Origin of the sequence: Pseudomonas sp. URMO17WK12:I11, assembly GCF_007677725.1 — a bacterium.
Lineage (GTDB): Bacteria > Pseudomonadota > Gammaproteobacteria > Pseudomonadales > Pseudomonadaceae > Aquipseudomonas.
This window is the reverse complement of record NZ_VEDF01000001.1, coordinates 369,335-422,547: the sequence shown is the minus strand read 5'-3', so window position 1 is coordinate 422,547 and position 53,213 is coordinate 369,335. Positions and strand designations below refer to the sequence as shown.

The 53,213-nt window shown below is 60.2% G+C and carries 65 protein-coding genes, 3 tRNA genes and 2 pseudogenes (2 of these 70 running past the window's edge); 23 read left to right on the top strand and 47 right to left on the bottom strand.

Features of this window, described 5'->3' with window-relative positions; genetic code table 11:
* On the bottom strand, nt 1–1,378 hold the 5' portion of the coding sequence (locus tag FS665_RS02125) for a sugar ABC transporter ATP-binding protein (protein ID WP_145182648.1). Its footprint begins 176 nt before the window's first position; the window shows 1,378 of its 1,554 coding nt (coding positions 1–1,378); it begins with the start codon at nt 1,376–1,378; the stop codon falls past the left edge of the window.
* A gap of 18 nt (nt 1,379–1,396) precedes the next feature.
* On the bottom strand, nt 1,397–2,353 hold the full coding sequence (locus tag FS665_RS02120) for a sugar ABC transporter substrate-binding protein (RefSeq protein ID WP_145182645.1): 957 nt from the start codon (nt 2,351–2,353) through the stop codon (nt 1,397–1,399).
* 296 nt (nt 2,354–2,649) lie between these two features.
* Between FS665_RS02120 and FS665_RS02115 the strand changes: the two genes are divergently transcribed.
* A complete protein-coding gene (locus tag FS665_RS02115) occupies nt 2,650–3,738 on the top strand; it encodes an asparaginase (protein WP_145182642.1) in 1,089 nt (362 codons plus the stop codon).
* Between the two features lie 63 nt (nt 3,739–3,801).
* On the opposite strand, the gene FS665_RS02110 is transcribed toward FS665_RS02115, so the two are convergent.
* Complete coding sequence (locus FS665_RS02110) at nt 3,802–4,293, bottom strand: GNAT family N-acetyltransferase (protein ID WP_145182640.1); 492 nt, start codon at nt 4,291–4,293, stop codon at nt 3,802–3,804.
* Nucleotides 4,294–4,398: 105 nt separating this feature from the next.
* Between FS665_RS02110 and FS665_RS02105 the strand changes: the two genes are divergently transcribed.
* Complete coding sequence (locus FS665_RS02105; protein WP_145182637.1) at nt 4,399–4,641, top strand: DUF1654 domain-containing protein; 243 nt, start codon at nt 4,399–4,401, stop codon at nt 4,639–4,641.
* Between the two features lie 3 nt (nt 4,642–4,644).
* Here FS665_RS02105 and FS665_RS02100 read toward each other — a convergent pair whose 3' ends face one another.
* From FS665_RS02100 to FS665_RS02085, 4 genes are all read right to left on the bottom strand, one after another.
* The gene (locus tag FS665_RS02100) at nt 4,645–5,070 is read right to left on the bottom strand and encodes a GTP pyrophosphokinase (protein WP_145182633.1); all 426 of its coding nucleotides are present in this window, start codon (nt 5,068–5,070) and stop codon (nt 4,645–4,647) included.
* A 61-nt stretch (nt 5,071–5,131) separates the two neighbouring features.
* Complete coding sequence (locus FS665_RS02095; protein WP_145182631.1) at nt 5,132–5,704, bottom strand: SPOR domain-containing protein; 573 nt, start codon at nt 5,702–5,704, stop codon at nt 5,132–5,134.
* A 157-nt stretch (nt 5,705–5,861) separates the two neighbouring features.
* Nucleotides 5,862–5,938 (bottom strand) — tRNA-Val (locus tag FS665_RS02090).
* A gap of 175 nt (nt 5,939–6,113) precedes the next feature.
* Nucleotides 6,114–6,190, bottom strand: a tRNA-Val gene (locus tag FS665_RS02085).
* 202 nt (nt 6,191–6,392) lie between these two features.
* Between FS665_RS02085 and FS665_RS02080 the strand changes: the two genes are divergently transcribed.
* Nucleotides 6,393–7,676 carry an FAD-binding oxidoreductase gene (locus tag FS665_RS02080; RefSeq protein WP_145182628.1) on the top strand — a complete coding sequence of 428 codons (1,284 nt, stop codon included), beginning with the start codon at nt 6,393–6,395 and terminating at the stop codon, nt 7,674–7,676.
* A gap of 47 nt (nt 7,677–7,723) precedes the next feature.
* Here FS665_RS02080 and FS665_RS02075 read toward each other — a convergent pair whose 3' ends face one another.
* Nucleotides 7,724–8,473: a peptidase C39 family protein gene (locus FS665_RS02075; RefSeq protein ID WP_145182625.1), complete on the bottom strand. Its 750-nt coding sequence runs from the start codon at nt 8,471–8,473 to the stop codon at nt 7,724–7,726.
* Nucleotides 8,474–8,628: 155 nt separating this feature from the next.
* On the opposite strand from FS665_RS02075, the gene FS665_RS02070 reads away from it, so the two are divergent.
* Nucleotides 8,629–8,808 carry a hypothetical protein gene (locus FS665_RS02070; protein ID WP_145182622.1) on the top strand — a complete coding sequence of 60 codons (180 nt, stop codon included), beginning with the start codon at nt 8,629–8,631 and terminating at the stop codon, nt 8,806–8,808.
* A 59-nt stretch (nt 8,809–8,867) separates the two neighbouring features.
* Here FS665_RS02070 and FS665_RS02065 read toward each other — a convergent pair whose 3' ends face one another.
* Together FS665_RS02065 and FS665_RS02060 are read right to left on the bottom strand one after the other, a co-directional pair.
* The gene (locus FS665_RS02065; protein WP_145182619.1) at nt 8,868–9,620 is read right to left on the bottom strand and encodes a TerC family protein; all 753 of its coding nucleotides are present in this window, start codon (nt 9,618–9,620) and stop codon (nt 8,868–8,870) included.
* 27 nt (nt 9,621–9,647) lie between these two features.
* Entirely contained in the window at nt 9,648–9,887 is a 240-nt protein-coding gene (locus tag FS665_RS02060; RefSeq protein WP_145182616.1) for a hypothetical protein, read from the bottom strand.
* 129 nt (nt 9,888–10,016) lie between these two features.
* On the opposite strand from FS665_RS02060, the gene nhaR reads away from it, so the two are divergent.
* The 3 genes from nhaR (at nt 10,017) to FS665_RS02045 (ending at nt 12,952) form a co-directional block, all read left to right on the top strand.
* On the top strand, nt 10,017–10,910 hold the full coding sequence (nhaR, locus tag FS665_RS02055) for a transcriptional activator NhaR (protein WP_145182613.1): 894 nt from the start codon (nt 10,017–10,019) through the stop codon (nt 10,908–10,910).
* A 75-nt stretch (nt 10,911–10,985) separates the two neighbouring features.
* Entirely contained in the window at nt 10,986–12,197 is a 1,212-nt protein-coding gene (gene sstT / locus FS665_RS02050; RefSeq protein WP_145182610.1) for a serine/threonine transporter SstT, read from the top strand.
* 107 nt (nt 12,198–12,304) lie between these two features.
* Complete coding sequence (locus FS665_RS02045; RefSeq protein WP_145182607.1) at nt 12,305–12,952, top strand: YceH family protein; 648 nt, start codon at nt 12,305–12,307, stop codon at nt 12,950–12,952.
* Between the two features lie 4 nt (nt 12,953–12,956).
* Here the strand turns inward: FS665_RS02045 and FS665_RS02040 are convergent, their stop codons facing one another.
* The 8 genes from FS665_RS02040 to FS665_RS02005 all read right to left on the bottom strand — a co-directional run bounded on the left by FS665_RS02040 (nt 12,957) and on the right by FS665_RS02005 (nt 20,253).
* Nucleotides 12,957–13,145, bottom strand: coding sequence for a hypothetical protein (locus FS665_RS02040; RefSeq protein ID WP_145182604.1), 189 nt, complete (start codon nt 13,143–13,145; stop codon nt 12,957–12,959).
* Between the two features lie 96 nt (nt 13,146–13,241).
* The gene (gene ahpF, locus FS665_RS02035) at nt 13,242–14,804 is read right to left on the bottom strand and encodes an alkyl hydroperoxide reductase subunit F (RefSeq protein WP_145182601.1); all 1,563 of its coding nucleotides are present in this window, start codon (nt 14,802–14,804) and stop codon (nt 13,242–13,244) included.
* Between the two features lie 123 nt (nt 14,805–14,927).
* Nucleotides 14,928–15,491, bottom strand: coding sequence for an alkyl hydroperoxide reductase subunit C (gene ahpC / locus FS665_RS02030; protein WP_133330622.1), 564 nt, complete (start codon nt 15,489–15,491; stop codon nt 14,928–14,930).
* A 198-nt stretch (nt 15,492–15,689) separates the two neighbouring features.
* Nucleotides 15,690–17,045, bottom strand: a complete 1,356-nt coding sequence (gene gorA, locus FS665_RS02025; protein WP_145182599.1) for a glutathione-disulfide reductase — start codon at nt 17,043–17,045, stop codon at nt 15,690–15,692.
* Nucleotides 17,046–17,144: 99 nt separating this feature from the next.
* Entirely contained in the window at nt 17,145–17,984 is an 840-nt protein-coding gene (gene galU, locus FS665_RS02020; protein WP_145182596.1) for a UTP--glucose-1-phosphate uridylyltransferase GalU, read from the bottom strand.
* A gap of 196 nt (nt 17,985–18,180) precedes the next feature.
* Nucleotides 18,181–19,101 carry a c-type cytochrome gene (locus FS665_RS02015; RefSeq protein WP_145182593.1) on the bottom strand — a complete coding sequence of 307 codons (921 nt, stop codon included), beginning with the start codon at nt 19,099–19,101 and terminating at the stop codon, nt 18,181–18,183.
* Nucleotides 19,098–19,748, bottom strand: a complete 651-nt coding sequence (locus tag FS665_RS02010) for a cytochrome c (protein WP_145182591.1) — start codon at nt 19,746–19,748, stop codon at nt 19,098–19,100. Before FS665_RS02010 ends, FS665_RS02015 begins: the two co-directional genes overlap by 4 nt.
* Before the next feature lie 145 nt (nt 19,749–19,893).
* On the bottom strand, nt 19,894–20,253 hold the full coding sequence (locus FS665_RS02005; protein ID WP_145182588.1) for a hypothetical protein: 360 nt from the start codon (nt 20,251–20,253) through the stop codon (nt 19,894–19,896).
* 159 nt (nt 20,254–20,412) lie between these two features.
* On the opposite strand from FS665_RS02005, the gene FS665_RS02000 reads away from it, so the two are divergent.
* The 9 genes from FS665_RS02000 to csrA all read left to right on the top strand — a co-directional run bounded on the left by FS665_RS02000 (nt 20,413) and on the right by csrA (nt 26,142).
* Nucleotides 20,413–20,715 carry a DUF1883 domain-containing protein gene (locus FS665_RS02000; RefSeq protein WP_145182585.1) on the top strand — a complete coding sequence of 101 codons (303 nt, stop codon included), beginning with the start codon at nt 20,413–20,415 and terminating at the stop codon, nt 20,713–20,715.
* Nucleotides 20,716–20,723: 8 nt separating this feature from the next.
* Nucleotides 20,724–20,894, top strand: coding sequence for a hypothetical protein (locus FS665_RS23355; RefSeq protein WP_178108279.1), 171 nt, complete (start codon nt 20,724–20,726; stop codon nt 20,892–20,894).
* Nucleotides 20,895–20,918: 24 nt separating this feature from the next.
* The gene (locus tag FS665_RS01995) at nt 20,919–21,995 is read left to right on the top strand and encodes a nitronate monooxygenase family protein (RefSeq protein WP_145182582.1); all 1,077 of its coding nucleotides are present in this window, start codon (nt 20,919–20,921) and stop codon (nt 21,993–21,995) included.
* A gap of 84 nt (nt 21,996–22,079) precedes the next feature.
* The gene (modA, locus tag FS665_RS01990; RefSeq protein WP_145182578.1) at nt 22,080–22,838 is read left to right on the top strand and encodes a molybdate ABC transporter substrate-binding protein; all 759 of its coding nucleotides are present in this window, start codon (nt 22,080–22,082) and stop codon (nt 22,836–22,838) included.
* On the top strand, nt 22,838–23,518 hold the full coding sequence (gene modB / locus FS665_RS01985) for a molybdate ABC transporter permease subunit (protein WP_145182575.1): 681 nt from the start codon (nt 22,838–22,840) through the stop codon (nt 23,516–23,518). Before modA ends, modB begins: the two co-directional genes overlap by 1 nt.
* 1 nt (nt 23,519) lies before the next feature.
* Nucleotides 23,520–24,611 (top strand): molybdenum ABC transporter ATP-binding protein, encoded by a 1,092-nt coding sequence (gene modC / locus FS665_RS01980; protein WP_145182572.1) that lies wholly within the window; start codon nt 23,520–23,522, stop codon nt 24,609–24,611.
* 57 nt (nt 24,612–24,668) lie between these two features.
* Nucleotides 24,669–25,691, top strand: a complete 1,023-nt coding sequence (locus tag FS665_RS01975) for a DNA topoisomerase IB (protein WP_145182569.1) — start codon at nt 24,669–24,671, stop codon at nt 25,689–25,691.
* Nucleotides 25,684–25,908 (top strand): hypothetical protein, encoded by a 225-nt coding sequence (locus FS665_RS01970; RefSeq protein WP_145182566.1) that lies wholly within the window; start codon nt 25,684–25,686, stop codon nt 25,906–25,908. The genes FS665_RS01975 and FS665_RS01970 overlap by 8 nt, the downstream gene beginning before the upstream one ends.
* A gap of 36 nt (nt 25,909–25,944) precedes the next feature.
* Nucleotides 25,945–26,142, top strand: coding sequence for a carbon storage regulator CsrA (csrA, locus tag FS665_RS01965; protein WP_012315047.1), 198 nt, complete (start codon nt 25,945–25,947; stop codon nt 26,140–26,142).
* A 32-nt stretch (nt 26,143–26,174) separates the two neighbouring features.
* Here the strand turns inward: csrA and FS665_RS01960 are convergent, their stop codons facing one another.
* From FS665_RS01960 to FS665_RS01945, 4 genes are all read right to left on the bottom strand, one after another.
* The gene (locus tag FS665_RS01960; protein WP_145182563.1) at nt 26,175–27,359 is read right to left on the bottom strand and encodes a nitrogen regulation protein NR(II); all 1,185 of its coding nucleotides are present in this window, start codon (nt 27,357–27,359) and stop codon (nt 26,175–26,177) included.
* 81 nt (nt 27,360–27,440) lie between these two features.
* Complete coding sequence (locus FS665_RS01955) at nt 27,441–27,728, bottom strand: hypothetical protein (RefSeq protein ID WP_145182560.1); 288 nt, start codon at nt 27,726–27,728, stop codon at nt 27,441–27,443.
* 211 nt (nt 27,729–27,939) lie between these two features.
* On the bottom strand, nt 27,940–28,308 hold the full coding sequence (locus FS665_RS01950) for a histone-like nucleoid-structuring protein, MvaT/MvaU family (RefSeq protein ID WP_145182557.1): 369 nt from the start codon (nt 28,306–28,308) through the stop codon (nt 27,940–27,942).
* Between the two features lie 183 nt (nt 28,309–28,491).
* Nucleotides 28,492–28,971: a hypothetical protein gene (locus FS665_RS01945; protein ID WP_145182554.1), complete on the bottom strand. Its 480-nt coding sequence runs from the start codon at nt 28,969–28,971 to the stop codon at nt 28,492–28,494.
* A gap of 264 nt (nt 28,972–29,235) precedes the next feature.
* Here FS665_RS01945 and FS665_RS01940 point away from each other — a divergent pair.
* A tRNA-Leu gene (locus FS665_RS01940) sits at nt 29,236–29,320 on the top strand.
* Between the two features lie 109 nt (nt 29,321–29,429).
* Complete coding sequence (locus FS665_RS01935; RefSeq protein WP_145182552.1) at nt 29,430–29,843, top strand: DoxX family protein; 414 nt, start codon at nt 29,430–29,432, stop codon at nt 29,841–29,843.
* Here FS665_RS01935 and FS665_RS01930 read toward each other — a convergent pair whose 3' ends face one another.
* Together FS665_RS01930 and FS665_RS01925 are read right to left on the bottom strand one after the other, a co-directional pair.
* Nucleotides 29,844–30,038: a hypothetical protein gene (locus FS665_RS01930; RefSeq protein ID WP_145182549.1), complete on the bottom strand. Its 195-nt coding sequence runs from the start codon at nt 30,036–30,038 to the stop codon at nt 29,844–29,846.
* Nucleotides 30,039–30,272: 234 nt separating this feature from the next.
* Complete coding sequence (locus FS665_RS01925; protein ID WP_145182546.1) at nt 30,273–30,770, bottom strand: hypothetical protein; 498 nt, start codon at nt 30,768–30,770, stop codon at nt 30,273–30,275.
* A 275-nt stretch (nt 30,771–31,045) separates the two neighbouring features.
* Here FS665_RS01925 and FS665_RS01920 point away from each other — a divergent pair, with 275 nt between their 5' ends.
* The 3 genes and pseudogenes from FS665_RS01920 (at nt 31,046) to FS665_RS23845 (ending at nt 33,201) form a co-directional block, all read left to right on the top strand.
* Complete coding sequence (locus tag FS665_RS01920) at nt 31,046–31,720, top strand: polysaccharide lyase family 7 protein (protein ID WP_145182543.1); 675 nt, start codon at nt 31,046–31,048, stop codon at nt 31,718–31,720.
* A gap of 167 nt (nt 31,721–31,887) precedes the next feature.
* Nucleotides 31,888–32,664 (top strand): annotated as a pseudogene (locus tag FS665_RS23850) (PAS domain-containing protein); the annotation flags it as partial.
* A gap of 30 nt (nt 32,665–32,694) precedes the next feature.
* Nucleotides 32,695–33,201 (top strand): methyl-accepting chemotaxis protein, encoded by a 507-nt coding sequence (locus tag FS665_RS23845; RefSeq protein WP_256674928.1) that lies wholly within the window; start codon nt 32,695–32,697, stop codon nt 33,199–33,201.
* Between the two features lie 62 nt (nt 33,202–33,263).
* Here FS665_RS23845 and FS665_RS23350 read toward each other — a convergent pair whose 3' ends face one another.
* From FS665_RS23350 to FS665_RS01895, 5 genes and pseudogenes are all read right to left on the bottom strand, one after another.
* Nucleotides 33,264–33,431 carry a hypothetical protein gene (locus tag FS665_RS23350; protein ID WP_178108278.1) on the bottom strand — a complete coding sequence of 56 codons (168 nt, stop codon included), beginning with the start codon at nt 33,429–33,431 and terminating at the stop codon, nt 33,264–33,266.
* 304 nt (nt 33,432–33,735) lie between these two features.
* Nucleotides 33,736–33,957 (bottom strand): annotated as a pseudogene (locus tag FS665_RS23610) (hypothetical protein); the annotation flags it as partial.
* 210 nt (nt 33,958–34,167) lie between these two features.
* On the bottom strand, nt 34,168–34,617 hold the full coding sequence (locus tag FS665_RS01905) for a carboxymuconolactone decarboxylase family protein (RefSeq protein ID WP_145182537.1): 450 nt from the start codon (nt 34,615–34,617) through the stop codon (nt 34,168–34,170).
* Nucleotides 34,618–34,728: 111 nt separating this feature from the next.
* Nucleotides 34,729–35,394, bottom strand: coding sequence for an FMN-dependent NADH-azoreductase (locus tag FS665_RS01900; RefSeq protein WP_145182534.1), 666 nt, complete (start codon nt 35,392–35,394; stop codon nt 34,729–34,731).
* 28 nt (nt 35,395–35,422) lie between these two features.
* Nucleotides 35,423–35,905: a GNAT family N-acetyltransferase gene (locus FS665_RS01895; RefSeq protein ID WP_145182531.1), complete on the bottom strand. Its 483-nt coding sequence runs from the start codon at nt 35,903–35,905 to the stop codon at nt 35,423–35,425.
* An 89-nt stretch (nt 35,906–35,994) separates the two neighbouring features.
* Here FS665_RS01895 and FS665_RS01890 point away from each other — a divergent pair, with 89 nt between their 5' ends.
* On the top strand, nt 35,995–37,431 hold the full coding sequence (locus FS665_RS01890; protein WP_145182528.1) for a PLP-dependent aminotransferase family protein: 1,437 nt from the start codon (nt 35,995–35,997) through the stop codon (nt 37,429–37,431).
* Here FS665_RS01890 and FS665_RS01885 read toward each other — a convergent pair.
* The 3 genes from FS665_RS01885 to FS665_RS01875 all read right to left on the bottom strand — a co-directional run bounded on the left by FS665_RS01885 (nt 37,424) and on the right by FS665_RS01875 (nt 39,788).
* Nucleotides 37,424–37,903, bottom strand: coding sequence for a carboxymuconolactone decarboxylase family protein (locus FS665_RS01885; protein ID WP_145182525.1), 480 nt, complete (start codon nt 37,901–37,903; stop codon nt 37,424–37,426). The genes FS665_RS01890 and FS665_RS01885 overlap by 8 nt on opposite strands.
* 651 nt (nt 37,904–38,554) lie before the next feature.
* Nucleotides 38,555–38,935, bottom strand: a complete 381-nt coding sequence (locus FS665_RS01880) for an AraC family transcriptional regulator (RefSeq protein WP_145182522.1) — start codon at nt 38,933–38,935, stop codon at nt 38,555–38,557.
* Nucleotides 38,936–39,101: 166 nt separating this feature from the next.
* Complete coding sequence (locus tag FS665_RS01875; RefSeq protein ID WP_145182519.1) at nt 39,102–39,788, bottom strand: hydrolase; 687 nt, start codon at nt 39,786–39,788, stop codon at nt 39,102–39,104.
* Nucleotides 39,789–39,995: 207 nt separating this feature from the next.
* Between FS665_RS01875 and FS665_RS01870 the strand changes: the two genes are divergently transcribed.
* Entirely contained in the window at nt 39,996–40,457 is a 462-nt protein-coding gene (locus FS665_RS01870; protein ID WP_145182516.1) for a RidA family protein, read from the top strand.
* A gap of 19 nt (nt 40,458–40,476) precedes the next feature.
* Here the strand turns inward: FS665_RS01870 and FS665_RS01865 are convergent, their stop codons facing one another.
* From FS665_RS01865 to FS665_RS01795, 15 genes are all read right to left on the bottom strand, one after another.
* Nucleotides 40,477–41,463 carry a LysR family transcriptional regulator gene (locus FS665_RS01865; protein WP_178108277.1) on the bottom strand — a complete coding sequence of 329 codons (987 nt, stop codon included), beginning with the start codon at nt 41,461–41,463 and terminating at the stop codon, nt 40,477–40,479.
* Between the two features lie 236 nt (nt 41,464–41,699).
* On the bottom strand, nt 41,700–42,005 hold the full coding sequence (locus FS665_RS01860; protein ID WP_145182513.1) for a hypothetical protein: 306 nt from the start codon (nt 42,003–42,005) through the stop codon (nt 41,700–41,702).
* On the bottom strand, nt 42,002–42,295 hold the full coding sequence (locus FS665_RS01855; RefSeq protein WP_145182510.1) for a hypothetical protein: 294 nt from the start codon (nt 42,293–42,295) through the stop codon (nt 42,002–42,004). The genes FS665_RS01860 and FS665_RS01855 overlap by 4 nt, the downstream gene beginning before the upstream one ends.
* A gap of 74 nt (nt 42,296–42,369) precedes the next feature.
* Nucleotides 42,370–42,594 carry a hypothetical protein gene (locus FS665_RS01850; RefSeq protein ID WP_145182507.1) on the bottom strand — a complete coding sequence of 75 codons (225 nt, stop codon included), beginning with the start codon at nt 42,592–42,594 and terminating at the stop codon, nt 42,370–42,372.
* Nucleotides 42,595–42,606: 12 nt separating this feature from the next.
* Nucleotides 42,607–43,104, bottom strand: coding sequence for a DUF2514 domain-containing protein (locus FS665_RS01845; RefSeq protein ID WP_145182504.1), 498 nt, complete (start codon nt 43,102–43,104; stop codon nt 42,607–42,609).
* The gene (locus FS665_RS01840; RefSeq protein ID WP_145182501.1) at nt 43,101–43,727 is read right to left on the bottom strand and encodes a glycoside hydrolase family 19 protein; all 627 of its coding nucleotides are present in this window, start codon (nt 43,725–43,727) and stop codon (nt 43,101–43,103) included. The genes FS665_RS01845 and FS665_RS01840 overlap by 4 nt, the downstream gene beginning before the upstream one ends.
* Before the next feature lie 56 nt (nt 43,728–43,783).
* Nucleotides 43,784–44,335 carry a tail fiber assembly protein gene (locus FS665_RS23795; protein WP_306102568.1) on the bottom strand — a complete coding sequence of 184 codons (552 nt, stop codon included), beginning with the start codon at nt 44,333–44,335 and terminating at the stop codon, nt 43,784–43,786.
* Between the two features lie 2 nt (nt 44,336–44,337).
* On the bottom strand, nt 44,338–44,601 hold the full coding sequence (locus FS665_RS01830) for a hypothetical protein (protein ID WP_145182496.1): 264 nt from the start codon (nt 44,599–44,601) through the stop codon (nt 44,338–44,340).
* Nucleotides 44,602–45,107: 506 nt separating this feature from the next.
* Nucleotides 45,108–45,839, bottom strand: coding sequence for a hypothetical protein (locus FS665_RS01825; RefSeq protein WP_145182493.1), 732 nt, complete (start codon nt 45,837–45,839; stop codon nt 45,108–45,110).
* Nucleotides 45,840–46,181 carry a hypothetical protein gene (locus FS665_RS01820; RefSeq protein ID WP_256674884.1) on the bottom strand — a complete coding sequence of 114 codons (342 nt, stop codon included), beginning with the start codon at nt 46,179–46,181 and terminating at the stop codon, nt 45,840–45,842. It lies immediately after the preceding gene.
* 58 nt (nt 46,182–46,239) lie between these two features.
* A complete protein-coding gene (locus tag FS665_RS01815) occupies nt 46,240–49,293 on the bottom strand; it encodes a DUF1983 domain-containing protein (RefSeq protein ID WP_145182486.1) in 3,054 nt (1,017 codons plus the stop codon).
* Complete coding sequence (locus FS665_RS01810; protein ID WP_145182483.1) at nt 49,290–49,688, bottom strand: hypothetical protein; 399 nt, start codon at nt 49,686–49,688, stop codon at nt 49,290–49,292. The genes FS665_RS01815 and FS665_RS01810 overlap by 4 nt, the downstream gene beginning before the upstream one ends.
* A 2-nt stretch (nt 49,689–49,690) precedes the next feature.
* A complete protein-coding gene (locus FS665_RS01805; RefSeq protein WP_145182480.1) occupies nt 49,691–50,296 on the bottom strand; it encodes a hypothetical protein in 606 nt (201 codons plus the stop codon).
* Nucleotides 50,296–50,880, bottom strand: a complete 585-nt coding sequence (locus FS665_RS01800; protein ID WP_145182477.1) for a hypothetical protein — start codon at nt 50,878–50,880, stop codon at nt 50,296–50,298. The genes FS665_RS01805 and FS665_RS01800 overlap by 1 nt, the downstream gene beginning before the upstream one ends.
* Before the next feature lie 44 nt (nt 50,881–50,924).
* A protein-coding gene (locus FS665_RS01795) for a phage tail tape measure protein (RefSeq protein ID WP_145182474.1) crosses the window boundary here: on the bottom strand, nt 50,925–53,213 show its 3' portion. Its footprint extends 912 nt past the window's final position; 2,289 of the gene's 3,201 nt are visible here — the last part of the coding sequence; its start codon lies beyond the right edge, outside the window; it ends in the stop codon at nt 50,925–50,927.

The following is a 53,213-nucleotide window of genomic DNA, read 5'->3' as shown; positions in this document are numbered from 1 at the left end:
CGCTGGACACCATCACCAAGGCCTTGCCCTGGCGTGCGAGCTCGGCCAGCAAGCCATAGATATCGAACTTGGCACCGACGTCGATGCCGCGGGTCGGTTCATCGAACAGCAGCACCTGGCAATCACGCTCCAGCCAGCGGCCGATCACCACTTTCTGCTGGTTGCCGCCAGACAGCTCTGCCACCGTCTGCGCCGCATTGGCACTGCGGATGCGCATGGCGCTGATCTGGCGTTCGGCCAAGGCCTGTTCGGCCGCGCCATCGAGCACCCCGGCACGGGACACGGCCGGCAGGTTGCCCAGCGCGATGTTGGCACTGATCGACTGGGTCAGCAGCAGGCCTTCGCCCTTGCGGTCCTCGGTGATCAAGGCAATGCCCGCTTTTACCGCTGCCTTCGGTGAGTCGATGTTGACCGCCTGGAGTGGCTGGCCAATCTGGATACTGCCACTGTCGGCGCGGTCGGCGCCGTAGATCAGGCGCAGCAGCTCGGTGCGTCCGGCACCGATCAGCCCGGAGATGCCGAAGATCTCCCCTGCCCTGACCTGCAGCGATACATCCCGCACCTTGTCGCCGCGGCACAGGTTGTCGACCTTGAGCAACGCCGCGCCGAGGCGGCGCCGGCCCAGATCGATGTGCTCGCCCAGCTCGCGGCCGACCATCAGATTGACCAGCTCGGCGCTGCTGTAGCGCTGAATCGGCTCGTCGCACACCAGCGTGCCGTCGCGCAGCACGACGATGCGCTGTGCCACGCGCTGCAACTCCTCGAGGCGGTGGGAGATGTACACGATCGCCACGCCGCGCTGACGCAAGCGCTCGATCTGGGTGAACAGCAATTCGACTTCGCGGGCCGTGAGCATGGCCGTGGGCTCATCGAGGATCAGCACGCGGCAATCGCCGATCAGGTTGCGCGCAATCTCGACCATTTGCTGATGACCGATGCCCAGCTCGCCCACTGGCGTGTCAGGGTCGATGGCATCGAGCCCGACCTGGGCCATGGCGGCAGTGGCCAGCTGACGCAGGCGCTTGTGGCTGATCCAGCCGAAACGGCTGGGCAGGTTGTCGAGGAACAGGTTTTCCGCCACCGTCAAGGTTGGCAGCAAGTTGAGTTCCTGCATCACCATGCGCACGCCCAGGCGCTCGGCCTCGCTGCGGCTGGCCGGCGCATAGGCTTGACCGCGATAATGCATCTGCCCGGTGCTGGGGCTTTCCAACCCGCAGATGAGCTTGGACAAGGTACTTTTGCCCGCGCCGTTCTCACCGGTCAGCGCCAGCACTTCACCGGCGTGCAGGCTCAGGCTGACCTCGGCCAGCACCGGCTGGGCGTAGCGTTTGCCCAGCGCGCTGGCGGCGAGCACCACTTCGTTGGCCGCTTCAGGCATGGCCGTCACTCCCGAGGATCAGGGCTGGGTGATGAGTTCGACCGGCGTCTGAATGACGTTGTCGGCGTCGACGTTCGGTTTCTCGCCCTTGAGGATCTGCAGCGCCGCCTGAATGCCATACACCGCCTGCTGGCTAGCGGCCTGGTCGAGGGTGGCGAGCACGCGACCGTCCTTGAGCATGGGCTTGATGGCATTGATGTTGTCGTAGCCAACCACCTGCACCTGGCCGGTCTTGCCCGCCGCGCGCACTGCCGAAACGGCGCCGAGTGCCATGCTGTCGTTGCCGGCCAGCAGTGCCTTGAGGTCTGGGTACTCGTTGAGCATCGAGGCAGCCACCGCGTTACCCTTGTCGATCTCCCAGTTGCCGGACTGTACCGAGACGATCTTCATGTCGGCACTGGTCATGGCGTCCTTGAAACCGGCGGTACGCTGCTGAGCGTTGGTGGTGGTTGGCACGCCTTCGATGATGCCGACCTGATCACCGGCCTTGAGCTTCTGCTGGGCCAGGTATTCGCCGACCATGCGTGCGCCCTTGCGATTATCCGGGCCGACGAACGGAACGCTGATGCCTTTGCTCTTGAGCAGCTCGGGGTCCAGGCGGTTGTCGATGTTGATCACGATCACGCCTTTGTCCATGGCCTTTTTCACCACCGAAACCAGTGCCTTGGAGTCAGCTGGCGCGATCACCAGCGCCTTGGCGCCGGAATTGACCATTTGCTCGACGATGCGAATCTGCTCACCCGTGTCGGTTTCGTTCTTGATGCCGTTGGCCACCAGCTCGAAATCAGCAGGATGGGCTTTCTGATAGTCCTTGGCACCGTCTTCCATGGTGCGGAAAAACTCATTGGCGAGTGACTTCATGACCAAGGCGACTTTGGGTTGCTCTTCAGCGTGGGCAGCCGCCAGCGGCACAGCCAGGGACAGCGAGGAGACAACGGCGAGGGCCAGGAGACGGCCGGGGAATGGCAGCTTCATGAAATATGACTCCGAATCTTGTTTTTTTATCGGATAGCAAACGTTTGCGCTGGCTAACTATGGGAACAAGATCCCTCTTTGTCAAATGCGTTTTGCCAGGGCCTGCCGAGGCGGACGTCTTGATTGATTATCCGGAAATTCTCCGAAAAACCGAACAATTTTTCCTATGCTTGTTCGGGGTTCCGGATGCAGAGCGTGCCCAGCGCCCCAGATTGCGCACGCTTCCGGGGTTGGTACGAAACCTGCCTCGCTTGTGCCTGCAACACAGCTCAATTGGACGAGAGAGAACAATAATCATGAATGCTGCACTGAAAACCTTCGCACCCAGCGCCTTGGCGCTGCTGCTGATCCTGCCGACCACTGCCTCGGCCAAGGAAGCCGAAACCCAACAGAAACTTGCCAACGTGGTGATTCTGGCCACCGGCGGCACGATTGCCGGGGCCGGCGCCAGCGCTGCCAACAGCGCCACTTACCAGGCCGCCAAGGTGGGCGTCGACAAGCTGATCGCCGGCGTACCGGAGCTGGCGGACGTCGCCAATGTACGCGGCGAGCAAGTCATGCAGATCGCCTCCGAAAGCATCAGCAACGATGACCTGCTGAAACTGGCCAAACGCGTGGCCGAGCTCGCTGACAGCGCCGACGTCGACGGCATCGTCATCACCCACGGTACCGACACCCTGGAAGAAACCGCCTACTTCCTCAACCTGGTGGAGAAGACCGATAAGCCTATCGTGGTGGTCGGCTCCATGCGCCCAGGCACCGCAATGTCCGCCGACGGTATGCTCAACCTTTACAACGCCGTGGCCGTGGCGGGCGACAAGCAATCGCGCGGCAAGGGCGTGTTGGTGACCATGAATGACGAGATTCAATCGGGTCGCGACGTGAGCAAGTCGGTCAATATCAAGACCGAAGCTTTCAAGAGCGCCTGGGGCCCAATGGGCATGGTGGTCGAAGGCAAATCGTACTGGTTCCGCCTGCCGGCCAAGCGCCACACCAGCAACTCGGAGTTCGACATCAAGCAAATCAGCAGCCTGCCCCAGGTGGATATCGCCTATGGCTACGGCAACGTGACCGACACCGCCTACAAGGCGCTGGCGCAAAATGGCGCCAAGGCTTTGATCCACGCTGGCACCGGCAACGGCTCGGTGTCCTCGCGCGTGGTCCCCGCCCTGCAGGAGCTGCGCAAGAACGGTGTGCAGATCATTCGCTCGTCCCACGTCAACCAGGGTGGTTTCGTACTGCGCAATGCCGAGCAGCCGGACGACAAGAACGACTGGGTCGTGGCGCATGACTTGAACCCGCAGAAGGCGCGGATTCTGGCGATGGTGGCATTGACCAAGACCCAAGACAGCAAGGAGCTGCAGCGGATTTTCTGGGAATACTGATCCATCCCGAGAATCAAAATGGGGCGCAGCAGCGCCCCATTTTTCATCGCCACGTGCTACGCGTTACAGCTCCATGACCATCTCGTGCCAGGCCATGCCGCCATGCTCCGAAGGCGATGGCTGAACGTACCGATAGCCCATCTTGCGGTACAGCTGCACATGCTGTTCTTTGCACATCAAATGAATGGTCTGCTTGCCGTACCCTTTCATCTGCGCAATGAACGCTGTCATCAGCTGGCCGGCATAACCTCTGCCCTGGTGAGCGGGGTCGACCACGACCGACATGATGACCACATTGGGCGCGTCTGGGTCGTGCCCGACAAGCTCCTTGAACGCCTCGTCCGACATCACTACCTGATGGGCGCAGCCGCTGTTGATGAAGCCGACGATGCCCTGCTGATCTTCCAGCAATAGAAACCCTTGGGGGTATTGGCTGATCCGCGTGCGGATCTTGTCGAGGGTTGCCGCCTCGTCGCCTTCATAGGCGCTGATCTCGATGTCGAAGCAGCGTTCAGCGTCTTGCAGGCGGGGTTGGCGGAAAGTAAGGGCGCTCATCAACAGACTCCGTAGAAAGAACAGCGAAGCGTCAGTGTACCAGTTGCGAAAACACCTGCCGTGAAATACTGTACGCACGTACAGCACAACAAGGAATCGCCACCCGTGGCCACTACCGCATCCGCAGCTGCCAGCAGTTACCAGCAAATGGGCCTGCGCATTCAGAAGATCATCAACAACCCCCTGGCCCAGCGCAGCCGTGCCGCATTGATCTTCCGCCTGGAACACGAATCGCCAGACGACTGGGAAACACTGCTCGAGGAAATCGCCGAAAACGATAACGTTACCCTCGCCCACCGCGATGACGGCGGCGTTCAGCTGTTCTGGACAGTCCCCAAGGACGACTGAAGCTCAGGCCAGCGCCTGCAGGTAAGCGCTGGCTTCACGGTAACGGGCCAGGCGCGCCAGGTCGGCCGGGCCAGGTATGGCGATGCGCGTGAGGTCACTGTTGTCGGCTAGATCGGCCAGTTTGACCGTGCGCGCCAAGGGGTCGCTACCCAGGCGCACGACGAAGTCCTGGTAGCTTTCGCCGCTGTGACGGCTCAGGGCCAGCAAGGCGGCAAGGATTTTCAGAGGAAAGCCCTCACGGGCCAAGTCCGAAAGGGTCATCGAAGTGTCTTCAAGGACATCGTGCAGCACGGCAACGATACGCTGCTCCGGCGTGCTCACCCGCATCATGACCCGCAGCGGATGCAGAATGTAGGCCGCTCCGCCTTTGTCACATTGGCCTTCGTGCGCCTTGGCGGCTACGGCAATGGCCCGTTCCAGCGTAGACATGAGGCCCTCCCCGTTTGGCTTGCTCAAGGCAAGCATAGCCGGGGAAGCCTACAGATAACAGTTAACGCTGCGCGCCGTGCTGGATGACCACAGAATCGGTACCCAGTTTGGCCATGACTTCGGCCTGGCGCGCCTGTGCCTCAGCCTTGCTGGGGAATGGGCCGAGCAACACCACTGGCTTGCCCTCACGGTATTCCACCGAAGAGGCAATGCCCTTCTCGATCAAGCGTGCAGTCATGTCGCTCAGCGCGCCCATGTTGGCGCCCTGGATCACCTCGACATCCCACCCTTCAGGGGCCGGCTGATCGGCCAGTGCGTCGGCGCGCCGTTGCAGCTCTGCGCCGCCGCAGTATTCGCGGATACGCAGTTCGTTGCTGCCGTCGGCGACGATGATCTGGTATTGGCCGTCGCCAGTCTTGACTGCGACGTAGCTGCGATAAGCCAGGTACTGGCCGGCGTCATCCTTGCTACGCACCTGGCCGCAAATGGTGCCTTTCGTGTCGATGCGCACGTTGCCGAACTTGGCGGTGCCAGGATTGGGCAGGTGCTCTGCGACCTGCTTGTGCACGCCTTCGACCTCGTTTTCGCAGCCGACCAGGGCCATCACTGCCAACACCACCACCAGTTTGCGCACGCGCGTACCTCCAGATTCGAAGGGGCGGATTCTATCACGGCCACAGCAGTCACCGCCCGCGACCAAAGGTTACACGCTGCTTCGTGAGCAAGCGGAAAGCAAAAAGGGCGACCCTTGCGGATCGCCCTTTCTAATGCCCGTAAAACAGGGCTTTGTTTGGTAGGCACAATTGGACTCGAACCAACGACCCCCACCATGTCAAGGTGGTGCTCTAACCAACTGAGCTATGTGCCTGTCGTGTGGTGCGCATATTAGTGACCGGATGCACACCTGTAAAGCATTTTTTTCAAAAAAATCAAAACTTTCAACACGTTGCCTAGGGCGCACGTTTCCGCCGCCGCGGCAACCATGCAAAAAGGGCGACCCTTTCGGATCGCCCTTTCTGATGCCCGTGAAACGGGACTTTGTTTGGTAGGCACAATTGGACTCGAACCAACGACCCCCACCATGTCAAGGTGGTGCTCTAACCAACTGAGCTATGTGCCTGTCGTGTTGGTGCGCATTCTACGCATTCCATAACTGCTGTCAACACTTTTTTTTACGCTAAGCCACTGAATCTTAAACTGTTTATAGATAGCTAGCGGCGCCCAGGGGGTAACGGATTTTTAACAGACGACTAGCGGGTGTTTATTATTATTGATAGCATCGGTACATTCGTTAAAAATATAAAACACGAGGTTCCTGCAGCATGGCTAACACCCCCTACCCCCAGTCCTACTACGCCGCCTCGGCCAACCCGGTGCCGCCACGTCCGGCGCTGCAGGGTGAGGTGGAAACCGACATCTGTATCATTGGCGCCGGCTACACCGGCCTTTCCAGCGCGCTGTTCCTGCTCGAAAACGGCTTCAAGGTGAGCATCGTCGAAGCTGCCAAAGTCGGCTTCGGCGCTTCGGGCCGCAACGGCGGCCAGATCGTCAACAGCTACAGCCGCGATATCGACGTGATCGAGCGTACCGTCGGCCCCAAGCAGGCTCAGCTGCTGGGCCAGATGGCCTTCGAAGGTGGGCGCATCATCCGCGAGCGCGTGGCCAAGTACAACATCCAGTGTGACCTCAAGGACGGCGGGGTCTTCGCTGCGCTGACCGCCAAGCAGATGGGCCACCTGGAATCGCAGAAGCGCCTGTGGGAACGCTTCGGCCATAACCAACTGGAGCTGATGGACCAGAAACGCATCCGTGAAGTGGTGGCGTGCGAGAGCTATATCGGCGGCATGCTGGACATGAGCGGTGGCCACATCCACCCGCTGAACCTGGCCTTGGGTGAAGCGGCAGCGGTCGAGTCGCTGGGTGGCATCATCTATGAGCAGACGCCGGCGGTGCGCATCGAGCGTGGTGCCAACCCGGTGGTGCACACCCCGCAAGGTAAAGTTCGTGCCAAGTACATCATCGTCGCCGGCAATGCCTACCTGGGCAACCTGGTGCCTGAGCTGGCGGCCAAATCGATGCCATGCGGCACCCAGGTGATCACCACCGAGCCGCTGGGCGAAGAGCTGGCGCGCACCCTGCTGCCGCAGGACTACTGCGTGGAAGACTGCAACTACCTGCTCGACTACTACCGCCTGACCGGCGACAAGCGCCTGATCTTCGGCGGTGGCGTGGTATACGGTGCACGCGATCCGGCCAATATCGAAGCGATCATCCGGCCAAAGATGCTCAAGGCGTTCCCGCAGCTGAAGAACGTCAAGATCGACTACGCCTGGACCGGCAATTTCCTGCTGACCCTGTCGCGGCTGCCGCAGGTCGGTCGCATCGGCGACAACATCTATTACTCCCAGGGCTGCTCGGGCCATGGCGTCACCTACACGCACCTGGCAGGCAAGGTGCTTGCAGAGGCCTTGCGTGGCCAGGCCGAGCGTTTCGACGCCTTTGCCGGCTTGCCGCACTACCCGTTCCCAGGTGGGCAGATGCTCCGCGTGCCGTTCAGCGCCATCGGCGCCTGGTACTACAGCCTGCGCGATCGCTTGGGCTTCTGAGCCCAAGCTTGAACTGGCGCTTCGCTCGATGGGCGAAGCGCCAGGTGTCAGCGCGCGTTTTCGAGGCTGGCCACCGCCTGCTTCGCGGCCCCTTCCTGGCCGGCCCTGGCCAAAGCGTCGGCAGCTTGCAGCCAGCGCTGGCGATCCACCTGGGCCGGCAACTGCCGCGGTGGTTGCACCAGCACCGCCCAACTCCCTTCCTTCGCCCAGTTCTGGGCAAAATCGTCAAACCCCATGAGCTGGCGACGCTGCATGCCTGAGCGCAGCAGCACGCGCTTCTTGTAGGTGTCGTAGCCGATCAACACCGCGTACCGCGGCTCGCTCCACCACGCCGAGCCTTCCTGATAACGCAGCAGCACCGGATTACCGGCCGCCACTTGCACGAGCAAGGCATCGAGCTGCTTGTCCAGCGGGTACACCAGTTTGCCGTATGCGCGTGCGACCTGCGGGATGCCGGTGGCCAGTGCGTCGGCACCTTCGGGCAGGTTGAGCGGCTTGTCCAGCAACCCAGGGGTGATAGGCGCGCCTTGTTGCGAAAGCAAGGCTGCAAGCGCCATCGCGCCGCTGTGGTTGGCGTTGCCGCGATAGAACGGCACGCTGCTGATCTCGACCCGTTGCGGCAGGCCTTTGAGCCCTGTCGGGGGCGTGCCCGCACAGCCTGCCAGGGCGCCAGCCAGCAGGCCAGTGAGCAACAGATGACGCGAGGCGCGGGCCAAGCGTTTGCAGAAATGATGCGCCATGAACACTCGCTTGTTCAGAGGTCGGGCAGACAGCGCCCGACATTGGCTACCGATCATAGTGGGACCACCGCACCGGGTACAGTCTGACAAGCGGCAGGCATCGCTCCGACGGGCAATCGACGAAAAGCCGATGGAACGTCCCAGACGGGCAGCTAGACTAATGAAGTGTCTGGAGGGCAAACCACAAGTTGGCCCAAGAGAAGGAGGCACACATGAGCCTGACCATGGCAATTCTGATGTTGGTGAGCATGTGGCTTAGCGTCGCAGCCGCCATGCTCTGGGGTGTACTGCGGATCGTGCGGCGTCACTCGCAGCATGCCGACCTGCCGCCCGAACCGGCGGTGAAGGCGCGGCCCAAGCTCAAACCGCGGCCACAGGCCGTGATGCACTGATGTTCCTGCTATCGCTTTAGTCAATGCAACGGGGCGCTGGGCGCCCCCGCATTACGCCATCAGCCCTGCGCAGCATCACGCTTCAGACGCGCCCGTCGCGCCAGGATGTTGAGCACCTCGATAGCCGTCGAGAACGCCATCGCTGCATAGACATAACCCTTCGGCACATGGGCCCCAAACCCTTCGGCGATCAGTGTCATGCCGATCATGATCAGGAAGCCCAGGGCCAGCATCACCACGGTCGGGTTGTCGTTGATGAAGTTGGCCAGCGGGTCTGCTGCCACCATCATCACGATCACCGCCGCCACTACCGCGATGATCATGATCGGCAGGTGCTCGGTCATACCCACGGCGGTGATGATGCTATCGACCGAGAAGACGATGTCCAGCAGCAGGATCTGGAAAATTGCAGCGGCAAAGCCCAATGTGACCGTTGACGACACCTTGGCCTCCTCCTTGGCGCCATGCGGGTCGACGTTCTCGTGAATTTCCCGGGTGGCTTTCCACAACAGGAACAGGCCACCGGCGATCAGAATCACGTCTTTCCAGGAAAACGCATTTCCGAATACCTCGAACACCGGGTCGGTCAGCTGGACGATCCAGGCCACCGTGCTGAGCAGTGCCAGGCGCATCACCAACGCCATGCTGATGCCGATTCGCCGTGCCTTGGAGCGATATTCCACGGGCAGCTTGTTGGTCAGGATCGAGATGAAGATCAGGTTATCGATGCCCAGCACCACTTCCATGGCGACCAGCGTGGCCAGGGCGACCCAGGCAGTTGGGCTAGCGGCGAGTTCCAGCAAGTATTCCATTGTTCTAATCCTGCAGCGGTGATGAGGTTAAATTTCTTCGGTCGTTGCGGTTGCATCAGCGGCCTTGGGCTTGCGCGCCTCGCCCCCGATCGCTTCATTCAACGCCTGCTGAGCGGCCTTGTTGGTGTCGTCGATGGCCTGCTTGGCCGACTGCGCCGCCTGGTCAAGCATCTGCTGGGCAGATTTTTCGGCCTGGTCGCAACCGGCCAGTGCCAGCAACGCCAGGGTCAGGACCAGCGGTGTACCGATGGCTTTGAAGTGCAGCATAGTGTCCTCGCTCAAATATTTCCGCCGGCGCTCTGCGCCTGATGGGTAAGCAGTCTAGCCAGCGGCATACTTCAGGAAAATTCGTATTTTCAGCGTGTATACTTCGGTTTTTACGAATCGGGGAATTCTGTGCTCAACTACCGTCAGCTGCACTATTTCTGGGTTGTCGCCAAGACCGGCAGCATTACTCGCGCCAGCGAGCAGTTGAACCTTACGGCGCAGACCATCAGCGGGCAGATCGGTTTGTTCGAGCAGACCTACGGGCTGGAATTGTTTCAGCGCGTGGGCCGGCAGCTGGAGCTGACCGAAACGGGTCGCCAGACGCTGGTCCATGCCGAGCAGATGTTTCAGATCGGCAATGAGCTCGAGGCGATGCTCAGGGCTGGCCCACAAGAGCAGATTCTGTTTCGCGTCGGAGTGGCCGACGTGGTCCCCAAGTCGATCGTCTATCGCCTGCTGGCCCCGACCATGGCGCTTGACGAAGTGCTGCGCATCAACTGCCGCGAAGACAAACTGGAGCGACTGCTGGCAGACCTGGCGATCCAGCGCCTGGACCTGGTGATCTCCGACAGCCCGATGCCCGGCCATCTGGACATCAAGGGGTATAGCCAAAAGCTGGGGGAATGCGGATTGAGCTTTTTCGCCACACCGGCCCTGGCCAAACAGCATGGCGGCGTCTTTCCTGCCTGCCTGCAAGACGCGCCGCTGCTGATTCCCGGCCCGGAAACCGTGGTCGGTAGCCGCCTGCTGCGCTGGCTGGGCGAGCAGCAGGTGCAGGCTCGGATCGTCGGCGAGTTCGACGACAGCGCACTGATGCAGGCCTTCGGTCAGTCGGGCAGCGGCATTTTCGTCGCCCCCAGCGTGATCGCCGATGAGGTGTGCCGACAGTATGGCGTGCAGTTGATCGGCCAGACCGAGGCGGTGCTGGAGTCATTCTACGCCATCTCGGTGGAACGCAAGGTCAAGCACCCTGGGATCGTGGCCATCACCGAAGGCGCGCGCCGCGAGCTGTTTCACTGGTGACAAGGCTGACTTTGCGCCGCTGGGGTCTATGGTAAAGTTGCGCCCTTTTTGCTGACTGCCGAGATCACGCCGCACATGACACCTGTTTTCCGTCTCCTCAAGCGCACCAGCCTGGTGACTCAGATCGTCATCGGCCTAGTTGCCGGTATCGCCCTGGCACTGCTGGCACCCGCCCTCGCCCGCGACCTGGCCTTTCTCGGCAAGGTATTCGTCAGTGCCTTGAAGGCAGTGGCGCCGGTGCTGGTGTTCATTCTGGTCATGGCCTCGATCGCCAATCATCGCCATGGCCAGGAAACCCACATCCGTCCCATTCTCTGGCTGTATCTGCTGGGTACGTTCGCCGCCGCCGTCGTGGCCGTGGTCGCCAGCATGCTGTTTCCATCGCACCTGGTGCTCAACGCCAGCGAGGCAACCCTCAGCGCGCCGGGCGGCATCGGCGAAGTGATGCAGAACCTGTTGCTGAGTGCGGTCGACAACCCGGTCAACGCCTTGCTCAATGCCAACTTCATCGGCGTACTGACCTGGGCCATCGGACTGGGCATTGCTCTGCGACATGCCGGCGAGACGACCCGCACGGTGGTCGATGACCTGTCCAACGGGGTGACCCTGATCGTGCGCGTGGTCATCCGCTTCGCGCCATTGGGTATCTTTGGCCTGGTCAGTTCGACCTTGGCGCAATCGGGCTTTGCTGCCCTGCTCGGCTACCTGCACCTGTTGGGTGTGCTGATCGGCTGCATGCTGTTCGTGGCGCTGGTGATGAACCCATTGATCGTGTTCTGGAAAATCCGCCGCAACCCCTACCCACTGACCCTGATGTGCCTGCGCGAAAGCGGCATCACGGCGTTCTTCACCCGCAGCTCGGCGGCGAACATTCCGGTGAACCTGGCGTTGTCGGAACGCCTGGGGCTGCATGAAGACACCTATTCGGTGTCGATACCGTTGGGAGCCACCATCAACATGGCGGGCGCGGCGATCACCATCACCGTGTTGACCCTGGCCGCGGTGCACACGCTGGGCATCGCCGTCGACCTGCCGACCGCGGTGTTGCTGAGCGTGGTCGCAGCGATCTGCGCGTGCGGTGCTTCGGGCGTGGCCGGCGGCTCGCTACTGCTGATCCCGCTGGCCTGCAGCCTGTTTGGCGTCCCTAGCGAAATCGCCATGCAGGTGGTCGCCGTAGGCTTCATCATCGGCGTGCTCCAGGACTCGGCAGAAACGGCACTCAACTCCTCGACCGATGTGCTGTTTACCGCAGCGGCGTGCGAGGGACAGGCGCGGCGCAGCGCGTGATCGCCGTCGGGGCTGCATGGCGGCCCCGTAGCCGGTTGGCGGACGGATTGCTTAAGCTCGAGGCTTTACCTACGCTAGTGGCCTTCCCACCCGTATGAGAAAGGGCCATGTCAGAGCATCCCACTACCGGCGAAGGCCGCTTGAGCAGCATCGAGATCCGCATCCTCGGCGCGCTGATCGAAAAGCAGGCCACCAGCCCGGAAAGCTACCCGCTGACCCTCAATGCCTTGGTGCTGGCGTGCAACCAGAAGACCAGTCGCGAGCCAGTGATGAATCTCAGCCAGGGCCAGGTCGGCCAGGCCCTGCGCGCGCTCGAAGGGCAAGCCATGACACGCTTGCAAATGGGCAGCCGCGCCGACCGCTGGGAACACCGCGTGGACAAAGCCCTCGAACTGGTACCGGCGCAAGTAGTGCTGATGGGGTTGATGTTCCTGCGCGGGCCGCAGACCCTTGGCGAGCTGCTGGCGCGCAGCAATCGCCTGCATGAATTCGATGACACCGAGCAGATCCAGCATCAGCTCGAACGCCTGGTTTCCCGCGGCCTGGCGCTGCATCTGCCGCGCCAGTCAGGCCAGCGCGAGGACCGCTACACCCATGCCTTGGGTGAGCCGGCGGAGATCGAGTCGATCCTGGCTGCGCGGCAACAGGAAGGCGGCGCGCGCAGCACGACTGGCGGCATCGCCGATGAGCGCATCGAGGCGTTGGAAGCGCGGGTCGCCGCGCTGGAAGCGCGTCTGGCCGAGCTCGAAGGCTAAGCCGCTAGCGCTCCGGCTCTGGGAAGTGTCGGCAGCTTTTACGTTCTGCCAGTTCCTGGTCGGTAGGACGCTGATCGACGAACACGGTGCGGCCGTCGGCGTAGATTTCAAGATAGCCCCAGTGCAGATCTTGTTCGTGCTGACAGGGCTTGGGCGGAACTAGCCACCAGGGCTCGCGGCTGATGAGGGTCATAAGAACGTCCTGAAGGTGTCTGCCGTTAAGCATAGACACCTTCAGTTGGCCCACTCGTGCTGTTGTCTTGCTCGATTTTACAAGCCGTAAGCAGACTTATGCCGGCGCTGACGTGCGGATCAGGTGGTCGAACGCGGCCAGCGACGCTTTGGCACCCTCGCCGACCGCGATGACGATCTGCTTGTAAGGGACCGTAGTCACGTCACCTGCGGCGAACACGCCTGGCACGTTGGTCTGACCCTTGGCGTCGACGATGATCTCGCCGCGCGGCGACAGCTCGACGGTACCCTTGAGCCAATCGGTATTGGGCAACAGACCGATCTGCACGAAGATGCCTTCCAGCTCCAGGTCATGCAGCGCCTCGCTGGTGCGATCCTGGTAACGCAAGCCTGTGACCTTCTCACCGTTACCGACCACCTCGGTGGTCAATGCGCTGGTAATCACCTTGACGTTCGGCAAGCTGTGCAGCTTGCGCTGCAAGACCGCGTCGGCACGCAACTGGCTATCGAACTCGATGAGCGTCACCTGGGCGACGATACCAGCCAGGTCGATCGCCGCTTCAACGCCAGAGTTGCCCCCGCCGATCACCGCCACGCGCTTGCCCTTGAACAGCGGACCATCGCAGTGCGGGCAGTAGGCCACGCCCCGTGCGCGGTATTCCTGCTCGCCCGGCACGTTCATTTCCCGCCAGCGCGCACCGGTCGCCAGAATCACCGTCTTGGCCTTGAGCGAAGCGCCGCCGGCCAGGCGGACTTCGTGCAAGCCGCCATCGGTGGCCGGGATCAAGGCTTCACCGCGCTGCAGGTTCATTATGTCGACGTCGTACTGCTTGACGTGTTCTTCCAACGCCGTGGCCAACTTCGGCCCTTCGGTTTCCTGCACCGAGATGAAGTTTTCGATGGCCAAGGTGTCGAGGACCTGGCCACCGAAGCGTTCAGCGGCGACGCCGGTACGAATGCCTTTGCGCGCTGCATAGATCGCTGCAGCTGCGCCAGCCGGGCCACCGCCGACGACCAGGACATCGAAGGCCGCCTTGGCGTTGATTTTCTCGGCCTGGCGACTGCCCGCGTTAGTGTCGATCTTGCCGAGGATTTCTTCCAGGCCCATGCGGCCCTGGCCGAAGACTTCACCGTTGAGGTAGATGCTCGGCACCGCCATCACCTTGCGCGACTCGACCTCCTCCTGGAACAAGGCGCCGTCGATCGCCACGTGGCGCACGTTGGGGTTGAGCACCGCCATCAGGTTCAGCGCCTGAACAACGTCAGGGCAGTTCTGGCAAGACAGCGAGAAATAGGTCTCGAAGATGAACTCACCCTCCAGCGCCTGGATCTGCTCGATGACCTCGGCGCTGGCCTTGGAAGGATGGCCACCGACTTGCAGCAGGGCCAGTACCAGGGAGGTGAATTCATGGCCCATGGGGATGCCAGCGAAGCGCAGGCTGATATCGGCCCCAGGGCGGTTCAGCGAAAACGATGGGCGACGCGCATCGCTGCCATCGGCGCTGAGGGTAATAAGGTTCGACAGGCTGGCGATTTCTACCAGCAAGTCATGCAATTCGCGGGACTTCGCGCCGTCGTCGAGGGAAGCAACGATCTCGATCGGCTGGGTGACCCGCTCCAGGTAGGTTTTCAGTTGCGATTTAAGCGTGGCGTCCAACATACGGGCGATTCCTTTTCAAAACTCGGATACAAAAACGCCCAGGCGATAGCGCCCGGGCGTTTTACGGGGCGGTGAGAACTTCAGCTGTGGCGGCTGCTTACCGCCCGGAAGATCGGCATGACCTTAGATCTTGCCAACCAGGTCCAGCGATGGTGCCAGAGTGGCTTCGCCTTCTTTCCACTTGGCCGGGCAGACTTCGCCTGGGTGGGCGGCAACGTACTGGGCGGCTTTGACCTTGCGCAGCAGCTCGGTAGCGTCGCGGCCAACACCACCGTCGTTCAGTTCGACGATCTTGATCTGGCCTTCCGGGTTGATCACGAAGGTACCGCGATCAGCCAGGCCGGCTTCTTCGATCAGCACGTCGAAGTTGCGCGAGATGATGTGAGTCGGGTCACCGATCAGCGGGTACTGAATCTTGCCAATGGTGTCCGAGGTGTCGTGCCAGGCCTTGTGGGTGAAGTGGGTGTCGGTCGAGACGCCATAGATCTCAACGCCCAGCTTCTGGAATTCGGCGTAGTTGTCGGCAAGGTCACCCAGTTCGGTTGGGCAAACGAAGGTGAAGTCGGCCGGGTAGAAGAACACGACGGACCACTTGCCTTTCAGGTCGGCTTCGCTGACCTGGACGAACTCGCCCTTGTGGTAGGCGGTGGCGTTGAACGGTTTGACCTGACTGTTGATGATCGGCATGAGAGACGCTCCTTCATGGGGTTGGAATCAGTTGATGGAGTGAATCCTACCGACTGTTCCGGCCAAAGGCTCATTGGCAAAGCTCATGCTTGTGATTGGTTTTGGCTATAACCGCAGATCATTAATAGAAGGGAATCGGCTGAGCAACCGATTGCGCCTGTTAGCGCAACCCGTTGCTTTGAACAGTGCGCGCGCCGATCAGCGAGTAGCAGTGCGCAGGGTGACGAACTCTTCAGCAGCCGTTGGATGCACGCCGATGGTTTCATCGAACTGTTGCTTGGTGGCGCCAGCCTTGAGGGCGATGCCCAAGCCTTGAATGATCTCGCCAGCATCCGGGCCAACCATGTGGCAGCCCAGTACTTTGTCGGTTTCGGCGTCGACCACCAGTTTCATCAGGGTTTTCTCCTGAATCTCGGTCAGCGTCAGCTTCATGGCGCGGAAGCGGCTTTCGAAGATCGTGACCTTGTGACCGGCGTCGAGCGCCTGCTCTTCGGTCAGACCGACGGTGCCGATCGGCGGCTGGCTGAATACCGCAGTCGGGATGTTCTGGTAATCCACCGGGCGGTACTGCTCCGGCTTGAACAGCCGCCGCGCCACGGCCATGCCTTCGGCCAGCGCTACGGGGGTCAGTTGCACGCGGCCGATCACGTCGCCGATGGCCAGGATCGACGGTGCCGTGGTCTGGTACTGCTCATCGACGCGAATGAAGCCACGCTCATCCAGCTCGACGCCGGTGTTTTCCAGCCCCAGGTTGTCCAGCATGGGGCGGCGGCCGGTGGCGTAGAACACGCAGTCGGCGACCAGTTCGCGGCCGTCCTTGAGGGTAGCCTTGAGGGTGCCATCTTCGAGCTTGTCGATGCGCTGGATATCGGCGTTGAACTGCAGGTTCATGCCCCGTTTTTCCAGTTCTTCCTTAAGGTGCGTGCGCACCGAACCATCGAAACCGCGCAGGAACAGGTCTGCGCGATAGAGCAGCGTGGTGTCACTGCCCAGCCCCTGGAAGATCCCAGCGAACTCGACGGCGATGTAGCCGCCGCCTACCACCAGCACCCGGCGTGGTAGCTCCTTGAGGTAAAACGCTTCGTTGGACGTGATCGCCAGCTCCTTGCCTGGGATGTCCGGCACCTGCGGCCAGCCACCGGTGGCGATGAGGATGCGCTCGACGCTGTACTGCTCGCCATTCACCTCGACCTGATGGGGGCCGGTGATCCGCGCGTGGCCTTGTAGCAAGGTGACGCCGCTGCCGGTCAACAGGTTGCGATAAATACCGTTGAGCCGGTCGATCTCACGGTTCTTGTTGGCGATCAGCGTGCCCCAGTCGAAATGGCCTTCTTCCAGGGTCCAGCCATACCCAGCAGCCTGTTCCAGCTCGTCGGCGACATGGGCGCCGTAGACCAGCAGTTTTTTCGGTACGCATCCGACGTTGACGCAGGTCCCCCCCAGATAACGGCTCTCGGCCACCGCCACTTTTGCACCGAAACCTGCAGCGAAGCGCGCCGCACGCACACCGCCGGAACCGGCGCCAATCACGAACAGATCAAAATCGTAGGCCATGTATTCACTCTCCTAGGCAGGCGCCCAGCATACCGCCGTTGGCCGCCGCGAACAAAAAAGCCACCCCGAAGGGTGGCTCCTTGAACCCGCGCTGGCGTATCAGTACGCCTTGCCGGATTTGTAGAAGTTTTCGAAGCAGAAGTTGGTCGCCTCGATGTAGCCTTCCGCGCCACCGCAGTCGAAACGCTTGCCCTGGAACTTGTAGGCGATCACGTTGCCTTCGGCAGCCTGCTTCATCAGGGCGTCGGTGATCTGGATTTCGCCACCTTTGCCAGGCTCGGTCTGTTCGATTTTCTCGAAAATGTCCGGGGTCAGGATGTAGCGACCGATGATTGCCAGGTTGGACGGCGCATCTTCAGGCTTGGGCTTCTCGACCATCGAGTCGACGCGGAAGATCCCAGGCTTGATTTCTTCGCCGGCGATGACGCCGTACTTGTTGGTTTCCTGCGGATCGACTTCCTGGATGGCCACGATCGAGCAGCGGTACTTCTTGTACAGCGCCACCATCTGCGCAAGGACACCTTCGCCATCGAGGTTGACGCACAGGTCGTCTGCCAGCACCACGGCGAACGGCTCGTCACCGATCAGCGGGCGGCCGGTCAGGATGGCGTGGCCCAGACCTTTCATTTCGGTCTGGCGCGTGTAGGAAAACGAGCATTCATCGAGCAGACGACGAATACCGACCAGGTATTTTTCCTTGTCGGTACCCTTGATCTGGGTTTCCAGCTCGTAGCTGATATCGAAATGGTCTTCCAGGGCGCGCTTGCCACGACCGGTGACGATGGAGACTTCGTTCAGACCGGCAGCCAATGCTTCTTCAACGCCATACTGGATCAGTGGCTTGTTGACCACCGGCAGCATTTCCTTGGGCATGGCTTTGGTAGCAGGCAGGAAACGAGTGCCGTAGCCAGCTGCCGGGAACAAGCATTTCTTGATCATAAACATCCTTAAACGAAGGCTAGGCCTGGGGAATTCGGCGCAGTCTAATCAGGCGGGATTAACCTTACAATGCCCTGCCTGAGTCGAACGCTGCCATCATAGAGACACCTCAGTGTAGATAGTTCCAAAAAGTTCGTGAAGATGCCGCTATCCGGCCTCAGGCGGCCAACGCCGGCAGGGCCGGCGGGCGCCCTGCTCACTGGCCACTGCCCTGCCCGAGCAGCACGCCATCGACCTTTTGCCCATACAGGTTGACGCCGTCGTTGGCGTGGAACTTCAACCGCGTCTTTTCCACCGAGCCTTCGACCAGGCGCGGGTCCTGCGGGCGTTCATGCCGGTTGATCCAGGCGGCGACGTCCCACGCCTGCTGGTCGCTCAAACTGCCCGGCTTGCCCAAGGGCATGTTGTACTTGATGAAGGACGCGGCGGTGTTGATCCGGTGCATGCCGGCACCCCAGTTGTAGGAATCCTTGCCCCACAACGGCGGCATCACGTATTCGCCCGCGACTTTCTGGCCCTGACCTTGGTCGCCGTGGCAGATCGCGCATTGCTCGGCGTACACCTGCTGGCCACGCTTGAAGTCATAACCGCCCTTGGGCTGCGTCACCTCGGGGTAGCCACGGCCGGGCAGCTCGACGCCAGTCGGGGCCTGGGTCGACAACCAGTACGAGTAAACGGCAAGCGCGGTCATCTGCGGGCTGTCGGCGGCCGGCGGCTTGCCGTTCATGCTGAACTGGAAGCAGCCTTGGATACGTTCGGCGTAGGTGTTGACCTTGTTGTTTTTCTTGCGATAGGCCGGGTACATGGGATACGCACCCCAGAGCGGCGCCGAGTGGGCCATACGACCCTGGTCAAGGTGGCAGTTGCTGCAGTTCATGCCGTTGCCAACGGCGTCGGGCATCAGCCGACGGGTATCGACGAACAGCGCGTGGCCTTCTCGGACCATGGCGCCGAAGGCATTATCCGGCAGGCTCTGCTCCTGGGGAGGGGTGAATTGCGCCGCCGCATGGGCTGCGGGGACATTGAGCTGCGACTGATCTTCCATGGCGATGGGCGCAGGGCTCGCCAGTGCATTGCCCACGGCCAACAGGCACAGCGAAGGAAATACGGTTTTCATGGCTTGACCTCCGAACGGGTGAGCTGGGCGAAGTACTCGGAAAGCGCCGTGACTTCGGCGTCGGTCATGGCCTTGGCCACGCCCGCCATCAGCTGGTTGGGGTCGTTCTTGCGGCTGCCGTTGCGCCACCCGTCGAGCTGGGCCTTCAGGTACGCCGCGGGCTGCCCGGACAAGGGCGGGAAGTGCTCGCCGATACCGCTGCCTCCAGGGCCATGGCACTGCACGCACCCTGGGATCTGCCGACTCCAGTCGCCATACAGGGCCAAGCGCTCGGTGGGGTTGGCTGCGATCTGCTGGCGCTGCAGCGCGGGCGCTGGGTCAGCCGGCAGCTCGGCCAGGTATTGACTGACGGCGGCGATTTCCTCTTCGCTCAGGGCACTGGCCAGCGGCGCCATGACCGCCTGCTGGCGACTGCCGCTGCGCCAGTCGTGCAATTGCTTGGCCAGGTAGCCGGCAGGCAGCCCCGCCAGGCGGGGAAACCCAGCAGCGGCAATGCCCTTGCCATCTGCACCGTGGCAGCCGATGCAGGCCATGGCGGCAGGGTTGGCACCTCCCTGGGTAAATATTTTCTGGCCATCAGCGGCTTGCGCCGCCGGCCAGGCCAGGATCAGCAAGCTGCCGATCAAGACGCGTCTCAATGGGGCCATCACGAATCTCCATTTCTTTTGTTATAAGCTTAGGCTTAAAACACATAAGCAAATGGATACTAGCCCCGCCAGCGAAGTCGCAACAACGCCCCGCCCGGCCAGCGGATGGCAAATGGCCTGCTAAGCGCGCTTGGCTTGCTTCAGATCAACTTCCGGAGATGCATTTGGTCGCCGAGGTGCGTACATCACCCAAGCGCAATGGGAAGTTGTTGAGGCGCTCATGCAATTTGATACTGCTGCCACTGCCGCGCTTGTCGATGTCCACCAACGCCGCTGGCCCGGCGCCAGAGGTGAGTTTTTGCGGCACGATCAGCCGCAGTCCATCGCCGCGGGCCTCTTCGACCAGCGGATCGCGCGTGTCGGCCAGGTGCGCCTTCATGCAGTCGGCGTATTCACGCGGAGTCTTGCCCGAAATCACGTCCAGGGTCTCGTGAGACTGCTCAAGCTCAGCGACGCTGACGCAGCCGCCGAGCGTCAGCGCTAACGCTGCCACCATCCACTTCATTAATCGCACCTCGCATGACAAGAATGTGTAGGACAATTCGCAGGCCATTTTGCTCCCGGCTTTGGCAGTTTTCTCGGCCTGCGCCGATCTGGCGCGAGAGCCAGGCCCGACAACATGGTATCGTTCGCCTTTGCAGAACCAGACTTTGCGGAGCACCCCATGAAATTCGTACACCAGCGCGAGCACCTCAACGAGGACGATATCGTCGTTATCGAGTGTTCCCAGCGCTGCAACATCCGCCTGATGAACGACGCCAATTTCCGCAGCTTCAAAAACGGCGGCCGGCACACCTACCATGGCGGGCACTTCGAGCGTTTCCCGGCGCGAATCACCGTGCCTAGCACCGGTTTCTGGAATATCACCATCGATACCGTGAGCACCCGCCCGATTTCGGTGACACGCAAACCCACCCTGACCCACAAGATCAAGATCATCCGTCGCTCGTCGTCGAAACTCGGATAAGGCCCGCCATGACCCAGAACATCAAATACGTCATCAAGTACAAACTCGACGGCCAGCGGCGCTGGGACTTCGCGGTGATGGACGACGCGTCCGATGAACAGGCCCTCGAAGCGCTGCGCAAGATTCATGGCGATGATGCCGAGAAGATCAGCGACATCCAGGTCAGCAAGGCGCTGTAGACCCGACATTCAAAGGAGCAACCCGTGAGCGACTGGCCCGACCGACGAATTCTCGATCTGCTGGGCATCGCCTTGCCCATCCTCCAAGCGCCCATGGCCGGGGCCAGCGGCTCGCCATTGGCGATTGCCGTGGCCAGCGCCGGGGGGCTCGGCGCCCTGCCCTGCGCCATGCTTACCAGCGAACAGGTGCGCAGCGAGATCGAGGCGTTTCGCACGGCCTGTCCGGGCAAGCCGCTGAACTTGAATTTTTTTTGCCACCAGACGCCAACACCCGATCCTGAGCGTGAGAAGCGTTGGAAACAGGCGCTCGAGCCCTATTACGCCGAGGTCGGCGCCGACGTTGCCGCCCCCACCCCGGTGTCCAATCGCGCCCCGTTCGACGAGCAGAGCTGCCGGCTGATCGAAGAACTGCGCCCTGAAGTGGTGAGCTTTCACTTCGGATTACCGCAGGCCTCGCTGCTGCAGCGGGTCAAGGCCGCGGGGGCCAAGGTGCTTAGCAGTGCCACCACGGTAGAGGAAGCGCAGTGGCTGCAAGCCAACGGCTGCGATGCGATAATCGCCATGGGCTATGAAGCGGGCGGGCACCGCGGCATGTTCCTGAGCGACGACATCAACACGCAGATCGGCACCTTCGCCCTGGTCCCACAAGTGGCCGACGCGGTGCGTCTGCCGGTGATCGCAGCCGGTGGCATCGCCGATCACCGGGGTCTGTTGGCCGCCTTGGCGCTCGGTGCCAGTGCGGTGCAGATTGGCACCGCCTACCTGTTCACTGGGCAGGTAAAGGTTTCCCCTGCCCACCGCCAGGCGCTGGCCTGTGCTGCAGCCAGCGATACGGCGTTGACCAACCTGTTCACCGGTCGTCCTGCGCGCGGTATCAACAACCGCATCATGCGCGAGCTCGGACCGATGAGCGCGCTGGCGCCTGACTTCCCGCTGGCCGGTGGCGCATTGATGCCGCTGCGGGCGATCACCGATCCCCAAGGCAACGGCGATTTCAGCAACCTGTGGGCCGGGCAAGCCTTGCGCTTGGGCAAGCGGCTAGCTGCCGACCAGCTTACGCGTGACATCGCCGAGACAGCGCTGGCAACGATCCGTGGTTAAAAAATCCATGAGCGCGCTTCCCGCTCACTGGCCTATCGCTATATAGTTTGGGTTATAGCGATAACGCCCTCAGGAGCTGCATTCATGCGTATCCGTTCGCCGCAATTGGCCGTCACGGCCCTGGCCAGCCTGTTCACCCTCAACATCGCCTGGGCCGACGAGGTTCAAGTCGCTGTGGCTGCCAACTTCACGGCACCGATCCAGGCCATTGCCCAGGATTTCGAGAAAGACACCGGTCACAAGCTGATCGCCGCTTATGGCGCCACCGGGCAGTTCTATGCGCAGATCAAGAACGGCGCCCCGTTTGAAGTGTTCCTCGCCGCCGACGACAGCACCCCGGCCAAACTCGAACAGGAGCATGCCATCGTTCCAGGGTCGCGCTTCACCTATGCAATCGGCACCTTGGCGCTGTGGTCGGCCAAGCCGGGCTACGTTGACGACCACGGCGAGGTACTCAAGCGCAACGCCTACCAGCACCTGGCGATCGCCAACCCGAAGACCGCGCCGTATGGCCTGGCCGCAACCCAGGTGCTCGACAAGCTGCACCTGACCGAGGCCACGCGGGGCAAGATCGTCGAAGGACAGAACATCACCCAGGCTTACCAGTTCGTTTCCACCGGCAATGCCGAGGTGGGTTTCGTCGCCCTGTCGCAGATCTACAAGGACGGCAAAGTCGCAAGCGGCTCGACATGGATCGTCCCATCGACACTGCATGAGCCGATCCGCCAGGACGCGGTGATCCTCGAAAAAGGCAAGGACAATCCGGCTGCCAAAGCCTTGGTCGAGTACCTGAAAGGGCCGAAGGCCGCTGCGCTGATCAAGTCCTATGGCTATGAAATCTGATGCCGCTGGACGCCAGTGATTTCGGCGCTATCTGGCTGACCATCAAACTGGCCAGCCTGACCACGCTGATCCTGCTGATCATCGGCACTCCCATCGCCTGGTGGCTGGCACGCACGCGGTCGTGGCTGCGCGGCCCGGTCGGCGCAGTGGTGGCGCTGCCGCTGGTGTTGCCGCCGACGGTGATCGGTTTCTACCTGCTGATCGCCCTCGGCCCGCATGGCTGGCTAGGCCAGGCCACCCAAGCCTTGGGCCTGGGTACGGTGGTGTTCAGCTTCACAGGCCTGGTGATCGGCTCGACGGTCTATTCCATGCCGTTCGTGGTTCAGCCGCTGCAAAACGCCTTCAGCGCCATTGGCCCCAGACCGTTGGAAGTCGCGGCTACTCTGCGTGCCGGCCCATGGGACAGCTTCGTGCATGTGGTGCTGCCGCTCGCCCGGCCGGGCTTCGTCACTGCCAGCATTCTCGGTTTCGCTCACACCGTCGGGGAATTCGGAGTGGTGCTGATGATCGGCGGCAACATTCCGGACAAGACCCGCGTGGTATCGGTGCAGATCTTCGATCACGTCGAGGGCATGGCCTACGCGCAAGCCCATTGGCTGGCGGGGGCGATGCTGGTGTTCTCGTTCCTCGTGCTACTTCTGCTGTATGCCGGACGTCGCGGCAAGACCGCCTGGAGCTGACATGAACGGATCGATCACGGCGCGTATCCGGTTGGCGCGCGACGACTTCACCCTGGACGTCGACCTGCAGCTGCCGGGGCGCGGCATCACTGCTTTGTTCGGCCATTCCGGCTCGGGCAAGACCTCCTGCCTGCGGTGTCTGGCCGGGCTCGAGCGTGCCGCCAGCGCCTACATCGAAGTCAACGGCGAAGTCTGGCAAGACAGCAGCCGCAGCTTTTTCCTGCCACCGCACTTGCGCCCACTGGGCTATGTGTTCCAGGAGGCCAGCCTGTTCGCCCACCTGTCGGTGCGCGGCAATCTGGAATTTGGCTGGCGGCGCATTGCCCCTGCCGAGCGCAAGGTGAGCGTGGAGCAAGCCTCGCGGCTACTGGGCATTGGCCACTTGCTCGAGCGCACCCCGGCTACCCTGTCCGGCGGTGAGGCGCAGCGGGTCGGGATCGCCCGCGCACTGCTCAGCAGCCCGCGATTATTGTTGATGGACGAACCCCTTGCAGCGCTGGACGGGCCGCGCAAACGCGAAATCCTGCCCTATCTTGAACGTCTGCATGACGAGCTGGACATACCTGTGGTGTACGTCAGCCATGCTCAGGATGAGGTGGCCAGGCTCGCCGATCACCTGGTGCTGCTCGAGCAAGGCCGTGCCACTGCCAGCGGCCCGATCGGCGAAACCCTGGCGCGGCTTGATCTGTCGCTGGCCCAGGGCGAGGATGCCGGGGTGGTGATCGAGGGCCAGGTGGTGGGTCATGACCCGCGCTATGATCTGCTCGACTTGCGCCTGCCCGGCAGCGCGGCCCCTCTGCTGCGCATCGCCCACCCAGCGCTCAGTCCGGGCAGCACGCTGCGGGTCAAGGTCCAGGCGCGCGATGTCAGCCTGACGCTCGACGCTGACAGCACCTCGAGCATCCTCAATCGCTTGGCGGTGCGCGTGCTGCAGGTCCAAGCGGCCGAGAACCCGGCGCATGTCCTGGTGAGCCTGGATGCCAACGGCACGGCGCTGCTGGCGCGCATTACCCGTTATTCTGCCGATCAGCTGGACGTGCACCCAGGCCAAGCCTTGATTGCGCAGATCAAGTCGGTGGCGTTGCTGGGCTGAGCATCTTCGCATCATTCGTTGTCCATTGCTCAGTGACCTGATCGAGGCCCCCTGACGATGCTCGACTGCCCCCTTCCTGCGAGCCTGCACTATGTTGACGACAGCCAACCGGGGCTGACCCGGCGCCGCTGGCGTGACCGCTTCATCTACCTCGATGCCGAGGGCCAACGGGTCAAGGACAAAGACACCCTGGCGCGTATCGCGGCGTTGGTGATTCCTCCGGCGTACACCGATGTATGGATCTGCGCCGACCCGCAGGGCCACTTGCAAGCCACTGGCCGCGACGCCCGCGGTCGCAAGCAGTACCGCTACCATGCGCAATGGCGCGAATCGCGTGATCAGCATAAATACGGGCGCATGCTCGCCTTCGCCAAGGCCCTGCCCAAGCTGCGCGCGCAGTTGGAGCTGCACCTGGCGCGCCCAGGGCTTGAGCGCGAAAAAGTCATGGCCCTGGTGGTCAGCTTGCTCGACCACACGCTGATCCGCATCGGCAATCAGCGCTACATGCGCGACAACAAATCCTACGGCCTGACCACCCTGCGCAACCGTCACGTGGAAGTGAAAGGCAGCACCATCCGCTTTCAATTTCGCGGCAAGCGTGGGGTCGAGCACAATGTCACCTTGCGTGACCGGCGCCTGGCCAACCTGCTCAAGCGCTGCATGGAACTGCCGGGGCAGGCGCTGTTTCAGTACCTGGACGAAGACGGCCAACGCCACAGCATCGGCTCCAGCGATATCAACCAGTTCCTGCAACAGCTCACTGGCGCCGACTTCACCGCCAAGGACTACCGTACCTGGGCCGGCAGCAGCCTGGCGCTGAGCCTGCTCAAGCCGCTGGCCTGGGAACCGGAAACCGAAGCCAAGCGCCAGGTGTCGGCCATCGTCAAACAGGTTGCCGCGCGCCTGGGCAACACGCCGGCAGTGTGCCGGCGCTGCTACATTCACCCGGCGGTGCTCGAACATTACGCCCTTGGGCGACTGGCCGAGCTGCCCGGCGGGCGGGTACGCAAAGGGCTGGACGCCGAAGAGGTCGCGCTGTTGCTGTTTTTGCAGGCGTTGGAAGCGGTTGAACATGATTGAGCCAGGCTATCCAAGCGATCATGCAGAGAAATTTCCCATAAATCGCGAAGCCCCCTATTCTTGGCATCGAGCACCTTCGCCGATACGTTACGCCGCGATTGAACCGACGCCTGCAACTAAAGACACGCAACAGATTTTGTCTTTTGGGGAATTACTGTTCTTCGAAAGCGTCTTTAATGAGAAGGAAGCGGGACAGGCTCCCACCATCGCGCCCTGAGGCTCGATGGATTTCTATATCCCCAAGGAGAATTACATGCTGATACTCACCCGTAAGGTTGGCGAAAGCATCGTCATCAACGACGACATCAAAGTCACCATTCTGGGCGTCAAAGGGATGCAGGTGAGGATTGGCATCGATGCACCGAAAGATGTTCAGGTGCACCGTGAAGAAATCTTCAAGCGTATCCAGGCAGGTAGCCCTGCTCCGGAAAAGCACGACGATCAACACTGAGCCTTCTAACGCTTCGAACCGCACGGATGCGGTTATCGATGCGCGGTGTGTTGCGCTTGGCCATCGCACCCGAGCTGACCAGCACCAAGGTGGGCAGGCAAGTACAGGCGCATGACAGTGCCTTGGCCCACGCTGCTGTCGACCGTGATAGCGCCATGACTTTGCTTGGCGAAGCCGTAGGCCTGACTCAAGCCCAGACCGGTACCCTTGCCAAAGGGCTTGGTGGTGAAGAACGGCTCGAAGATCCTCGGTAGCCACTCAGGGTCGATCCCCGCGCCGTTGTCTGCCACTTCAAAACACACGAAACTGCCGCACATATCCTCCACTTCCCCGCCAAGTTCTGCCCTTTCCACATGCAGACGGATGTTGCCACGCTCACCGATGGCGTCACGGGCATTGAACAGCAGGTTGAGTAGAACCATCTGCAGTTGCCCGGCGTCGACCTCGATCAACGGCAAGCCCGGCTGCAGGTGCTGTTCGAGCTCGATCTCCCTGGGCAGCGCATGCTCCATCAGGCTGTGCGTGGACGCCAGCAGCTGAGCAGGGTCGATCAGCGCGACTTGCAGTTGCCGGTGGCGGGCGAAGCTCAACAGCTGCTGAGTGAGCTCCGTGCCACGCTGCCCGGCTTCGAGAATGTGTTCGATCATGCGCGCCACCCGTGCCGGATCAGGGTTGGCCTGCGCCAGGCGCGCCGAGTTGATGATGATGGTGAGCAGATTATTGAAGTCATGCGCCAACCCGCCAGTCAGTTGACCCAGCGCTTCGAGCTTCTGCGCCTGGAACAACTGAGCGCGCACCGCATCAAGCTGCTGCGCCGACTCGCGCCGGTCGGTGATGTCTCGGGTGACCTTGGCCAAACCGATAATCTGGCCATGCTCGTCCCGGATCACATCCAGCGCCGCCAGGGCCCAGAACTGCGTACCATCTTGGCGCACGCGCCAGCCCTCGTCCTGGGCTACGCCCTCCTCCAGCGCTTGTTTGAGCAGCCGCGCCGGACGCCCATCGGCGGCGTCCTGAGGGGTGAAGAACAACGAGAAATGCTTGCCGATGATGTCTTCGGCCCGGTAGCCCTTTATGCGCTGCGCGCCCGCGTTCCAGGACACCACATGGCCACGAGGGTCGAGCATATAGATGGCGTAGTCCACTACCGATTGCACCAGCTGCTCGTAGCGGCTGGCAGGCATGACAGGTTGAACGATGCAGTCGGCTGAAACCATGCAAACTCCACAGGCACAGCGGGAGGGGCCTGAATAGCTTAGCCGAGAGTACCGCGCTTCGACACGTAGCGCTGCAACAGATTATCTGTCCTCGGCTTCAACCAGCACCGGACCACCGCGCCGTGGCAGCGCGACCCTGAGCAGCCAACCCCCTACAGCCAGAATCAAGACGCCACCGACCAACGCGGTGACGCGCTGCGAAGGCGGGTGAGCTCCGTCAAAAGCCAGCAACAGCAGGTAACCAGCAAGCCCAAGCAGGCACAGATAAAGAAAAGCACCCAGCAGCAGCACCTTGGCAAACAGCAGGCGCCAGAGTAGATGAGAACGAGCGGCAAGGCGTTGCGAATCGGATGAGGAAGCTTCGGACATCGTGTCGCGCTCAGTGAAACCAGGGAATGGGTATCAGCGGCAACGAGACATCAAGGTACGGTGCCCACATCACAGACCTTACTCGCGCATGAGCATAGGCAATATAGATGGGCGGGTTAGAACATTCAGCTATAGCGAGTCTGTGACCGGTTGCGGGTCACGGCAGTCGACCGAGCGTGGCGGCACCGAAGTGCCACCACTGCGGGCGATATTAGCGGCTCAGCCAGGATTCGACTTCATCGGCACCGTATTCGGCTTTCCACTCTTTCAGCAGTTTGTGATTGCCGCCTTTGGTCTCGATGATCTCGCCATTGTGCGGGTTCTTGTATTGTTTGACTTGACGAGCGCGACGCGGCGCTTTTTCTGCGCTGGCCGGTGCAGCGGCACGGCGATTGGACTGCGGGTCGAGAATATTGATGATATCGCGCAGGCTGTAGCCATAGGTACTCAGAAGATCACGTAGTTTGGTTTCGAATTCGATCTCTTTCTGCAGCTCGGAAGAACCCTTCATGGCTTCCAGTTCGGCCAGTTGTGCGGCCAGTTTCTGTTCGAGCTGACGAAATTCTGCCAGACGGGACATAATAAATCCTCAAAGTTTAGGGAAACAGGCTGATCATCCTAAAGCATCGCGCCACGAATGTCTTTAAATAAGAGCAGACGGCCAGAATAAAGGTTCGATGCAATTAGTCACACTTACATCTGCACCCCAACACTACCACTCCAGCCGCTCGGAGAACGCTGTTCGATAGCGCGTAGCAATTTGCTAGGGCACCTGTTGTATGTAACTTTTTGCGTGCGCCCGGTCGCCTCCCGTGAGGGTTTTCAAATAGCTGATCGCCTGCGCGGCGGTAGGCACACGGTTCTCGACGTTCAGGTAACGAGGTGGCAGTGCAGTCCATATCAAAGCGTCAAAGCCGCGCTCAAGCGCCCAACGGTTCAATTCATCGATACCGTCATCATCATGAACCAGGAGCGTGCCGATACCGTCCTGGCGCCCTTGGGCAATTGCCTCTCGAACATGCAGCTCGGCACAAGCCTGCTGTAACGACTGTGCCGCAAGTCGGGCCCATAACACCGGCACGGGTAGCGCACTTAAACAAATAGCGGTCGCCAGTTCCTTGCCGTCGGCAACCCGCGAAAATTCAATGGGCACCACAGGACCATCGGCATGCCACTCACCGGCGATGCTTAATTCGCCTGGCTTCCAGATAAGCGATCCCCACCCCAGACAGCCGATATGCATAAGCGCCTCCTGCAATCCTATCAGCCAAATTCAACAGACCCTTGTTGCTGAAGACCTTCAAATAACGGCGCAGTGCCATCAAGCGCCGTTCTATTTCAACAGACGTGATTTGCAACGACGCATCCTGCTGCGGCGCGCTCAGTGCACCTCGAACCAAGAGCAAGAATCGACGTCGAATAGTAGCGCTGCGCGCGGCCCTTTTCCGAACGTCTAAATCGTTGATTTCTTCTCGCTTTTAGGGTCTAATCAGCGGCTTCCCATCGTGCCCCGGTGGTGAAATTGGTAGACACATCGCACTTAAAATGCGCCGCTTAACGGCGTCCCGGTTCGAGTCCGGGCCGGGGCACCACCGCTTTCTCGACCTGCCAACAGCAGCGTAATCGCTGCCCTGCGAACGGCCTGCAATCCTACCTACAGCTGCTACAGTGGAAGTTATTCTCGTCCACCGGTACGCCGCCATGCGTTATTCGTTGCTCGATGGTCAACGCGATCTCTTTCTATTACTCGCCCGCTTGTTATTGATGGTGCTGTTCGTGCTGTCAGGCTGGGCCAAGCTGACAAGTTTCGAGGCAACGGTTGGCTACATGACCTCACTGGGTGCGCCAGCGCCAATGCTCGCGGCAGCAATCGCCGTGATCATGGAATTCATCGTCGGCATCTTGCTGGTTCTGGGGTTCTACACGCGCCCCTTGGCGCTGATATTTGCCTTGTTCGTGCTGGGCACTGCGCTGCTTGGCCACCAATACTGGAATATGGTGGACCCAGATCGGGCAGCCAACATGACGCAGTTCCTGAAGAACCTGAGCATCTGTGGCGGCCTGCTCGCCCTGGCGGTCAGCGGCCCAGGGCGGTTCTCGCTGGACCGGCGCTGATCAATCGTTCGGATCGTCATGCCAGGCTGGGTGATCGCTTTCTTCGTCGTCGAAGTCATCCAGCGACGCCTCTTCGTCCTCGACATCGTCAAGCGCACCCTGGGCATCGGGTTCGAGATCTATGCCGTCATGGAGGAATTCGTGATCGAGCAGGTGATCGTGTTCAGGTTCGTGCAGGTCATCGTCGTCGCGCATGGTGGCTCCTGGAAATCGGCAACGCTTGTATAGGCCGATCGACCTGGCGAGTCAATGCAGACAATCCCCGCTATCGCGCTTCACAGCGTACCTACATGCTTTTCACGTTTTGCTGACACTGGCCCGGGCACTCTTGCAGCGCTCCATACGTTCTTTGAACCCGCCACTTGCTGGCGGGTTTTCTTTTTTCTGCAAGCCCAGTGGCGCTTGCCGCTGGGCCTGGCTGGGCAGCCGTTACTCGACCGGCACCAGACGCTCACGCTGCGCGATCGATAAGTCATCGATCAATCCGACATTCAAGGTGCCCTCACCCGTTTGCGCCAAGGGCTGCCCCATGTCTGCCGATGCAACGTCCGGCAGCTTGTACATGGCACCGGTCAATGGATCGACGATAAGCATGCCAACCAGCCCGCCGATCAGAATGTTGCCCCAGTACCAACCGCTCAGGCTCGAATCCAGTTCGATGGTCTTGTCCGGGTAGCCTTCTTTCTTGAAGCGCAGCATGTAGGTCTGGCCGGTGAAATAACCTTTCCCTGATTTCAGCGTCACCGTGCTCGGCGTATTGCCGCTGTGCACGATCGTGCCGTTCTTGTCGGTAATTTCAAAGCTTGCGCCGGACGGAGCGCTGGATACTGCCACCGGATAGCGCGACTCGCCCACGATACTCGCGCAGCCGTTGATACCGACGACTGCGGCCATCATTGCCGCTCCCATTACCTTGCGAAATTTCATTTTACAGCTCCATTAGCGCCGTCATTGGCAGGGTCGCGCATCGACCGGGCGCGACTCTATACAAAGTGATATCACTTTGTCACTAATTTGCCACTACTTGAATTTTTCCCTGAGCGAAATACTGTACATCCATACAGTTTTGGCGCACTTTGTGCGCAGTGTGCTTCGACGCATCCGCCTGGCCATTTGCCGCAGTGCCCAGACGGATGCAGAGCAACGCATCACGGTTGGAAGGCAATCGTGCCAGGCCAATGATTTTATCGTCAGGAGTTTCTATGACCGTAAACATCAGTAATCTAACGATCACTACCCCCGTCCCAGTCTCGTCCGTGAACCCGGTTGCGCTAGAGCTCAACGGCGCCGAAGCCATCGTCCAGTTCCCCAGCGTGGTGAAGGTGCTAAGCGACGGCGCGGTGCAGTTCTCGGCCCCTACCAAAGGCGCATCGAGCAAAAGCACGCACCGCACTCGCTGCGAGTGGTCGGAAAGCCGTAATTGGACATTGGCGAGCGCTGCCGATCACTGGAATCGGCAAACCATGACCTTGAGCAAAGTGAATTCAGCACAAAAGGTCGTCATCAGCCAGATGCACGTCAGGGGTGATGACAGCCCTCCGGTGAAGGTGTTTTGGAACAAAGCCAAGATCACCCTGGGTTTCCGCCAGACTTATAACCAGGCCAACCCCATCAATAGCACGCTCTTGCAAGATGTGCCGCTGGGGTCCGCGTTCGAGGTGATCATCCACGTGACCGCTGCGGGCATGGTGAAGGTAACTGCCAGGTGTAATGGAGTGTCCAAGTCCTCCACTGGCCTGCAGCTGGATGATACGTGGGACAGCCATCTGTTCGAGTTTCACGGCGGCGTCTACAATCAGGTCGACTACACCGATGCGACACCGGCCGAGGATGGCTCGGTGTGCATCATCAGCGAATTGTCGCTCAGCCATGGCTGAGCCCCGCACGCACTGAAGAGCACCCCGCGAGTGGCACCGCGCGGGGTGCTTTCGATGGGGCCGATCAGGAACGTTGGCAAGGGGAAGATGTCTAGTGCTAGCGAAATGACATCAATGTCGTCCCGCTCAACATTCCATGCTGCGCCTTCATCGAGGTAACCCCCAACATGTTCAACACGTCCCTCAAGGCTCGCATCGCCGAGCTTGAACGCGAACTCGCGTGCGCGGAGCAACGCCTCGATCAAATCGCCCAGGCTGGACTTCATGTAAAGCTCAATGCCCACTATGTAGTCACCGAGTGCAACGATGCGTTCGCCGCAGCTTTAGGCTTGAGCCCCGCCCAAGTGCAAGGCAAAGCCTTGTCGCAATTGGTACCGGAGTATGTTTCAAAGTTGCCGTGCTACCGCAACTTCATGAGGGAAATACCTGCCGGGCGACCCGTCAGCGATGAGTATCGCTATTTACGTAACGGCAAGCCGTTGGCATGGCTGCGTTTAACCTGGCATCCGCTGTGCGACGCTCAAGGAAAGTTGCTGGAAGTCATAGGGTATGGCCAGGACGCCACTCAACACATTGCCGCTGCACGGGAAAACCAGGCATTGCTCGATGCGCTGTTGCGCTCCACCGCGGTCATTCAATTTGATTTGAAAGGCACGGTGCTCGGCGTCAACCAGCAGTTTCTCGATGCCATGGGCTACCGCGAAGATCAGGTGGTGGGTAAGAGCCACCGCATGTTCTGCGATACCGATTTCAGTGCAAGCCCGGCTTACGAAGAGTTCTGGAAGACCCTCAACACTGGTCGCTATGTCAGTGGCCGCTTCCGTCGCTTGGACAGCCGCGGCGATGAAGTGTGGCTCGAGGCCAGCTACAACCCGGTCAACGATGCTGAGGGACGTCTGGTACGGGTGGTCAAGTTTGCGGCCGTGGTGACCGATCAGGTCAGACGCGAGCAAGAAGTCAGAAGCGCCGCGCAGATGGCGCTGGAAGTTTCTCGGCACACCGACCTCAGCGCCAGCAATGGCGTTTCAGTGGTAGGCCAGGCCGTACAGACCATGCAGGCGGTCAGCGAGCAGATGCAATCGGCAGCCTCCACCATCCAGGCGCTAGACAAGCAGTCGGTGCTGATCAGCTCGATTGTGCAGACCATTGGCGGCATTGCTTCGCAAACCAATCTGCTCGCACTGAACGCTGCCATCGAGGCGGCCCGGGCCGGCGAACAAGGAAGAGGCTTTGCCGTAGTGGCCGATGAGGTACGGCAACTGGCGGCGCGGACCAGCACCGCTACCGATGAAATTGTCGCCGTCGTGGCGCGCAACCAGATGCTCGCCTCTCAAGCGGTGACCGAGATCGAGAACAGCCGCACCAGCGCCGGGCAAGGGTTGAGCCTGGCGTCCCAGGCAGGCGATGCCATCAGCGGCATTCGAGCAGGCGCCCAACAGGTGGTCGATGCCGTGGGCCGGGTAAGCCAGGACCTTGGTTGATCGCCCGGCCTGAACGCAGCGCCGGAGATCCACCGGCGCCGTCTTCAAGCAGTGCACCACGATTATGATTCGCCAGAAAGCTCCACCACCAGCCTGGCCGCCTGGGCGTCATCTTCTCTATAGTGCAGGCCACCCTCTTCGTCTTCGACTTCAAACAGCACAGACAACCCTTCACGCCGCAACGCTTCGGGGATCTCATCCCCTTGTAATGTCCTGAGTGTCACAGTCATGGCATAAGTCCTCTCTGTTTTTCCAGAGACTCTGCCTGGCCAATGCGGGTTCATTACTTCGTTAAGCTGGCTAAATTTTCAACCCACAAAGAAAAACCCCGCAGACGTTAATCTGCGGGGCTTTCGAATGGTGGAGGCCGAGGTCGGAATCGAACCGGCGTAGACGGATTTGCAAACCGATACAAGAATCGCCGCCTCATGCCTGCTGACGGGAGAAAACAGTTCCAAAACGGAACGGGATTGGCCGGCCTGCAGCCCGCATCCTACAAGGGTTGCCGCAAAAGTTTTGGAACTGATTTTCGGGCTATTTTGCCAACCTTCCGGTACTGGCCCAAGTATTAGACAGCCCCCCTATCCTCCCTGGCGTTCTGCCAACCACGATCCGTCCTGGCTCGATGTCCACCCAATTCTCGTACTGGAACAACCCCAAGCTCCACGCCTCCTCGCGCTCTGTCAGTGCCCAAAGCCTCGCGGCCTCAGCGAGCTCCAGCATTTCGGAGAGCTGATCGGCGTCCACCTCTCGCCGCTCCCCGTCCCACTTGACCACTTGGTTGCATTCGACTTGACCAGCCATTTGCATCGGGCTTGACCAGTGCATGGGTACGCCTTGACCGGCAGGTATCGATCCATAGCGGTCGCTCGGAAAGGGCAGCAATTGGCCTAAGGCAGACGGTACGCGATACAAGCGATGTGCCGTCTCCGAAGTATTACCTCTCCAGGCCAAGTCACTCGGTCATCAAGCCCTAGCCGCAGGTTTGAGTCGGAAGCTGACGCCCATACGGTTAAATGCATTCATCGCTGCAATGGCCGCTGTAAGTTCAACAAGATCCTTTTCTGCAAACACTGCCGATGCTGCTGCATAAGCTTCGTCGGATACCTGTGTCTCGCTTACCCTGGTGACTTCTTCCGCCCAAGCCAGTGCTGAGCGCTCCTGATCCGAGAACAAATATTCTGCTTCATGCCATACTGGGACTAACAGCACTTTGTCCACTGATACACCTGCTTTGATCAGATCGCGTGAGTGGAGATCAATGCAATGAGCGCACCCGTTGATTTGAGAAACCCTGAGAAACACGAGGTGGATCAACGAGGCTGGCAAATTTGTCGCGGTGGTCACGAAATGATGCAGCCCGCCGAGGGCCCTTGCTGCACCAGGCGAAGCTTCAAACCAATTGAGTCGATTCATGATTTCTTTTCCTTTGTATGAGTGACGAAGAGCGTGGCCGCTTGTTGGCATACGGGCCAGTTGAGATACAAACTTAAGCGCTTGGAGTAGATGTCGGCCTTGAAGCAGACTCTAGACTTGTCCCACTCGACGGCTATGCCTACCAAAGAACGCCTGCACATCACCGTACCCTGTTGCCCTTCCAGTACTCAGTGGCTCCACCCCTTTCGCGGTACCCTCAACGGTAAAGTAATGCACTTGAGTGAGACCAATGGTGGCGAGGACGGCAGACAGGTAGGGGCGCAGAAAGTCTGGTTGGCGGGCCTGCGGGCCGCTGATGTAGCCCCCGCTAGCGATTGCGACATAAACCGGACGATCCGTCAGCTTTCCGATTTTGCCTTTGGCGGTGCCAACAAAGGTTTTACCCACGCGTACCACTTGGTCGATCCACATCTTGAGTGGGGCGGGCACGCTGTAGTTGTGCATCGGCGTGGCAATCAGCAGTACGTCGCATGCTTGCAGCTGGTCGATTAATTCGTTGGAACGGCTCAACGTACTGTCCCGCCCGCTTACCGTGACTACGCGCTGATTGGCTAGTGCCTGGGCGTAAGGCGCATCGACGGGTGCCAAGGCGTTGAGGTCTAGATCGGTCAACTGGATACCCCTTCTGCCGGCCTTGGTGGCCAAGGCAAACAGGATCTGCTGGGACAGCTTCAGACTTTCCGAATGGTTCGCGTTGGGGCTGGCGACCAGGCGAAGAACGCGCAAAGGAGCAAGTAGCGGTCGGGACGATGTCATGATGTTTGCCTCCTTGGATGTAAGCGGGTTATTGCGTATCGAACTGTTTTTGAAAGCGCATTGCCCCAGTCAGCAGGCCTTCACGGAAGTAGAAACGTTGCGCTCGGGCGTTGGCCAAACCTGTGTCGAGCGCCAGGCGCGCACAGCCGCTGGCGCGGGCCAGTCGCTCCAAGGCTTGTAACAAGCGCGCCCCCCACTGGCCACCCCGATGACCCTCGGCGGTGATAAGGTCATCGACATACAGGAATGCGCCATAGACCAGGCTTTCCTGTAGGCGGTAACCCGCCAATGCCACAAGAACGCTTGAGTCGTACGCGCCAATGAGGCGATAGCCTTCAACACGCATACGCTCGATGCGGCTGGTGAAGTCGGCTTCGCTGGTCAGATGAGGGCGCAATTGCTGCATTACCGGGAATGCGCTGCGCAGGTCATGGATGTTGTCGAGGGGGCGCAGGGCCGTGTCGGCCAGGTCGAGCACGCTGGGTATGAAGTTGGTCAACGTAGATGTCACGGGATTGGCCTAATGAGTAAGTGATGGCGCTATCTTGGACTACTATTGACCTACTTGATTGAGCCAAGAAATGGGATACGAACTAGTCCATGATCACTTCCCCAAAGCCGCCTTTCGCTCCCTTGGAAGGGCAGTCCGTGCTGCCTCTGTATCGTCAACTCTACGACCGCGTGCTGGCCGCCATTGCCGCCGGCACGTTGTCCGCCGGTGACCGCTTGCCGTCGGCGCGGGCCATGGCCAAGGAACTGGGTGTGGCCCGTGGGACCGTCGAACTGGCCTACTCACTGCTAGCCAGCGAGGGCTACCTCCTTGCGCTCGGGCAGAAAGGCACCGTGATCAATCCTGAACTGAAGAAGCCCGGGTTGGCGGCCAGCACATCACCCGTCAGTAGCACTGTCATCGAAGACTCTCCTGATTCGCTCTGGCGTCCGCCGCAGCTGTTGCCGTTCCAGATGGGGGTGCCGGCGCTAGATGCGTTTCCGCGCAAGATATGGGCGCGTCTGGGCGCCCGGTATCTACGCGGGATGGGTCTGGGAGATCTGGACTACCCGGCACCCCACGGCTTGGCAGCGTTGCGCAGCGCCATCGCCTCGTATTTGCAGGTATCCCGAGGCATAGATTGCGGTGCCCACCAGGTGTTTGTCACCAGCGGTTGGCGCAATAGCCTGACGTTGATCGCGCATACCTTGTTCCAGCCAGGGACACGAGCCTGGGTGGAGGACCCGGGCTATCCCCCCACGCGCCAAGTGCTTCGCCAATTCGGGCTGGAGCTGGAAGCGGTGCCGGTTGACGCCGATGGCATGAACGTAGAGCACGCCATCGCGGGAGGGCGGGCTGCGCAGGTCGCCATGGTGACACCGGGGCATCAGAGCCCGCTGTCGATGGCACTGTCGTTGCCACGCCGACAATTGCTATTGGATTGGGCTGCCCGCACCGGGGGGTGGATTGTCGAAGACGATTACGACGGCGAGTATCGCTACGTCAGCCGTCCACTCCCAGCACTAGCCAGCTTGGATCGTCATGGGCGCGTGCTGTATGCCGGGACCTTCAGCAAGGTGCTGTTTCCCAGCCTTCGCCTGGCTTATCTGGTGGTGCCGCAGGCCCAGGTGGCAGCGTTCGAACGCGTCGGCCGGGCCTTATTCGCTGCCGGCTCACCGTCAATAACCCAGGCCATGGTGGCGGAGTTCGTTGCTGAAGGACACTTTGCCCGGCATATCCAACGCATGCGCCGTCTCTACAACGAGCGACGGGCATTGACCATCGAAGCACTGGAGCGAAGTTTGCCGCTGGGTATGCAGGTGGAGCGCTCTCCGGGCGGGATGCACCTGGTACTGCGTCTGCCGAAGGACGTAAACGACACCGCCCTGGCCGAGCAGCTGCTGGGCAGGAGCATGTCGGTACAGGCGTTGTCGCGCTGGGCTGCCTCGTCTCAGCGTCAGTCGGGTCTGCTACTGAGCTTTACCAACTGCGCCACGGCTGCTCCAGGCGAGCAGCTTGGCGCGGTGATCAGCACGTTACTCAGTTGAGGTTGGCCTGGCTCAGGCCGAACAGTTCATCGGATGAGCCTGGGATGGCCTGGAAAGCTACATTGAGGCGGTTCCAGCCGTTAATGGCGACGATCAGGAACGACAGATCCGACAGATCGTGCTCGGAAAACTGCTCGCGTGCACGCGCATAGAGGCTGTCGGAGATACCATGAGGCGACAACTGGGTCAAGGCTTCAGTCCACTCCAGCGCCGCCCGCTCTACGGGCGTAAACAGCTGCGACTCACGCCAGACGGCGACGTGGTGAAGACGCAACTCGCGCTCGCCATGGATCTTCGCCTCTTTCACATGCATATCCACGCAAAACGCACAGCCGTTGAGCTGCGAAGCCCGCAACATGATCAGGTGGGCAACATCGACCATCAATGGCTTCTTGCTCAGTTGCAGGGTCAGCTCCACTAGTTTGTTGGACGCTTGGGGAGACAGCTTGAAGTAGTCAATGCGGTTGTTCATGGGCTGGTACTCGCAGTGGGTTGGTGTCCGTTGGAGCCCACTCTAGCCACGCTTGGACTAGCCACACAGAGCCAAGAGGGTGTTTTTGAACTAGACCATGCCTGTTAGCGAAGTGCGTCATGATGATCCCGTCGAGCAGTAGAGTCGGAGAGACGCTACAGGCCTCTTGCTGCTTCGCGGACGGCAGCTTTGGGTCGATTTCTGCCGGTCAAGACGTACCTTTCCCATGACCGTGTCTGATCCGTTAGGCATAATGTCGCGCCGGGCCAACACCATCGCCCTTAGAGCTGGAGATCGGAAGGTGAGTTCGCCGGACGCTTACGCTCCCTGACGGAGAACGCCATTTCCGCCAGCACCAGGACTCGGCCTTCCGGATCGGTTATCAGAAACGCTCCCCTAACCCCGACACAGAAAGACATCTCAGCTGCATCCAGCTTTCGCGATCAGGTAACTACTCTCAACAGGCTTCCCCTGTTGGAGGCTTTGGCGGTTCGTAATTCAAAAGTATGATCTGGACTCACAACCCTCTCTTGGAGAGTCGTCTTGGAGACTGCTTGGAATTGTCCCGTGGCAACGGACGCCAAAAATGCGAGCTAGCGAGCGAAATCAGCCATGGGAGTATGCATCAAGCTCAGCGATATGTGATCTCGGCTAAGCCGCATGTTGCTGCCACGCCTGAGGCGTTATCCCCTCAGATTTCATAAATGCTCGACAGAAATGTGGTTGATCGTAGAAGCCGCACTCTAGCGCAATCTCGGCAAGCATCATCGTAGACGCTTCCAGCAGAGCTTTACTCTTCATGAGGCGCTGCTCACGCAACCATTGTTGCGGAGATACCTGTGTGGATGATTTGAACATCCGCGAGAAATGGCTGCGCGATAAACCACAGGCTGCGGCAAGTGCAGTCACCGATATACCAATATCCAGATGATCCAACATCATTTGCTTGGCGGTTGTGACCTGCCAGGGTTTGAGCCGCCCCGTTGACTGAATCGAGACGGTGGCTATAACGATGCCGTTAGCATTGTTCATGAGGAGCAATTCATCCTGAAAAAGTCGAGGAGAGCAGATCCGGGCAGTACCGCTCGCGAAACCTCTCCTGAAGCCTCAGAAGACGCCGTCTCGATTCTCTAGCCCGGAACCGTTCGTGCCAGCCCCTCCTTGCAGATCATAAAGCAGGTCTGGGGCTGATAAGTTCTCAGATCGCTGCGGGCACAGGCGCCAAGGTGGGACCGTGCTGAACGCGCTCTGGCGCTTTGTGCACCATTGTGTAGGCGTAGTCGACGCCCATGCCGTAGGCGCCGGAATGCTCTTTGACCAGGTCCATAACAGCATCGTAGGTGTCGCGGTTTTTCCAGTCCCGCTGCCACTCCAATAGCACCTGCTGCCAGGTGACTGGCACAACGCCCGCCTGGATCATGCGCTGCATAGCGTAGTCGTGAGCTTCTTTGGTGGTGCCCCCGGAAGCGTCGGCAACCATATAGATTTCATAGCCTGCATCGTGCATTGCAGACAGTGCGAAGGTGGTATTACAGACCTCAGTCCACAGGCCTGAAACGATGATCTTGTTCCGACCATTCTTCTTCAGCGCATCACGAACCTTCTGGTCATCCCAGGAATTCATGGACGTGCGCTCCAGCAACGGTGCTTCAGGAAAGACCGCGAGCAGTTCAGGATAGGTATGCCCGGAGAAGCTCTCTGTCTCGACGGTAGTGAAGGTAGTGGGCACATTGAAGATTTTGGCTGCTTTGGCCAGGCCTACGGTGTTGTTCTTCAACGTCTGCCGGTCAATGCTCTGCACGCCGAAAGCCATCTGCGGCTGCTGATCGATGAAGATCACTTGGCAGTTGAGCGGAGTCAGGACTTCAGTCTGTGGATTGCTCATTGTTCTTCCCTTTTGCTGAATGATGGAGCGAAAGTTTTCGGCGGGTCGTCGCCGAATGCCAGCACAAGATAGCGAAACGCTAAGCGAAGCGGTGGCGCACCTTTGCACTTTTGAGGGCGCATTAATGCGCCATAGGTTGCGTCCAATCCGCTGCTAGGATCTCGGCCAGTCGGATCACGTAGATCCATTTTCGCCAAGGGGAATTCAATGGCCGCTTCACGACCTTTCAACGACGACACCGCCTACTGGGGCGTTTCATGGGAAGAGGGCTACGGCTATCCGCAAGCGCGGCGGGTTGGGAACGAGATCTTCATCTCGGGGCAGTTCAACCATGACGAAGAGGGCAACCTGGTAGCGCCGGCACCACTCGATGCTGACGGTCGACCGAGCGATTTCTCGTCAATGGGCGAGCAGATGCGGGTTTCCTACGACAACATTGCCAAGTTACTGGCCTTGTATGGCGCCACAATGCAGGATGTCGTCGAGGAGACGCTGTATGTGCTGGACATGGACGCCGCCTTTGCCGTAGTTGGCAAGGTGCGCAAAGCGGCCTATGGCACAGAGCGCCCGGAGGCGGCCAGCAACATCATCGGTGTATCGCGGCTAGCCCAGCGTCCCCAGCTGATCGAGATTGTGTGCCGTGCTGTGATCGGCGCCCAGGCCAAATGACAGGCGCTCCCGGTTTCAGCTATGAAGCCGGGATGGCCTGCTGACCTTCGATCAGCGCTTTGAGATCCGCCACGGCCGCTGCGCAGAATGTCATGAATGCTTTCACTCGCCAGGACTTCCTGATGTCCTGGTGGGTAAGCAGCCACAACTCATCCTGGAGCTCTTGCACCACTGGGCCTACCCGAGCCAACCCGGGGGTGATGTCTCCCAGCATGCAGGGCAGGAAGCCAAATCCCAGACCCGCTGCAATGGCGGCACTTGCTGCGGCCACGGAATCGGTGCGGTAAGAAATATTCTCCGGGGGCACCCGACATTCGACGTAGCTCGTTGCCTTCAAACCGCACAGACCTCCCGAGTAGGACACCCATGCCTCACCTTCAGCGAAGGGATCGGCAATCGCCGCCTGCTTGACGCTGCCATATGCCGCCCAGGCGATGTTGGCGAGCTTGCGACCCACAAGGGTGTCCGTTGGTTTTTTTGTCGCACGCACCGCGATATCCGACTCGTCCCTAGCGAGACTCAGCGTCTGGTTGCCGACCAGAACTTCCACGGTGATCCCCTCATTGAGAGCTTGGAAGTCTGCGATGATCGGCGTGAGAAAGTACAGCAGCAGCGAGTCGCTGGTAGTGATTCGCAGCTTTCCCAATGGACCTTGTCCAGCTCGGGAAACCCTGCGGGTGACACTGACGATGTCCAGCTCAACGCGCTCGGCCAGTGCACGAAGCTCGGCCCCTTCTGCAGTCAGCAGATAACCCGCCTTGCGATGATCGAACAGCGCAACCCCGAGCGTCTTCTCAACTTGCGCGACTCGGCGCGAAACGGTTGACACATTGATGCCGAGCTTTTTGGCCGTGGCGGCACGGTTGCTACAGTCACTTAGCGTTTTGATAATCCGCAAGTCATCCCAGGAAAGCTGGCCAACCGCTTCTCCGACATCCCATTTCGGCCCGTCAGAGTTAGATTGAATCGGCGAGACAATTCCAGGTGGCGGTTTCACGAAAATCATTCCAGGTGAGGTGGATCAATGATACGAGAAGCGGGTTGGTCTGCCCATGTTGAGCGCCACGGACAATCCGCGGCTCCTTCCCGCTGAGCTGAAAGGTTAACTCAATACTGCAGGAGTAGTGTGGCAATGAGCCTCAAGGCCTCGGGTTCCGCGACCTATGCACCCTCGCTGTCTGATATGCATTGCTCGTTTTTGGCGGTTTCCATCCAGTAAAACCGCTGTTTCAGGCCCAAATATTAGACAGCACCGCTACCCTTCACTGGCGTTCTGCCAACCACGATCCGTCCTGGCTCGCTATCAACCCAATTCTCGTACTGGAACAACCCCAAGCTCCACGCCTCCTCATGCTCTGTCAGCGCCCAAAGCCTCGCGGCCTCGGCGAATTCCAGCATTTCAGAGAGCTGATCGGCATCCACCTCTCTCCGTTTCCTGGCGGCGAACGCCATTTCCGCCAGCACCCTGGCTCGGCCATCCGGATCGGTCACCAGAGCGGTGTGGTCGTTGAGCTCGGCCAGCCAGGCCGTTGGCAAGCTGCCCATCATTCTGTCCTGCACCACCACGACTGCGCGTACATCACGCCGTCGATCTCCTCAACACCGTTGATGTTGATGCCAAGCTGCGCCATTCCATTGACTTTGGCGTCATGGAGCCGAGGAATGATGTCAGCGCCGGGCGTGGGGTTGAATACCCAGGCCTGCGTGGCTACACGGCCGAGCGGCTCGCTGTGATGATCGCCAATGTGCACGTCAGCGCGCAGGGCTGGAACCTTGCGGAGCTGGTCATGAGGAATAGCCACGCCATACTCGCGGCGGCGAACGAGGAGGAAATACATAGGGCACCAATACTGTATGTGTATACAGCATCGTAAGGCTCAGCCCTCGTAGCCGCAATGACCGGCCAGCGGCTTCAGTGCAGTGGAGGCAAATCCTTGCCTCTGGCTTTCGCGACCACGCGGAGCTGGTAGTCACAGACCACCTGAAATAGGGACTCTGCGAGCAGGTGCAGCCGCTCCACCTCCTCTGGAGGCTGCCCGGCGTCTTGGGCCGCATGGTAGGCGCGCATGGCATCGAGAGCCTCTTTGAGCAGAGGCTCCCCTGCCTCGACCATGCCAATGAAAGTCCGCTTCTCCATGACCTGCTCCGATCAGTCGATCAGCGCATTATAGGACGCCTCGCAGAGCTGACCCGCTATTTTGGCTTGGTCATAAGCTTGCGCCAGCTCTCCCGCTCGAGCATCAGCCCGTGTGAGCAGGTCGGAGAGCACCATGGCGGCGCGGGTGGCTGTTTGGCCTCGGGCGACAGCGGCGGTATCCGTGCCGGGGCAACCGACGGTGGCGGCGAGCTTGGCTCCTTCGTCGCGCAACCGCTGGCCAGCAGCATCGGCGCCAGCAGCGCCAACAGCAGCAACCGTTCGTTCTTCATGAGCATTGGCTTTCGCCTCCTCCTGCGCCTGGGCACGTCGTTGTTCTTCTTGCCGCGCACTGCGCTCGCCGATCACCTCGGCCAGGCGATCGCCGCTGTCTCGTTTTGCGGAGGCCTGTGCAGCGTCCGCGCGCTCTACTGCCCTGCCGTGCTGGTACACACCCCAGTAGGATGCGAGCAGCGCCAGAAGGACCAGCGATCTTAATGTGAAGGAATTCATGCCAGCACCCTCAGCGCGATGTCGTACAGCGCCAGCCGCTCAGCTGCGCCGTGTGGTGTCTTGCCCGGCTGGCCAGTGTTGATGATGCTGCCGATATCGCGGATGCGGCCGGCGTCGGCCAGCTGGTTCAGTCCATGCTTGGCCCACCACCAGGCAGCCGACTGAGCGGCGTGCTCGGCCTGCTCGAGGAGATCGGGTTCATCCTCGAGCGGCAGGCTCAGGCCCGCGCCGGCTTCGCGATAGTTGCTCCGGCCAGTGACCTGCAGCAGGCCGCGCCCACGGAAGCGCCAGCCATCGCCGGATACCTCCGGACCGTTGCCCATCCGCCCGCCATAGGCCTTGTTGGCGATTTTCTCCGGCTGCCGGGCATTCGCGGCGGCGGTCTGCGCGGTGAACCGGCTTGGCCAAGTGCGCACTAGAGCTTCAGCGCTGTAGTTGAGGTTCTCCACCAGGTTGCGCAGCTGGCCAGACTCATGCGCGACCTGGGCCAGGAACGCAGCCTGACGGACCAGGCTGTCAATGCGCCAACGAACCATGGCGCGGTTAAGCGCGGGCAGGAAGGCGCCGGCAACCGGCCGGGCCTTGGGCATGATCTGCAGCAGCTGCTGCTCGGTGATCGGCATGGGTTTTCTCCAGGCAAAAAAATACCGCCAGGCGGCGGTCGGTGGTTTGGTGTGGGTCAGGCCGGCGGCGCCGGCCAGTCGATATCGGCGGGGTAGCCCTCTTGGTCGGGAAGACGGTTCAGCGCCACGCGGAAGCGCTTCCATTCCTTGAGCAGAGCGAGCTCGGCATCCGTGGCCTCCTCCAAGTCGACTGCGTCCTGCAGCGGCACAATGGCAGCGTCTGCGATCGCACGGTATCGCGATGCCTGCGCTTGGGCGGTCAGTAGCGGATCAGCTGCAGCGGGATCTTGCATAGGCGGAAGCTCCACCGCTGGCAGATCTTCTACAGAAACGTGCAGGGTAATGCTGTGAATGAGGTCGGCCGGCTCGCCATCCTTGGCCACGCTGACCGCCAACATGCCCTCATTGAACCCGGTCGAAATGGAGGCGCCAGCGTCGAGCTGGTTGATAACGTAGCCCCATCCCTCCGGCGGCGGCACCATGCCCAAGGTCCCGTGCACCAGGTACTGGCCAGGGCCTGGGTGATCGACCGAAAGGTCCGATTTGCCCAAGGACGTGATGTCGAGGATTTCGCCACTGCCGGCAATATTGATTGCTGCTCGAGTCATGGTCATATGGCCTTCAAGGTGCCGTCAGCGGCGCGGGTGGTGTTGCCGGTGTGGTAGATGATGTTGAACCCCACCGTCGAGTAATCCCCGGAGCGAAACCCGATGACGCCACCAGGTGAGGTGCTCATGTAAAGCTGTGCGCCAAGGTACGTGCCTGGGTTGCCGGGGAATGCCAGGTTCATGCAAACACCGTAGGGGATGGGGCGGTACGCAGTGGCATCAGCGATCACGCCGAAACTTGTCTCAAGTCGGTTCATGTCCGGCATGATGGACGATCCACCAATAGCCTCGCGTGAGCCTAGGCCAAACGCGGGAACGGTAAGCACTTGGCCGGCGCCAACCCCGACACTGCGCAGAGCGGCGCTCCCGAGCTCGAGGCCAGCGCGGGCGGAAGCTGGGGAGGTTCCGCCGGTCCCACCCTTCTCAATCGGAAGAACGTCGAAATTTCCCGTCGTGCCCAGAGCAGCGATCTTGTTTCCATACTGAGCTACGAGCGCCCGAAGTGCATCTGCTGAATCTTTGACATACCCCTGCATAGGAGCAAGGCCGTAAGTACCACCGGCTATACTTGGTCCTTGATACGCAGGAAGAATGCTCAGCACCACTGAACTCGATACGTTGACGACTTCATACCAGCGACCGTCTGGCCCTTGGAATGCGTCCCCTACTCGAGAATTCGCCGCGAAGTCTGTATTCGAGCCAACAACAGTAGTTTGGCCGGCCGTGATTGCTACACTGCCTGATCTGTACCATGGCATTTAGATCAACTCCTCTAGGTATTTGCGTAGCGCGACGGCGGAAATTTGCAGATTGGAATTGAGAAATTTGTATTATTGATACCCTGCCAAAACCAAGGCCCCATCGAAGTATCCTTTGTGACAAATATTATAAGCGCCGGCGCTCCAGCGTCTAGTATAGTTAGACCGGCGTAACGAGCCCCTCTCATGAACCAGGACACTCCCCTGTCGAATGAGGATATACTGACAAAATCGTCGCCCTCAATAACCATGTTGCTCTTGTATTCATCAACCCCCGAGCCATTCAACTTCGTCCAGGCCTTAGTGAACCTACTGAACTTTACCACCTTGTCAGCAGATGAATAAACGGGCTCATTATTTTCACCCCTCACCTCAGACCCGTAGACCTGCGAATTATAGGAATCTGTGAATTTGCAAACTACAAATTCCACAACATGGTTCTGTAGCGTAGAGCCGCCGCGCGCGGCTGAGGTAACTCTGAAACCTGTCCATGCCCCAGGGCTACCAAGGATAGTGATGTAGAGCCCCAAATTCGGATGGCTAGCACTCACAACCCGTACAAATATCTGCGGCGCCTCTTGCGATCTGACAACCTTAGCGAAGGTGGCAGCCCCATATCCGTTGGCGTCAGTTTTGGATGATCTGATGTTGAACTGGGATCTCTCCGAGAAAACGAGAACCTTGTATCTGTTGGATATAACCACGGAAAGCTGGTTGTTGATAGCAGAAAAGCCGTACTCAGCCATTCATCTAAACCTCACTGCCTCAATGGTTGAAGGGCAGGTGTTTTCCACCCATTGATCTCGATAGTCATTGCCCACACCCGTGGGATATTTGATGTTCACATAGGTAAAAATGGCTATTTGGGTACCGCCTAGCTCTCGGTAGGTCGGAACCATTCCCCAACCATCAGAGTAACCCGGCTGTTCGTAGGAAGCGTATTGACTAGGCGTAATGAGCACGAAGCAATTACTTGGATCATAGCCGGGAACATCAAACAATATATAATCAGAGCGTATGCCTTGCCCTGTGCGGTTCGCTGCCGGGACCTGCATAGATGCAAGTTTGAACAAGGTGAAGTCGTCCATGGAAAGCGTAATCCTATTACCAGAATCACGCTCCTCGAATCCGTAAACATCCATAGGCCTACCCTTTACTCAAATTACCCTGGGCGGTTCGTCTAACATTATTACCGTCATAGGTATAGAAGCCGTAATTATTCAGCAAAATTCTCCCGTCCGCTTCCTGACCACGCAGTGAGAATGTTCCGCTCACCATATTGAGTTCAATAAGCGGCCGGCCCTGCGCATCAGTTGCCTGAGATCGGAGGGTCATACCAAGAATAATCTGTTGGATAAATGCCTGATTTATAAACGCCTGATTGATGAACACCTGGCCGTTCTGCACAACGAATGGAGAAGAGAGAGCGCCGTCCACTCCATTGACTACCGCGAATCTGTCGGCGCTGACCAGGAACTGGCTTTGTAGGCCGGCTGGACCGTTCTCGATGCCCAGGCCAATTCCCGCTGCCACATACTGGCCCTGGGCGTTGACCTGCATCTTCACAGCCCACATTGTGGACAGTTTGCCGGCCGTGTCGGCATACGCAGAAGAGGTTTGCTCGATCGCTGCAGAGTTGCTGGCAATCGAGGCGTTCAGCTGTTGTATCGCCGTGGCCGTGGATTGCTGATTGGTCGTGATCGTCGTTTCAACCGTGGCGATTCGACTCTCATTACCACCAACACGGGATTCCAATGTCGTGGTGCGCTGGGTCTGCGCAAAGTCAGCCTCCGCTCGCACCTTGACCTCTTGAGCGTAGCTGGCGGTGCTATCCCAGCCTTTCAGCGCGTCCAGCAGATCCCCTTCACCATCGTCATCACGGGCAGAAGCTCGCAGGGCTTGTAGGCTGCCTGCCGTAGCTGCGACCTTGCCGTCCACTTCGGCAATATCGGCGGTGTTGGTGGCCACCTGCTGCGCCACGCCATTGGCTGCCTCGATCGACTGGCCAATGTCGCCCCAGAGCCCAGCATTGGGCGGAGCATTGGCGCCAGAGGCCTCTGCTGCAACAGCCTGCAGAGCCTGGTAGATGCGGCCATCAACCACGACCATCTGGCCCTTTTGGTAGGACTCATCCTTGTTGTAGTCCTTGAGCCCGTCCAGCGCAGCTATCTGCTCCTCCAAGCCAGGGATCTTCTGGATTTCCTTCAGCAAGGATTGTCCAAGCTCGCTCTCGGTGATCTTGCCCGACAGCGCGGCCAGCATAGAGGTAACGTCGTTCGACGTGGACGCGGCGATCTTTACGAAGTCGCTGACCCCGTAGGCGTTGCGAGAGCGGACGAAGTAGAAGTAATTGGTGAAGAACGCCAGACCTGTATGCGTGAGGCTAAGGCCCTGCCCCAGGTAAGTCGCCTGCGAAAATGGGGCCTGCGGGTCTTCACTGTAGAAGTACTCGTAGGTGCCGCCATTGAGCCCATGCTGCACGTTGCTCGGGAATAGCGAGATTGTGTCGATGGTGGACTGCACCCGGCACGCCTCTGGAATCGGTGGGCCATCGATGTTCGCTGTGATGCTGGCCTCGCCGGACCTGGCCTGCGGGCCTATCGCGGCCACGCTCATCGTGTAGCTGCCAGATGGCAAGCCGGCGATCGGCAGTTGCAGCGTGGTCTCTGGCACCTGCTGCGCCTGCACTGCGGTGCTGCCCTGGCGGACGGTGACGGCGTAGCCTGTAACGATGCCGGCCGGCTGCGTCCAGCTGAGAACACCCTGGACAACCTCGGCTGAATCGTCGGGGGTCCATGCCACATTGGTGGGGCTGCCCAGGCCGCCGGCCGGCAGGTTGATGAAGCCGATCGGGTTGTACGGCTGGGCCACGGCATCATCGAAGATAGCCGGCTCATTCTGCGAGACTGACACGCTGCAGCCGGTATCTGTCGCCATCGACCAGTCTGTGACGATGAACTCACCCACGATGTTCAGTGAGGGCAGATTCACCTTCACCGACCGGCCTGGCCGGCAGTTGTAACCCACGAAATTCATGGGAATGCTGAGCGTACCGCCAGCACGGCGACGGCGAAGTTCAATGTTCGCCAGGCGCTGTGCCTGGTATGGATTGCTCACGTACGAGAAAGCCAGCGTTTCCGCCGCTTCGCCGCCATCGGCGATGACCCACTCGGCTACGGAGACTTCGGGATAATCAGTCTCCGCCCATGCCTGGGACGGATCGATGAAGGTGCCGCGCACGGTGTTGATGGCCGAGTCATTGGTAGGCTCGGTATTGCCGGTGACCGTGCCTGTCACCATGTCCTCGGTTATCTCGAAATCATACGGCCCGTAATAAGCACCGACTTGAAGCATCCAGCGGCCGCCCACTCGTATCAGCTTGCCGCCACAGGCTGCCTGCAGCTTCTGCATAACCTGAGTTCGGGACTCGTCCGCACCAATCACGCAACCCGAGTGGTAACGCGGCGCTGTTGTACCGTCAGGATTGGCAACAGTCTCGTCGCACACGCTGGCACTGTTGGCGAAACTCGCGAAAACGATCTCGTCATCCGGCACGCCGCATCGGTTCCGCAGAAACCAGAGGATGTGCAACGCCGTGTTCGCGCTGTACCCCGTCATGCCGGTGCGCGGGTCGTAGATATCGCGCCGCCCTCTGATCACGAAGCGAACGTCAGGGATGCCCGACGGGTATTTCTCGGCGTTGTATTTGAAAGACAGGCGTACATAGGACAGTCCGCGTCCAATCTGGGTGTCACGCCAATCGGGGCAGTTAGTCTTCAAGAAGGCGTTGACCTGCAGCGGATCAACGACAAGCTCATAGGAAGCGTACTCGCCATAGGCTTGGATCACTTCCTCGCCGAGATAGATATCCTCCAGACCATCAATCGCGCCTTCGGACAAGACGTAGACCATGTGCAACCATTCGCCGTCAGCCTGATCGCCTGCCTGCTCCTGCCCCCAGGCCAGCACTCCACCCGTGCTGACGCGACCAAGCACATAGCGCGCGGAGGCCTTGGAGGACCGAAGGGTCTGACTCGACGGCTCACTGGCCCGCAGCGAACCCGTATCTAGTTTGTCCTGCTGCGAAGAGGCGTAGAAAGCCAATGCAGCCCCAGCCAAAGCGCCCCATGGGCCGCCCTGAGCAAAGCCCACCGCTGCCCCGACGGCAATCTGGGCGACTTTACTAACTGCTGAACTCATTCAACTCTCCACACCGTCAACGGCTTGCACTCGATGCGGCAAACCCCGTTGGGGGAAACCGACCAGAACTCATCTGCCCAAAACACCGCCACGCCTCGGCCATTGGGGCCGTCATACAGCGCGATGTCGCCTCGCTGTATCAACCCAGGCTGAACCCGCGAAAAGCACGCATCCCAAGCGCTCTCCAACGATCCATGAAGTTTCTTCAGCAGGCGCTTCGCGCCGGCCTCCGTGTCGTAATTCCCCCTATAAGCGTCGGCAGGATCTACCCCGCACACCGCAACAGCGCAGTCGGCGGCGAATAGGCAGCAGTCGAATTCGCCCCATGAAAAAGGCCGCTCTATGGCGGCCTTGATCGTGTGAGCAAGCTGTGTCGTCCAATCGCGTTTTCGCATGGTCACTTCTCGTAGGTGAACTTCGGTGCGTCTTTGGAGGCGCCCCAATAAATGGGCCAGTCAGAGATCTGCGCGATCGCGAAGAAGAAACGGTCATCCTGCCGGCGCGCGCGATGGTTCTCATCCGTCCAGCGCTCGGTACCGGTGCGATTCCACTCGGCCATTCGATCGATGAGGGGGACGGTAATGCTGTTGCCCTCTTCCCCATTCCCGGCGTACGAGAACTTGGCGGCATCCATCCGCCCGCTGAACAGAATGTCGGCTGCGTAGGTACCTTCCTGGTCAAACACGACGAACATGAGCTTGCCGTTACGCCCCCGGCAACCTTTCAGCGACGTTTCGGTGATGATCTGCCTGTCCAGGCCGTTAAGCGTCAGCTCTACGGACATCGGCGAGCCTGAGTTGCTGCTTTCCTGCGACTGGCCCACCGCGCCGAAGCTTCCGACGCCCTGGTAGGTGACGCCATCGATCACCAGATCGCCGGTACCGGTATGGGCGAATACCATGCCATCAGGGAAATCAAGCTGGCAGGCGTAGACCGCCATGAAGTTGCCCTGCGCGATGATGTCGACGACGGTTTGGCTGAATGGAAATACGCCATTGGCCATCAGAATGCCTCGCGGAATTGAAGGGTTGAGTTCGAAACCAGCGGCTGGTTGGTCCACTCGTTGGTATCGTCCATGCGACGCATCTCGCAATAGGGATTTCTGTATTCAACCGGACTGCCGGCCGGGATGAACTTGCGGATGCGCTTGTTCACGCTGATCAGCGCCTTGCCGGCGGCATCGGACGAGGCATGCTCCACCACTTCGAACATTTCGCCGTTGATGGTGATGAGGTCGCCGCGACTGAACACTGGCCGGCTGGGTAGCAGGCCCTGCAGTTGCATGACGCTGGCCTGGGCATTGGCTACCACCACCACCGGCACACCGATGTTGTCGCTGCGCGTACGGGTGAGATGGGGGATGCGCACCGTGCCAAACATGCCGTGCAAACGCCCCAACAAGGAGGTCAGTTCACGCTCGTCCTCTTCGTACATGACGCCGAAGGTCATAGTGCACTTCCAGTACGAACCAGGCTGGGCCACGATCTGCTGGGCATTCGACAGCGAGGAAGTGAACCCCCGATTGTTGTAGACGACGCCCCATGTGACCTCGGTGGGCTCCAGGTCCTCGGGCCATTCCTCCGCCATTGGGTCACTCCCAAAAGAAAGCCCGCCGAAGCGGGCCAAAAAAGTTATCGCCGTTGCAGCATCTGCCGCCCGGCGCCATTGGTCTTGAAGTCTCGCAGCATGAGTTCGTAGCCATCGCGTGCGCCCTGCTCCGCAGCTCGTCGAACATCGGCGATGGTGGCGGCATTGGCCTGCCCGCCAACCTGGATGTGCTGCGTGATACCGCCAAAGCTGATGGACGACTCTCCGCCACCGCTCCCCGCGCCGGCAGCCATAACGCCGAGTGAGCCATCAGGACCTCGGTGCAACGGTAGAATCGCTTCTGGCCCCGCCTCGGCGAAGACGCCAGCTCCCTTGGCAAAAGCGAACATCTGGGGGCTGTCGTAGACTCCGCCCGAATAGGCTGAAAGGCTGGGCGAGTCATATACTCCGCCCTTGGCATTCTTCAAAAATGAGCCTTCGCTGAACCCGGTCATGGTGCCCTGGCCCAGTACCGAGCCACCGCCACCGAAGAAACCCATTGCTGAGCTGAGGAATCCAGCAGCTGCCTGGCGAACCTGTATCCGGATCAAGTCCTCGATGATCGCGTCAGCGAAATCCTTGAACGACGCCTTGCCAGTCTTGATGAACTGAACAATGCCATCCTCGAGGTTGCTGAACGCATTCGTGAAAAGTTCCTCAGTCTGGCCGGCTACGTCGGCAGCGCTGTCGAGATAGTTCTCAAACGCGGCCGAGGCGCCGTTGCTCCAGTCGGATTGGGCAGCATCGATCTTGTTGAAAGTTTCCTCCTGGACCTGCACAAGCTTCGCGCCGTACTCCTGTCGAAGTGCGATTTGCTTTTCGAGCTCCTGGCGCTGCTTCTCGTTCGAGGCTGTGGCCAGTTCGTCCCGCAGGGCCAGGACTTTGGTGTTGTTTTCCTGCTCAAGCGCTAGGCGAGACTGCGCGCGGCCGGCTCGTTTGTCGCCCATTCCGACTGCTGCGGCGGCAGCGTCACCCTGCTGCTGAGCAATCGCCAATTGACGCTCAAGGTCGGCCTGGTACTTCATGGCTCGGGAGAGGCCGGTGGAGGCCTGGACAGCCTGGTTGAATTGCCCGGCCAGTGCAGCTATAGCACGACCGTACTCTTCGGTAGTGATCTTTTTCTTGCTGAGCAGCAGATCCAGAGCCTGCGTCTGCTTCTTGAACTCGTCAGCTGCGGCTCCAACAGGATCGTATACCTTCTTCAACTGCTGGTAGGCGGTCGCCGCCTCTTTCAACTGCTGATTCAACTTGGTCTGCGCCGCGGTGGCGTCTTTGGTTTCTTGCTTTACGCCCTGGTTGACCTTCTTCTGAGCCTCGGCCGCCGCCGCCGTCGATAGGATGGCAACTCGATCTGTTTCAGTGAGCGCGGTGTGTTCGGCAATGTAACGATTAGCGATCTTGATCTGGTCGCCGTTGTCCTGCAGGCCGGCCAACTGCTTCTGCAATGCTTCGAGGTAGGTTTGCCCCGCAGTGCTCATGCCGGTCTTCGCGGCATTGTTTTCCTGCGTCGAAATGGTGTTCTGGTCGGTTACGCCGGTCAGTACACGCAGCGTTTCGGCGATCATTGCCGAGCGTTGATCGGCATCACTAACTGCGCCGGCCTGGGTGATCCACTGTTGGACAGTTCCAGCCGGCAGCTGCAAGCGGTTGCCGACTTCCTGCAGGATGGGCGACAAGCCCTCTCCGCTGGTTCGCGCCTCATTCAGTCGATCAATGACCGACTGATAATCGGCCAGCTGCCTGTTGTACAGCCCTCCAGAGTCGCGCGCAGGTGCGGTAACGGTGGCTGAGCGAATTGACTGCGCCAGGTCGCCGTAGGCGTCCTTGACCTTGTCGGTAGAGCTGATCTGCTCATGCTGCCACTTCACCAACGACGCTTCGCGCTGGTCCTTGTTGAGCTTCGCGAACTCCTCGCGTAACTGGGATACGGGCTTGTGCAGATCGTCGAGACTGACGCCAGCCTGGTCGGCATTGTCGCGCAGCAGCAGGAAGCTTGCCGCAGCAGTACCGGCCAGTACGGCAAGACCCGCTGGACCACCTAGCGCAGCGAGAAGGCCGCCTCGGATGGTCGCTTGGGCCAAGTTAGCTTGAGCAATGGCCAGCGCCTCAGTTGAGGCTATAAGCGCGGCCTGTTTTGGGATTAACTGTGTCTGGACCAGAGTCAAACGCTGCAGGCCAGTAGCGGCGGCCACAGAAGCCTGAGCTTGCTGCAGTTGCGCTTGAGCGAATACCCTTTGAGCATCAGCGGCGATTACAGCAGCCTCTGCACTTCTAACCGCAGCAGCACGCTGAGCCAAGAGCGCTTTCACAGCGACGTAGGCTTTTGCCGCATA

Excerpts from the sequence above, each read along its gene's own strand:
- FS665_RS02005 (WP_145182588.1), bottom strand. The coding sequence starts at position 20,253 with ATGAAGTGGATGGTGGCAGCGTTAGCGCTGACGCTCGGCGGCTGCGTC.
- FS665_RS01885 (WP_145182525.1), bottom strand. The coding sequence starts at position 37,903 with ATGAACAACCGCATTGACTACTTCAAGCTGTCTCCCCAAGCGTCCAAC.
- modB (WP_145182575.1), top strand. The coding sequence starts at position 22,838 with ATGCCGCTGGACGCCAGTGATTTCGGCGCTATCTGGCTGACCATCAAA.
- FS665_RS01800 (WP_145182477.1), bottom strand. The coding sequence starts at position 50,880 with ATGGCGGAGGAATGGCCCGAGGACCTGGAGCCCACCGAGGTCACATGG.
- FS665_RS01920 (WP_145182543.1), top strand. The coding sequence starts at position 31,046 with ATGACCGTAAACATCAGTAATCTAACGATCACTACCCCCGTCCCAGTC.
- FS665_RS01880 (WP_145182522.1), bottom strand. The coding sequence starts at position 38,935 with ATGAACAATGCTAACGGCATCGTTATAGCCACCGTCTCGATTCAGTCA.
- FS665_RS01960 (WP_145182563.1), bottom strand. The coding sequence starts at position 27,359 with ATGGTTTCAGCCGACTGCATCGTTCAACCTGTCATGCCTGCCAGCCGC.
- FS665_RS23795 (WP_306102568.1), bottom strand. The coding sequence starts at position 44,335 with ATGACTCGAGCAGCAATCAATATTGCCGGCAGTGGCGAAATCCTCGAC.
- galU (WP_145182596.1), bottom strand. The coding sequence starts at position 17,984 with ATGATCAAGAAATGCTTGTTCCCGGCAGCTGGCTACGGCACTCGTTTC.
- FS665_RS01905 (WP_145182537.1), bottom strand. The coding sequence starts at position 34,617 with ATGAATCGACTCAATTGGTTTGAAGCTTCGCCTGGTGCAGCAAGGGCC.
- FS665_RS01820 (WP_256674884.1), bottom strand. The coding sequence starts at position 46,181 with ATGGACGACTTCACCTTGTTCAAACTTGCATCTATGCAGGTCCCGGCA.
- modC (WP_145182572.1), top strand. The coding sequence starts at position 23,520 with ATGAACGGATCGATCACGGCGCGTATCCGGTTGGCGCGCGACGACTTC.
- FS665_RS02065 (WP_145182619.1), bottom strand. The coding sequence starts at position 9,620 with ATGGAATACTTGCTGGAACTCGCCGCTAGCCCAACTGCCTGGGTCGCC.
- FS665_RS01890 (WP_145182528.1), top strand. The coding sequence starts at position 35,995 with ATGATCACTTCCCCAAAGCCGCCTTTCGCTCCCTTGGAAGGGCAGTCC.
- FS665_RS01930 (WP_145182549.1), bottom strand. The coding sequence starts at position 30,038 with ATGCGCGACGACGATGACCTGCACGAACCTGAACACGATCACCTGCTC.
- FS665_RS02010 (WP_145182591.1), bottom strand. The coding sequence starts at position 19,748 with ATGGCCCCATTGAGACGCGTCTTGATCGGCAGCTTGCTGATCCTGGCC.
- FS665_RS23845 (WP_256674928.1), top strand. The coding sequence starts at position 32,695 with ATGGCGCTGGAAGTTTCTCGGCACACCGACCTCAGCGCCAGCAATGGC.
- FS665_RS01900 (WP_145182534.1), bottom strand. The coding sequence starts at position 35,394 with ATGACATCGTCCCGACCGCTACTTGCTCCTTTGCGCGTTCTTCGCCTG.
- FS665_RS01825 (WP_145182493.1), bottom strand. The coding sequence starts at position 45,839 with ATGGCTGAGTACGGCTTTTCTGCTATCAACAACCAGCTTTCCGTGGTT.
- FS665_RS02015 (WP_145182593.1), bottom strand. The coding sequence starts at position 19,101 with ATGAAAACCGTATTTCCTTCGCTGTGCCTGTTGGCCGTGGGCAATGCA.
- FS665_RS02100 (WP_145182633.1), bottom strand. The coding sequence starts at position 5,070 with ATGTCTACGCTGGAACGGGCCATTGCCGTAGCCGCCAAGGCGCACGAA.
- FS665_RS23350 (WP_178108278.1), bottom strand. The coding sequence starts at position 33,431 with ATGACTGTGACACTCAGGACATTACAAGGGGATGAGATCCCCGAAGCG.
- FS665_RS01875 (WP_145182519.1), bottom strand. The coding sequence starts at position 39,788 with ATGAGCAATCCACAGACTGAAGTCCTGACTCCGCTCAACTGCCAAGTG.
- FS665_RS01845 (WP_145182504.1), bottom strand. The coding sequence starts at position 43,104 with ATGAATTCCTTCACATTAAGATCGCTGGTCCTTCTGGCGCTGCTCGCA.
- modA (WP_145182578.1), top strand. The coding sequence starts at position 22,080 with ATGCGTATCCGTTCGCCGCAATTGGCCGTCACGGCCCTGGCCAGCCTG.
- FS665_RS01805 (WP_145182480.1), bottom strand. The coding sequence starts at position 50,296 with ATGGCCAATGGCGTATTTCCATTCAGCCAAACCGTCGTCGACATCATC.
- sstT (WP_145182610.1), top strand. The coding sequence starts at position 10,986 with ATGACACCTGTTTTCCGTCTCCTCAAGCGCACCAGCCTGGTGACTCAG.
- FS665_RS01975 (WP_145182569.1), top strand. The coding sequence starts at position 24,669 with ATGCTCGACTGCCCCCTTCCTGCGAGCCTGCACTATGTTGACGACAGC.
- FS665_RS01950 (WP_145182557.1), bottom strand. The coding sequence starts at position 28,308 with ATGTCCCGTCTGGCAGAATTTCGTCAGCTCGAACAGAAACTGGCCGCA.
- FS665_RS02115 (WP_145182642.1), top strand. The coding sequence starts at position 2,650 with ATGAATGCTGCACTGAAAACCTTCGCACCCAGCGCCTTGGCGCTGCTG.
- ahpF (WP_145182601.1), bottom strand. The coding sequence starts at position 14,804 with ATGTTGGACGCCACGCTTAAATCGCAACTGAAAACCTACCTGGAGCGG.
- FS665_RS01810 (WP_145182483.1), bottom strand. The coding sequence starts at position 49,688 with ATGCGAAAACGCGATTGGACGACACAGCTTGCTCACACGATCAAGGCC.
- FS665_RS02060 (WP_145182616.1), bottom strand. The coding sequence starts at position 9,887 with ATGCTGCACTTCAAAGCCATCGGTACACCGCTGGTCCTGACCCTGGCG.
- FS665_RS01850 (WP_145182507.1), bottom strand. The coding sequence starts at position 42,594 with ATGGAGAAGCGGACTTTCATTGGCATGGTCGAGGCAGGGGAGCCTCTG.
- FS665_RS01955 (WP_145182560.1), bottom strand. The coding sequence starts at position 27,728 with ATGTCCGAAGCTTCCTCATCCGATTCGCAACGCCTTGCCGCTCGTTCT.
- FS665_RS02040 (WP_145182604.1), bottom strand. The coding sequence starts at position 13,145 with ATGACCCTCATCAGCCGCGAGCCCTGGTGGCTAGTTCCGCCCAAGCCC.
- FS665_RS01830 (WP_145182496.1), bottom strand. The coding sequence starts at position 44,601 with ATGCCGGACATGAACCGACTTGAGACAAGTTTCGGCGTGATCGCTGAT.
- FS665_RS01855 (WP_145182510.1), bottom strand. The coding sequence starts at position 42,295 with ATGTATTTCCTCCTCGTTCGCCGCCGCGAGTATGGCGTGGCTATTCCT.
- FS665_RS02075 (WP_145182625.1), bottom strand. The coding sequence starts at position 8,473 with ATGATCGGTAGCCAATGTCGGGCGCTGTCTGCCCGACCTCTGAACAAG.
- FS665_RS02045 (WP_145182607.1), top strand. The coding sequence starts at position 12,305 with ATGTCAGAGCATCCCACTACCGGCGAAGGCCGCTTGAGCAGCATCGAG.
- FS665_RS01840 (WP_145182501.1), bottom strand. The coding sequence starts at position 43,727 with ATGCCGATCACCGAGCAGCAGCTGCTGCAGATCATGCCCAAGGCCCGG.
- FS665_RS01815 (WP_145182486.1), bottom strand. The coding sequence starts at position 49,293 with ATGAGTTCAGCAGTTAGTAAAGTCGCCCAGATTGCCGTCGGGGCAGCG.
- FS665_RS02110 (WP_145182640.1), bottom strand. The coding sequence starts at position 4,293 with ATGAGCGCCCTTACTTTCCGCCAACCCCGCCTGCAAGACGCTGAACGC.
- FS665_RS23355 (WP_178108279.1), top strand. The coding sequence starts at position 20,724 with ATGACCCAGAACATCAAATACGTCATCAAGTACAAACTCGACGGCCAG.
- ahpC (WP_133330622.1), bottom strand. The coding sequence starts at position 15,491 with ATGCCGATCATCAACAGTCAGGTCAAACCGTTCAACGCCACCGCCTAC.
- FS665_RS02070 (WP_145182622.1), top strand. The coding sequence starts at position 8,629 with ATGAGCCTGACCATGGCAATTCTGATGTTGGTGAGCATGTGGCTTAGC.
- gorA (WP_145182599.1), bottom strand. The coding sequence starts at position 17,045 with ATGGCCTACGATTTTGATCTGTTCGTGATTGGCGCCGGTTCCGGCGGT.
- FS665_RS01925 (WP_145182546.1), bottom strand. The coding sequence starts at position 30,770 with ATGAAATTTCGCAAGGTAATGGGAGCGGCAATGATGGCCGCAGTCGTC.
- FS665_RS02080 (WP_145182628.1), top strand. The coding sequence starts at position 6,393 with ATGGCTAACACCCCCTACCCCCAGTCCTACTACGCCGCCTCGGCCAAC.
- FS665_RS01865 (WP_178108277.1), bottom strand. The coding sequence starts at position 41,463 with ATGATTTTCGTGAAACCGCCACCTGGAATTGTCTCGCCGATTCAATCT.
- FS665_RS02000 (WP_145182585.1), top strand. The coding sequence starts at position 20,413 with ATGAAATTCGTACACCAGCGCGAGCACCTCAACGAGGACGATATCGTC.
- FS665_RS01935 (WP_145182552.1), top strand. The coding sequence starts at position 29,430 with ATGCGTTATTCGTTGCTCGATGGTCAACGCGATCTCTTTCTATTACTC.
- FS665_RS01860 (WP_145182513.1), bottom strand. The coding sequence starts at position 42,005 with ATGATGGGCAGCTTGCCAACGGCCTGGCTGGCCGAGCTCAACGACCAC.
- FS665_RS01870 (WP_145182516.1), top strand. The coding sequence starts at position 39,996 with ATGGCCGCTTCACGACCTTTCAACGACGACACCGCCTACTGGGGCGTT.
- FS665_RS01970 (WP_145182566.1), top strand. The coding sequence starts at position 25,684 with ATGATTGAGCCAGGCTATCCAAGCGATCATGCAGAGAAATTTCCCATA.
- csrA (WP_012315047.1), top strand. The coding sequence starts at position 25,945 with ATGCTGATACTCACCCGTAAGGTTGGCGAAAGCATCGTCATCAACGAC.
- FS665_RS02120 (WP_145182645.1), bottom strand. The coding sequence starts at position 2,353 with ATGAAGCTGCCATTCCCCGGCCGTCTCCTGGCCCTCGCCGTTGTCTCC.
- FS665_RS01945 (WP_145182554.1), bottom strand. The coding sequence starts at position 28,971 with ATGCATATCGGCTGTCTGGGGTGGGGATCGCTTATCTGGAAGCCAGGC.